This is a genomic window from Neobacillus sp. DZ-9, from assembly GCF_059587065.1.
Genome location: NZ_JCAIOL010000002.1, coordinates 459,368 through 517,038, shown reverse-complemented (window position 1 = coordinate 517,038; position 57,671 = coordinate 459,368). Strand labels below are relative to the sequence as shown.

Annotated in this window: 66 protein-coding genes and 1 other annotated feature (2 of these 67 running past the window's edge); of the genes, 7 read left to right on the top strand and 59 right to left on the bottom strand. The window is 38.0% G+C overall.

What is annotated here, in order from left to right; translation table 11 throughout:
* The 38 genes from AC59HZ_RS07125 to AC59HZ_RS06940 form a co-directional block, all read right to left on the bottom strand.
* Nucleotides 1-439, bottom strand: partial view of an RluA family pseudouridine synthase gene (locus AC59HZ_RS07125; protein WP_496545135.1) — the start only. The gene continues 473 nt to the left of window position 1, outside the view; the window shows 439 of its 912 coding nt (coding positions 1-439); the start codon lies at nt 437-439; its stop codon lies beyond the left edge, outside the window.
* Entirely contained in the window at nt 411-902 is a 492-nt protein-coding gene (gene lspA, locus AC59HZ_RS07120; RefSeq protein ID WP_430068902.1) for a signal peptidase II, read from the bottom strand. The genes AC59HZ_RS07125 and lspA overlap by 29 nt, the downstream gene beginning before the upstream one ends.
* A gap of 86 nt (nt 903-988) precedes the next feature.
* Nucleotides 989-1,273 carry a hypothetical protein gene (locus tag AC59HZ_RS07115; protein ID WP_496545134.1) on the bottom strand — a complete coding sequence of 95 codons (285 nt, stop codon included), beginning with the start codon at nt 1,271-1,273 and terminating at the stop codon, nt 989-991.
* Nucleotides 1,274-1,412: 139 nt separating this feature from the next.
* Nucleotides 1,413-4,184, bottom strand: coding sequence for an isoleucine--tRNA ligase (gene ileS, locus AC59HZ_RS07110; protein ID WP_496545133.1), 2,772 nt, complete (start codon nt 4,182-4,184; stop codon nt 1,413-1,415).
* A gap of 71 nt (nt 4,185-4,255) precedes the next feature.
* Nucleotides 4,256-4,497: a binding site (T-box leader), on the bottom strand.
* A gap of 54 nt (nt 4,498-4,551) precedes the next feature.
* Nucleotides 4,552-5,067 carry a DivIVA domain-containing protein gene (locus AC59HZ_RS07105; RefSeq protein WP_430068910.1) on the bottom strand — a complete coding sequence of 172 codons (516 nt, stop codon included), beginning with the start codon at nt 5,065-5,067 and terminating at the stop codon, nt 4,552-4,554.
* Between the two features lie 82 nt (nt 5,068-5,149).
* A complete protein-coding gene (locus AC59HZ_RS07100; RefSeq protein WP_496545132.1) occupies nt 5,150-5,923 on the bottom strand; it encodes a YlmH family RNA-binding protein in 774 nt (257 codons plus the stop codon).
* A 29-nt stretch (nt 5,924-5,952) separates the two neighbouring features.
* The gene (locus tag AC59HZ_RS07095) at nt 5,953-6,213 is read right to left on the bottom strand and encodes a YggT family protein (RefSeq protein WP_496545131.1); all 261 of its coding nucleotides are present in this window, start codon (nt 6,211-6,213) and stop codon (nt 5,953-5,955) included.
* A 5-nt stretch (nt 6,214-6,218) separates the two neighbouring features.
* The gene (locus AC59HZ_RS07090; RefSeq protein WP_496545130.1) at nt 6,219-6,680 is read right to left on the bottom strand and encodes a cell division protein SepF; all 462 of its coding nucleotides are present in this window, start codon (nt 6,678-6,680) and stop codon (nt 6,219-6,221) included.
* 11 nt (nt 6,681-6,691) lie between these two features.
* Complete coding sequence (locus AC59HZ_RS07085; protein ID WP_496545129.1) at nt 6,692-7,369, bottom strand: YggS family pyridoxal phosphate-dependent enzyme; 678 nt, start codon at nt 7,367-7,369, stop codon at nt 6,692-6,694.
* Nucleotides 7,366-8,196, bottom strand: a complete 831-nt coding sequence (pgeF, locus tag AC59HZ_RS07080; RefSeq protein ID WP_496545128.1) for a peptidoglycan editing factor PgeF — start codon at nt 8,194-8,196, stop codon at nt 7,366-7,368. Before pgeF ends, AC59HZ_RS07085 begins: the two co-directional genes overlap by 4 nt.
* Before the next feature lie 69 nt (nt 8,197-8,265).
* Entirely contained in the window at nt 8,266-8,535 is a 270-nt protein-coding gene (locus AC59HZ_RS07075) for a YlmC/YmxH family sporulation protein (RefSeq protein WP_430068926.1), read from the bottom strand.
* A gap of 89 nt (nt 8,536-8,624) precedes the next feature.
* Entirely contained in the window at nt 8,625-9,404 is a 780-nt protein-coding gene (gene sigG / locus AC59HZ_RS07070; RefSeq protein ID WP_040204876.1) for an RNA polymerase sporulation sigma factor SigG, read from the bottom strand.
* Between the two features lie 156 nt (nt 9,405-9,560).
* Nucleotides 9,561-10,280 (bottom strand): RNA polymerase sporulation sigma factor SigE, encoded by a 720-nt coding sequence (gene sigE, locus AC59HZ_RS07065; protein ID WP_223588615.1) that lies wholly within the window; start codon nt 10,278-10,280, stop codon nt 9,561-9,563.
* A gap of 44 nt (nt 10,281-10,324) precedes the next feature.
* Nucleotides 10,325-11,263 (bottom strand): sigma-E processing peptidase SpoIIGA, encoded by a 939-nt coding sequence (spoIIGA, locus tag AC59HZ_RS07060; protein WP_496545127.1) that lies wholly within the window; start codon nt 11,261-11,263, stop codon nt 10,325-10,327.
* Between the two features lie 279 nt (nt 11,264-11,542).
* Nucleotides 11,543-12,679: a cell division protein FtsZ gene (gene ftsZ, locus AC59HZ_RS07055; RefSeq protein ID WP_430068933.1), complete on the bottom strand. Its 1,137-nt coding sequence runs from the start codon at nt 12,677-12,679 to the stop codon at nt 11,543-11,545.
* A gap of 42 nt (nt 12,680-12,721) precedes the next feature.
* On the bottom strand, nt 12,722-14,017 hold the full coding sequence (ftsA, locus tag AC59HZ_RS07050; RefSeq protein WP_496545126.1) for a cell division protein FtsA: 1,296 nt from the start codon (nt 14,015-14,017) through the stop codon (nt 12,722-12,724).
* Nucleotides 14,018-14,137: 120 nt separating this feature from the next.
* Entirely contained in the window at nt 14,138-14,500 is a 363-nt protein-coding gene (locus tag AC59HZ_RS07045; protein ID WP_223596025.1) for a small basic family protein, read from the bottom strand.
* The gene (locus tag AC59HZ_RS07040; protein ID WP_496545125.1) at nt 14,500-15,231 is read right to left on the bottom strand and encodes a DUF881 domain-containing protein; all 732 of its coding nucleotides are present in this window, start codon (nt 15,229-15,231) and stop codon (nt 14,500-14,502) included. Before AC59HZ_RS07040 ends, AC59HZ_RS07045 begins: the two co-directional genes overlap by 1 nt.
* Nucleotides 15,232-15,282: 51 nt before the next feature.
* A complete protein-coding gene (locus tag AC59HZ_RS07035; RefSeq protein WP_496545357.1) occupies nt 15,283-15,984 on the bottom strand; it encodes a DUF881 domain-containing protein in 702 nt (233 codons plus the stop codon).
* A 1-nt stretch (nt 15,985) separates the two neighbouring features.
* On the bottom strand, nt 15,986-16,759 hold the full coding sequence (locus AC59HZ_RS07030) for a cell division protein FtsQ/DivIB (protein WP_496545124.1): 774 nt from the start codon (nt 16,757-16,759) through the stop codon (nt 15,986-15,988).
* A gap of 232 nt (nt 16,760-16,991) precedes the next feature.
* Entirely contained in the window at nt 16,992-17,900 is a 909-nt protein-coding gene (murB, locus tag AC59HZ_RS07025) for a UDP-N-acetylmuramate dehydrogenase (RefSeq protein WP_496545123.1), read from the bottom strand.
* Nucleotides 17,901-17,961: 61 nt separating this feature from the next.
* Nucleotides 17,962-19,065 carry an undecaprenyldiphospho-muramoylpentapeptide beta-N-acetylglucosaminyltransferase gene (gene murG / locus AC59HZ_RS07020; RefSeq protein ID WP_496545122.1) on the bottom strand — a complete coding sequence of 368 codons (1,104 nt, stop codon included), beginning with the start codon at nt 19,063-19,065 and terminating at the stop codon, nt 17,962-17,964.
* Nucleotides 19,066-19,199: 134 nt separating this feature from the next.
* Nucleotides 19,200-20,300, bottom strand: a complete 1,101-nt coding sequence (spoVE, locus tag AC59HZ_RS07015; protein ID WP_496545121.1) for a stage V sporulation protein E — start codon at nt 20,298-20,300, stop codon at nt 19,200-19,202.
* Between the two features lie 106 nt (nt 20,301-20,406).
* The gene (gene murD / locus AC59HZ_RS07010; protein WP_496545120.1) at nt 20,407-21,759 is read right to left on the bottom strand and encodes a UDP-N-acetylmuramoyl-L-alanine--D-glutamate ligase; all 1,353 of its coding nucleotides are present in this window, start codon (nt 21,757-21,759) and stop codon (nt 20,407-20,409) included.
* Nucleotides 21,760-22,734 carry a phospho-N-acetylmuramoyl-pentapeptide-transferase gene (gene mraY / locus AC59HZ_RS07005; protein WP_496545119.1) on the bottom strand — a complete coding sequence of 325 codons (975 nt, stop codon included), beginning with the start codon at nt 22,732-22,734 and terminating at the stop codon, nt 21,760-21,762.
* Between the two features lies 1 nt (nt 22,735).
* Nucleotides 22,736-23,185: a hypothetical protein gene (locus tag AC59HZ_RS07000; protein ID WP_496545118.1), complete on the bottom strand. Its 450-nt coding sequence runs from the start codon at nt 23,183-23,185 to the stop codon at nt 22,736-22,738.
* A gap of 2 nt (nt 23,186-23,187) precedes the next feature.
* Nucleotides 23,188-24,654, bottom strand: a complete 1,467-nt coding sequence (locus tag AC59HZ_RS06995) for a UDP-N-acetylmuramoyl-L-alanyl-D-glutamate--2,6-diaminopimelate ligase (RefSeq protein WP_496545117.1) — start codon at nt 24,652-24,654, stop codon at nt 23,188-23,190.
* A gap of 359 nt (nt 24,655-25,013) precedes the next feature.
* Nucleotides 25,014-26,933 carry a stage V sporulation protein D gene (locus AC59HZ_RS06990; RefSeq protein ID WP_496545116.1) on the bottom strand — a complete coding sequence of 640 codons (1,920 nt, stop codon included), beginning with the start codon at nt 26,931-26,933 and terminating at the stop codon, nt 25,014-25,016.
* A 119-nt stretch (nt 26,934-27,052) separates the two neighbouring features.
* Complete coding sequence (locus tag AC59HZ_RS06985; protein ID WP_496545115.1) at nt 27,053-29,293, bottom strand: penicillin-binding protein; 2,241 nt, start codon at nt 29,291-29,293, stop codon at nt 27,053-27,055.
* Complete coding sequence (ftsL, locus tag AC59HZ_RS06980) at nt 29,290-29,652, bottom strand: cell division protein FtsL (RefSeq protein WP_496545114.1); 363 nt, start codon at nt 29,650-29,652, stop codon at nt 29,290-29,292. Before ftsL ends, AC59HZ_RS06985 begins: the two co-directional genes overlap by 4 nt.
* Nucleotides 29,653-29,686: 34 nt before the next feature.
* On the bottom strand, nt 29,687-30,619 hold the full coding sequence (gene rsmH / locus AC59HZ_RS06975; RefSeq protein ID WP_496545113.1) for a 16S rRNA (cytosine(1402)-N(4))-methyltransferase RsmH: 933 nt from the start codon (nt 30,617-30,619) through the stop codon (nt 29,687-29,689).
* A 65-nt stretch (nt 30,620-30,684) separates the two neighbouring features.
* Nucleotides 30,685-31,116 (bottom strand): division/cell wall cluster transcriptional repressor MraZ, encoded by a 432-nt coding sequence (gene mraZ / locus AC59HZ_RS06970; protein WP_289982362.1) that lies wholly within the window; start codon nt 31,114-31,116, stop codon nt 30,685-30,687.
* A 154-nt stretch (nt 31,117-31,270) separates the two neighbouring features.
* Nucleotides 31,271-32,905: a bacillithiol biosynthesis cysteine-adding enzyme BshC gene (gene bshC, locus AC59HZ_RS06965; RefSeq protein ID WP_496545112.1), complete on the bottom strand. Its 1,635-nt coding sequence runs from the start codon at nt 32,903-32,905 to the stop codon at nt 31,271-31,273.
* A gap of 88 nt (nt 32,906-32,993) precedes the next feature.
* The gene (locus tag AC59HZ_RS06960) at nt 32,994-33,389 is read right to left on the bottom strand and encodes a DUF3397 domain-containing protein (protein WP_496545111.1); all 396 of its coding nucleotides are present in this window, start codon (nt 33,387-33,389) and stop codon (nt 32,994-32,996) included.
* Between the two features lies 1 nt (nt 33,390).
* The gene (locus AC59HZ_RS06955) at nt 33,391-34,290 is read right to left on the bottom strand and encodes a 2-dehydropantoate 2-reductase (RefSeq protein WP_496545110.1); all 900 of its coding nucleotides are present in this window, start codon (nt 34,288-34,290) and stop codon (nt 33,391-33,393) included.
* 216 nt (nt 34,291-34,506) lie between these two features.
* Entirely contained in the window at nt 34,507-36,048 is a 1,542-nt protein-coding gene (locus AC59HZ_RS06950) for an acyl-CoA carboxylase subunit beta (RefSeq protein ID WP_496545109.1), read from the bottom strand.
* 20 nt (nt 36,049-36,068) lie between these two features.
* Nucleotides 36,069-36,281: an acetyl-CoA carboxylase biotin carboxyl carrier protein subunit gene (locus AC59HZ_RS06945; protein ID WP_496545108.1), complete on the bottom strand. Its 213-nt coding sequence runs from the start codon at nt 36,279-36,281 to the stop codon at nt 36,069-36,071.
* Between the two features lie 13 nt (nt 36,282-36,294).
* Complete coding sequence (locus AC59HZ_RS06940; RefSeq protein WP_496545107.1) at nt 36,295-37,632, bottom strand: acetyl-CoA carboxylase biotin carboxylase subunit; 1,338 nt, start codon at nt 37,630-37,632, stop codon at nt 36,295-36,297.
* Between the two features lie 236 nt (nt 37,633-37,868).
* On the opposite strand from AC59HZ_RS06940, the gene AC59HZ_RS06935 reads away from it, so the two are divergent.
* Nucleotides 37,869-38,339, top strand: coding sequence for an N-acetyltransferase (locus AC59HZ_RS06935; RefSeq protein ID WP_496545106.1), 471 nt, complete (start codon nt 37,869-37,871; stop codon nt 38,337-38,339).
* 27 nt (nt 38,340-38,366) lie between these two features.
* Here the strand turns inward: AC59HZ_RS06935 and AC59HZ_RS06930 are convergent, their stop codons facing one another.
* The 4 genes from AC59HZ_RS06930 to AC59HZ_RS06915 form a co-directional block, all read right to left on the bottom strand.
* Nucleotides 38,367-38,996 carry an RsfA family transcriptional regulator gene (locus tag AC59HZ_RS06930; RefSeq protein WP_496545105.1) on the bottom strand — a complete coding sequence of 210 codons (630 nt, stop codon included), beginning with the start codon at nt 38,994-38,996 and terminating at the stop codon, nt 38,367-38,369.
* Between the two features lie 86 nt (nt 38,997-39,082).
* The gene (locus tag AC59HZ_RS06925; RefSeq protein ID WP_496545104.1) at nt 39,083-39,838 is read right to left on the bottom strand and encodes an enoyl-CoA hydratase/isomerase family protein; all 756 of its coding nucleotides are present in this window, start codon (nt 39,836-39,838) and stop codon (nt 39,083-39,085) included.
* A gap of 87 nt (nt 39,839-39,925) precedes the next feature.
* The gene (rpmF, locus tag AC59HZ_RS06920) at nt 39,926-40,099 is read right to left on the bottom strand and encodes a 50S ribosomal protein L32 (RefSeq protein ID WP_066318102.1); all 174 of its coding nucleotides are present in this window, start codon (nt 40,097-40,099) and stop codon (nt 39,926-39,928) included.
* Between the two features lie 83 nt (nt 40,100-40,182).
* A complete protein-coding gene (locus tag AC59HZ_RS06915; RefSeq protein WP_496545103.1) occupies nt 40,183-40,707 on the bottom strand; it encodes a YceD family protein in 525 nt (174 codons plus the stop codon).
* Between the two features lie 350 nt (nt 40,708-41,057).
* On the opposite strand from AC59HZ_RS06915, the gene AC59HZ_RS06910 reads away from it, so the two are divergent.
* Complete coding sequence (locus AC59HZ_RS06910; protein WP_496545102.1) at nt 41,058-42,272, top strand: nucleotidyltransferase; 1,215 nt, start codon at nt 41,058-41,060, stop codon at nt 42,270-42,272.
* Between the two features lie 92 nt (nt 42,273-42,364).
* Here the strand turns inward: AC59HZ_RS06910 and AC59HZ_RS06905 are convergent, their stop codons facing one another.
* Together AC59HZ_RS06905 and AC59HZ_RS06900 are read right to left on the bottom strand one after the other, a co-directional pair.
* A complete protein-coding gene (locus AC59HZ_RS06905) occupies nt 42,365-43,384 on the bottom strand; it encodes a SepM family pheromone-processing serine protease (RefSeq protein WP_496545101.1) in 1,020 nt (339 codons plus the stop codon).
* Between the two features lie 7 nt (nt 43,385-43,391).
* On the bottom strand, nt 43,392-44,171 hold the full coding sequence (locus AC59HZ_RS06900; protein WP_496545100.1) for a patatin-like phospholipase family protein: 780 nt from the start codon (nt 44,169-44,171) through the stop codon (nt 43,392-43,394).
* Nucleotides 44,172-44,381: 210 nt separating this feature from the next.
* Between AC59HZ_RS06900 and ylbJ the strand changes: the two genes are divergently transcribed.
* On the top strand, nt 44,382-45,596 hold the full coding sequence (ylbJ, locus tag AC59HZ_RS06895) for a sporulation integral membrane protein YlbJ (RefSeq protein WP_496545099.1): 1,215 nt from the start codon (nt 44,382-44,384) through the stop codon (nt 45,594-45,596).
* 40 nt (nt 45,597-45,636) lie between these two features.
* Here the strand turns inward: ylbJ and coaD are convergent, their stop codons facing one another.
* On the bottom strand, nt 45,637-46,119 hold the full coding sequence (gene coaD / locus AC59HZ_RS06890; protein WP_430069009.1) for a pantetheine-phosphate adenylyltransferase: 483 nt from the start codon (nt 46,117-46,119) through the stop codon (nt 45,637-45,639).
* 13 nt (nt 46,120-46,132) lie between these two features.
* Entirely contained in the window at nt 46,133-46,693 is a 561-nt protein-coding gene (gene rsmD, locus AC59HZ_RS06885; RefSeq protein WP_496545098.1) for a 16S rRNA (guanine(966)-N(2))-methyltransferase RsmD, read from the bottom strand.
* A gap of 347 nt (nt 46,694-47,040) precedes the next feature.
* On the opposite strand from rsmD, the gene AC59HZ_RS06880 reads away from it, so the two are divergent.
* Nucleotides 47,041-47,430 (top strand): DUF7147 family protein, encoded by a 390-nt coding sequence (locus AC59HZ_RS06880; protein ID WP_430069015.1) that lies wholly within the window; start codon nt 47,041-47,043, stop codon nt 47,428-47,430.
* Nucleotides 47,431-47,631: 201 nt separating this feature from the next.
* On the opposite strand, the gene AC59HZ_RS06875 is transcribed toward AC59HZ_RS06880, so the two are convergent.
* The 5 genes from AC59HZ_RS06875 to AC59HZ_RS06855 form a co-directional block, all read right to left on the bottom strand.
* The gene (locus AC59HZ_RS06875; RefSeq protein ID WP_496545097.1) at nt 47,632-47,907 is read right to left on the bottom strand and encodes a YlbG family protein; all 276 of its coding nucleotides are present in this window, start codon (nt 47,905-47,907) and stop codon (nt 47,632-47,634) included.
* 132 nt (nt 47,908-48,039) lie between these two features.
* The gene (locus AC59HZ_RS06870; protein ID WP_496545096.1) at nt 48,040-48,477 is read right to left on the bottom strand and encodes a YlbF/YmcA family competence regulator; all 438 of its coding nucleotides are present in this window, start codon (nt 48,475-48,477) and stop codon (nt 48,040-48,042) included.
* 59 nt (nt 48,478-48,536) lie between these two features.
* On the bottom strand, nt 48,537-48,887 hold the full coding sequence (locus tag AC59HZ_RS06865; RefSeq protein WP_496545095.1) for a hypothetical protein: 351 nt from the start codon (nt 48,885-48,887) through the stop codon (nt 48,537-48,539).
* 100 nt (nt 48,888-48,987) lie between these two features.
* Complete coding sequence (locus AC59HZ_RS06860) at nt 48,988-49,227, bottom strand: YlbE-like family protein (protein WP_496545094.1); 240 nt, start codon at nt 49,225-49,227, stop codon at nt 48,988-48,990.
* Between the two features lie 18 nt (nt 49,228-49,245).
* Nucleotides 49,246-49,650 (bottom strand): YlbD family protein, encoded by a 405-nt coding sequence (locus tag AC59HZ_RS06855; protein WP_496545093.1) that lies wholly within the window; start codon nt 49,648-49,650, stop codon nt 49,246-49,248.
* Nucleotides 49,651-49,798: 148 nt separating this feature from the next.
* Between AC59HZ_RS06855 and AC59HZ_RS06850 the strand changes: the two genes are divergently transcribed.
* Nucleotides 49,799-50,281, top strand: coding sequence for a PaaI family thioesterase (locus AC59HZ_RS06850; protein ID WP_496545092.1), 483 nt, complete (start codon nt 49,799-49,801; stop codon nt 50,279-50,281).
* Nucleotides 50,282-50,304: 23 nt separating this feature from the next.
* A complete protein-coding gene (locus AC59HZ_RS06845) occupies nt 50,305-50,667 on the top strand; it encodes a hypothetical protein (RefSeq protein ID WP_496545091.1) in 363 nt (120 codons plus the stop codon).
* A gap of 28 nt (nt 50,668-50,695) precedes the next feature.
* Here AC59HZ_RS06845 and AC59HZ_RS06840 read toward each other — a convergent pair whose 3' ends face one another.
* Together AC59HZ_RS06840 and AC59HZ_RS06835 are read right to left on the bottom strand one after the other, a co-directional pair.
* Nucleotides 50,696-51,736 carry a CAP domain-containing protein gene (locus AC59HZ_RS06840; RefSeq protein WP_496545090.1) on the bottom strand — a complete coding sequence of 347 codons (1,041 nt, stop codon included), beginning with the start codon at nt 51,734-51,736 and terminating at the stop codon, nt 50,696-50,698.
* Nucleotides 51,737-51,956: 220 nt separating this feature from the next.
* Nucleotides 51,957-52,391: a CBS domain-containing protein gene (locus AC59HZ_RS06835; RefSeq protein WP_496545089.1), complete on the bottom strand. Its 435-nt coding sequence runs from the start codon at nt 52,389-52,391 to the stop codon at nt 51,957-51,959.
* 187 nt (nt 52,392-52,578) lie between these two features.
* On the opposite strand from AC59HZ_RS06835, the gene AC59HZ_RS06830 reads away from it, so the two are divergent.
* Nucleotides 52,579-52,938 carry a YugN family protein gene (locus AC59HZ_RS06830; protein ID WP_496545088.1) on the top strand — a complete coding sequence of 120 codons (360 nt, stop codon included), beginning with the start codon at nt 52,579-52,581 and terminating at the stop codon, nt 52,936-52,938.
* Between the two features lie 42 nt (nt 52,939-52,980).
* Here the strand turns inward: AC59HZ_RS06830 and AC59HZ_RS06825 are convergent, their stop codons facing one another.
* The 6 genes from AC59HZ_RS06825 to coxB all read right to left on the bottom strand — a co-directional run.
* On the bottom strand, nt 52,981-53,445 hold the full coding sequence (locus AC59HZ_RS06825) for a DUF420 domain-containing protein (protein ID WP_496545087.1): 465 nt from the start codon (nt 53,443-53,445) through the stop codon (nt 52,981-52,983).
* Nucleotides 53,446-53,742: 297 nt separating this feature from the next.
* A complete protein-coding gene (gene ctaG / locus AC59HZ_RS06820; RefSeq protein WP_496545086.1) occupies nt 53,743-54,648 on the bottom strand; it encodes a cytochrome c oxidase assembly factor CtaG in 906 nt (301 codons plus the stop codon).
* Between the two features lie 133 nt (nt 54,649-54,781).
* Nucleotides 54,782-55,117: a cytochrome c oxidase subunit IVB gene (ctaF, locus tag AC59HZ_RS06815; RefSeq protein ID WP_430069049.1), complete on the bottom strand. Its 336-nt coding sequence runs from the start codon at nt 55,115-55,117 to the stop codon at nt 54,782-54,784.
* Between the two features lie 4 nt (nt 55,118-55,121).
* Nucleotides 55,122-55,748, bottom strand: a complete 627-nt coding sequence (locus AC59HZ_RS06810) for a cytochrome (ubi)quinol oxidase subunit III (protein WP_496545085.1) — start codon at nt 55,746-55,748, stop codon at nt 55,122-55,124.
* A complete protein-coding gene (gene ctaD, locus AC59HZ_RS06805; RefSeq protein WP_496545084.1) occupies nt 55,748-57,619 on the bottom strand; it encodes a cytochrome c oxidase subunit I in 1,872 nt (623 codons plus the stop codon). Before ctaD ends, AC59HZ_RS06810 begins: the two co-directional genes overlap by 1 nt.
* Before the next feature lie 31 nt (nt 57,620-57,650).
* Nucleotides 57,651-57,671, bottom strand: partial view of a cytochrome c oxidase subunit II gene (coxB, locus tag AC59HZ_RS06800; RefSeq protein WP_496545083.1) — the 3' end only. Its footprint extends 1,038 nt past the window's final position; only the last 21 of its 1,059 coding nucleotides appear in the window; the start codon falls outside the window, past its right edge; it ends in the stop codon at nt 57,651-57,653.

Here is a 57,671-nt window from a genome sequence, read left to right as displayed (position 1 = left end):
CCATTAATAGTCCGGAAGTATCTTTATCAATCCGGTGAACAATCCCCGGTCTTAACACTCCATTAATACCGGATAAATCTTTACAATGAGCCATTAAACCATTCACCAATGTCCCAGTCATATGTCCCGGGGCTGGGTGAACAACCATACCTCTAGGCTTGTTTACCACTAGAACATCTTTATCTTCGTAATAAATTTCCATGTTCAGTTCTTCTGGAATAACATCCAGCTCTTCAGGTTCAGGAATGGTGATTTCAATTTCATCCTTCAGACCGCATTTATAATTTGTTTTCACTATTTGTCCGTTCACTAAGACATTTCCATCTTTAATCCATTGCTGGACTTGTGTTCTTGACCATTCATCATTTAGACTCGCGATGACTTTGTCAATTCGATCCCCTTTTTGATTTTCAAGAATGGTGTGTTCCATTTTCTCCATAAGACTTCTCCTTCGATTCCTTCTCTTCTCGAAGCATTTGAATCATTAATAAAATTACTCCTATTACTAATGCTGAATCTGCAATATTGAAGACAGGAAAATTATAACTAAAAATATAAGTATGGATAAAATCGACAACTTCTTTTCGAATTAATCGATCAATAAAGTTACCGATAGCTCCACCAAGCATAAAAGCAAGTGAAACTCCCAATAGCCATTTACCCTTAGCTGCTTTGTAAAGATAGTACATAATGCCGGCAATAACAAGAAGGGTTATTACATAAAAGAGCCACATTTGACCTTGCAAAATCCCCCATGCCGCTCCGCGATTGCGGTGGGATGTAATATACAAAATATTATCAATGATTGGAATGCTTTCTCCTAAGTACATGTTTTTTACAATTAACCATTTCGTAAACTGGTCTAAAATAATTACAAAAAAAGCGATTAAGTAATAAAACACTAAGATCCCCCACATTTCGCCTAGACTTATCCTTAGCATTTTAGCATACTTAATCGTAAAACGACAATGTAACATCATAAAAATGACTAATGAATTGTTTTTTTACAAAATATCTCTAATAACTCTGAATCTTTTACTGTCTTTAAAGTAGGAATCATTTTTAACAAATCTTCCGGTATAAATTCCCCTGAAATTTCACATTGACCAAAATTTCCATCCTTTAGCTTCTGAATTGCACAATTAATGTCAGCCAATTCTTGTTCAAAAATGTTGGTTAACCAATTTTTTTTCTGTTTGCTTTTTAATGAATTTTCAATTTCATCTTTCGTTTGACGGAGTTCCAAAAACAGCTGTTCCTGCATTGCATTCATAGTTGTTACCTCCGTTTGGTCATTTGTTATATTATTTCCGCAAGCATTTTTCTGACACGGACAAACATTTGTCACAAACAACAACAATTAACGGAGAAGGAAAATATTAAAAGCCCCGTTTCCACGGGGCTTCATGATTTTATGCTAAATGGGAATAGTTTTCTTTAACAACTTGTGCACAGCGAGGGCAAAGTGTTTTATGCTCTTGGTCTTGTCCTACTTCCGGTGTTACCACCCAGCAGCGTTCACAGGTTTCACCTTCTGCCTTGGTGACGACAATAGAAGCTGATTCTAATTTCAGCGCATTTTCAGGTGCCTGATCGTATGCACCTGCAACTTCAAAGCCTGAAACAATAAATAATTGCTGCAGATTTTCTTCAATCGAATCTAGAAGGGCTTTTGTATTATCATTAACGTACAAGGTCACCTTAGCCGTTAACGATTTACCAATAACCTTTTCATTTCGAGCTTCTTCTAATGCCTTTAAAACATCATCACGCAGCTTCATAAATGCCGTCCATTTTTCTTCTAAGCCCTTCGCCCCTGGAAGATCCACATATTCCGGTAAATCTGTTAATTGAACACTTTCCTCCTGAACTGCCGGAATGAATTTCCATACTTCATCTGCTGTATGAGAAAGGATAGGAGAAACCAGTTTTGAAAGCGCAAGCAAGGATTCATATAAAACAGTTTGAATCGCTCTGCGATCTTGATGGTCAGCAGCCTCAATGTAAAGAACGTCCTTTGCAAAATCTAAATAGAAAGCACTTAAATCAAGGGTACAGAAATTATTAACTGCATGGTAAATCCCAGCAAACTCATAATTTTCATAAGCCTTATGAACATATTTGATGAGTTTATTTAATTTTACAAGCATGAATTGATCAACTTCACGCAAGTTTTCATAAGCAACTTTATTCACTGCTGGATCAAAATCTGCTAAGTTTCCTAATAGGAAACGGAAAGTATTACGGATTTTTCGGTAAACTTCAGCAACCTGCTTCAAAATTGCATCGGAGACCCGAACATCTGATTGATAATCAACAGAAGCAACCCATAGGCGAAGAATATCAGCACCTAATTGATTCATAACCTTTGCTGGCACGACAACATTACCTAATGATTTACTCATTTTTCTGCCATCACCATCTAGTGCAAACCCATGGCTTAATACCCCTTTATATGGAGCCTTTCCGGTCACAGCTACAGCTGTTGATAAGGAAGAGTTAAACCAGCCGCGATATTGGTCAGATCCTTCTAAATACAAATCAGCCGGACGAACTAAATCTTCCCGCTCAAGTAGAACGGCTTGGTGGGAAGAACCCGAATCAAACCAAACATCCATGATATCCGTTTCTTTTGTGAAGGTTCCATTTGGACTTCCTGGATGAGTAAAGCCCGCTGGAAGTAAATCTTTTGCCTCACGCTCAAACCAGATGTTTGATCCATTTTCACGGAAAAGGTTAGAAACATGATCAATTGTTTCATCAGTGATAATCTCCATACCATTTTCTGCATAGAAAACAGGAATTGGAACACCCCAAACGCGCTGGCGGGAAATACACCAGTCACCACGGTCACGCACCATATTAAATAGTCGTGTTTCACCCCAAGCTGGAACCCACTTTGTTTCCTTTACCGCTTCTAAAAGTTCATTGCGGAAGTCTTTAATAGAAGCAAACCATTGAGCAGTAGCACGGAAAATAACCGGCTTTTTTGTTCTCCAATCATGCGGGTAGGAGTGGGTAATAAAAGTTAGCTTTAATAATGCCCCTGCTTCCTCCAGAGCCTGACCAATTGGCTTATTGGCCTCTTCGTAAAATACACCTTCAAATCCAGGAGCTTCGTTGGTCATATAGCCCTTGTCGTCAACTGGACAAAGCACATCTAAACCGTACTTTTGACCAACACGGAAATCATCTTCCCCATGGCCCGGTGCAGTATGAACGCAGCCAGTACCAGCATCAGTTGTAACATGTTCCCCTAACATGACCAAAGAATCACGGCCATATAACGGATGAGAGGCAACAATATTTTCTAACTCCATTCCTTTGACCTTTTGGACTGTAGTGACATTTTCCCAGCCAATTTCTTTTGAAACAGCCTCCAAAAGGGCTTCAGCCACTAAATACTTGTTCCCATTAGTTGACACTACTACATAGGTTAGGTCCGGATGAACGGAGATTCCAAGGTTTGCAGGAATGGTCCAAGGAGTTGTTGTCCAGATCACAATTTGTGTATCAGTATCAATGACGCCTTTTCCATCTTTGACTTTAAAACCAACATAGATGGAAGGGGAACGCTTATCCTTGTACTCAATTTCTGCTTCCGCTAAGGCCGATTCACTTGATGGAGACCAATAAACAGGCTTAAGACCTTTATAGATATAGCCCTTTTTCGCCATTTCTCCGAATACCTTGATTTGCTGGGCTTCGTATTCCGGCTTAAGCGTAATATATGGATTCTCCCAGTCTCCACGAACACCTAGACGTTTAAATTGTGTCCGCTGATTATCAATTTGTTCTAGGGCATAAGTAGTACATAACTGGCGGAATTCAGCTACGGTCATTTCTTTACGCTTAACACCTTTATTGGTTAATGCCTGCTCAATCGGCAGTCCATGTGTATCCCATCCAGGTACATACGGAGCTTGATAGCCGCTCATTGATTTATAACGAACAATCATATCTTTTAAGATTTTATTAAGAGCATGCCCCATATGGATATCACCATTTGCATATGGAGGTCCATCATGCAAGACGAACATTGGCCGCCCCTTAGTGCGCTCCTGGACTTTTTGATAAATATTCATCTCTTCCCATTTTGCCTGGATATCCGGCTCTCTTTGTGGAAGATTGCCCCGCATCGGAAATTCCGTTTGCGGCATCAATAACGTATCTTTATATTCCATTTTCTTTTCCTCCTGATACTTTCATAAAAACAGAATAGCCAAATGACCAATAAAAAAACCCTCTCATCCCAAATAGGGACGAGAAGGTTTGATTCCCGCGGTACCACCCTGATAAATAGAACGAGTATATTCGTTCTATCCTCTTTAGATTCGTAACGTGAATAACACGCCAAGATCTACTTTTCCATTAGAAGTTCGACCTTAGGACTCGAGGGTGATTTTCCAATTTTCCTGCTCTACCGGGCTTTCACCATCCCCGACTCGCTTAAAACAGCCTCATGAAAAATTGTACTGTCCCTTTCATCGTCAATTGCCATCTATTCAGTATAATCTGTTAAAAAATTATATGCTAATTTATCATCTTTCGTCAAGCTAATGAATCTTCTTCTTCGTGGATTTTTAATTCTGTGGCATCCACTTCATATTCTAATAAATGATCCCAATCATCTGTATTCAACATATCGAGCTGCGCTTCGATTAACATCTTAAAACGAGTTCGAAATACCTTTGATTGCTTTTTTAAATCCTCGATTTCAAGTGCAATCTTTCTAGCTTTTGAAAGGGATTCGTTCACGATTCTGTCCGCGTTTTTCTCGGCTTCCTTAATAATGAGCTTCGCTTCCTTTTGAGCGTTACGTTTTACTTCTTCACCAGCTTCTTGAGCAATAATGATAGATTTATTAAGCGTCTCTTCAATATTTGTAAAATGGCCTAGCCGCTCTTTCATATCATTTAAGCGTTCTTCCATCTCTTTTTTCTCTCTGAGAACTAATTCATAATCTTTGATCACTTGATCCAAAAATTCATTAACCTCGTCCTCATCGTAGCCTCTAAACCCTTTATTAAATTCCTTATTATGAATATCTAACGGCGTTAACGGCATGATGCCACCTCCATAATTCTGTTCTAATATATGTATAAGGAAGTATTCGACATGTTTTTCAAAAATCCTGCAAAAAAATGAATTATTTTTGTTTTCCGGCAGAAATTCGCCATTTTTCCTTTTTAGTTTTTCCGTCTAAAGACATTATTTTTACTCGTCCATATCCTCGAACGGAAATCATATCACCGGCTTGACATTCAAATGAAGTGTTTTCGATTAATGTCCAATTAACTTTAACAAGCCCTTGTTGTATAAAAAGTTGTGATTTTTGCCGGGAGATATGATGAATACTAGAAATAACCGTATCCAGTCGTAATGAAGATACAGTTAACTCCATTTCTTCCCAAAGTTCTTGAAGGCTAAGGGCATTTTCGAGCGGTGTTTCCACCAATTTAACCCCAGCCCTGCCAATTGTTTGCAGATTACTCTTAATATATTCGCTGATTTCCGTAGTAGCGAAAAATTGAATCTGGTCATTATTGGTTAAGATGTCACCAAATTTACCGCGTTTTAATCCTAAGGACATTAAGGTCCCTAACACCTGGCGATGCTCGATTGTGACAAACTTTTTCGGATAATCAACTTCAAACAGGCTAATCTGGAAGTCAGCTTGTTCGGCTGTTAAATAATCAGGCAGTAATAACGCTCTTTTTCTTTCCACTCCATCGCTTCCCCCAAAAAGGGTATACTTTACATCGTTATTTTCGCCAATTAACATGGTTAAAATATACTGTTCTCTAGGGTCAAGAAAATCCGTTAGCTTTGGGGTATATTGTGTTTCCACATAATTTTTCCAATGTAATACCTGATCGATATAGTCCCGTTCTTCTGGACGGAAATGCTGATAAATGTTCATTCTTGTCTACACAACCTAGGGTACAGTATTTAAAAAAATGAAGATAAATATTGGAGTCCGTTTTGCGCAAAATTTAGGACTAAGAAAGCAACAATTGGCGAAATGTCCATCATGCCAATGGGAGGAATTATCTTTCTGAACGGCACTAAATATGGTTCACAAATGTTAGTTAGTAAACGGCCAATTGTTGTCTCCCTTGCATTTGGAAACCAGGACATCAATATATAAATAATTAATGCCCACGAATAAATCGATAATAACTGTGAAAGGAGATTAAAAATAAAATCCATTTATTTTACCACCTCGTTATTTGATTTTCAGAGTCATGAAAAAGCTCCGATATATTTCCTGAAACCTCCACATTATCAGGGGTACATAAAAAAATGCTTGTGCCAATTTTCTGGATATCCCCGCCAATTACATATACGGCACCGCTTAAAAAATCAATAATTTGTCTGCCTTGTTCATTATCGATGCGCTGCAAGTTCACCACTACCGCACGGCGATTTTTTAATTGGTCCGCAATCTCAGTTGATTCAGCATAAGTATGAGGTTCAACTAATATTACTTTTGATGCTTTTGAAGAAGTGTTGGAATTTGCAGGTTTTTGGACACTTTGCAGACTGACAACATTTTGTGGTTTAACAGGCTGCTTTTTTTGTTTTACTGGTTCAACTGCTTCTACATAATCATCATTGTTATCTTCATATTGATCATCTAAAAAGAAAAATGTTTTTAATTTTGATTTAATTGTCATTTTTTTCTCTCCTAACCATCTTCACCGACAAGTGCTGTGCCAATTCTTACCATTGTTGCCCCTTCTTGAATTGCAATCGTAAAATCATTGGACATTCCCATTGAAAGCTCTGTGCATGGAGCAAAATCTAAATTGTAAGTCTGCACTTGATTTCGAAGTTCTCTCAGTTTTCGAAAACAATCACGCAGAACCATTTCATCTTCCGTAAATGGCGCCATCGTCATTAAACCCTCTACACTTATATTTTCATATGGTCGGAGGGATTCAATAAACTTAATTGCCTCATCGGCTGTTAATCCATGTTTGGATTCTTCCTGTGACACATTGACTTGCACAAGACACTTTATTTTCCGTTTCGCACGTTTATTAATTTCTTCAGCCAGCGAAAGTCTGTCCAAGGAATGAATATATTCAACCTTATCGATAATGTTTTTTACCTTACGAGTCTGTAGTGTTCCAATAAAATGCCAAATAGGTTTGTCCTGGAGCACTTCCCACTTTGCAAGAAGTCCTTCATCACGGTTTTCACCCAGATTATAAATGCCCGCCTCTAACGCTTCTTTCGCTCTTTCGGTGCTGACATATTTCGTTACAGCAATCAACTTTATTTCGTCAGGATCCCTATTAGCTTTTAGGCATCCCTCATTTATTTGTTGTCTTATTTGTTCTAACTTTGCTGCTACCTTCATAAATGATCGTTAGTCTCCTTCCAGCCAATAAAACTTAACATTCTTCCAGTTCTGCCTTGATCCCGTCGATGGGAAAAAAATAAATCATGATGACAGCTTGAGCAAAATCCTGTTACGCTAATATTTTTATCGGGTATCCCCGCATTTAGTAGGATTTGCCGATTCACTTCACGTAAATCTAAAGAATATTGACCATCCCTAATTAGATTATATGGTTTTCCTTCGACATCTTCTAGTGTATTTTCAACTAAGTTAATGACACGATCATCCACAATATAACATTTTTCGCAAATTGATGGCCCGACTGCGACAAATATCTGTTCAGGGTCTATACCTTCTTTTTTCCAAGCTTCTATCATCTTTCCCCCTATTTTTCCAACTGTTCCCTTCCAGCCAGCATGGGCTGCCCCTATCATACGTGCTTCTGGAGCAATAAAAAAAAGAGGGACACAGTCAGCAAAGCAAAGAGTTAAAAGAATTCCCTCTTCATTTGTATAAAAACCATCCGTCCCCTTGAAAGACTGTTCATAGGAAACAGCACCTAAACCACGATCTGCTTTTGAAACTTTTTTTATAAAAGTATCATGAGTCTGCTCGGCACCCACCCAATTATTTATTGAGAAATCAAGCAGGTCAGAAACTATTTCTCGGTTCGAACCTACATCATTAACATTATCGTTAACATGAAAGCCAAGATTTAATGTTTCAAAATTCCCTTTACTCGTCCCCCCGCTCTTCGTTGTCATTCCTGCAACAAGTCCTGGATATTGCTCGGTCCAAGTGTCTATTAACAAAATTGAATTATTTTTTAAAACAAAGGGTTCCATGTTCATACCTCTAATGTTTTTCTTTAGTTTATCATGAATTGAAAAAATGGTCACCGCTAATGACAAAGCTCAAACTTCTGCTTCTTCAGAAATTCTTTCTACACTTCCTTTATGCCTTACCAAAATGACATCCTCACCAATTTTAATGATATTTTTCCAAGGGATGACGATGTCTTCATCCTTCCCAAAAAAGCCCAGTACTCGGCCGCTGCCAGAAATCACGACTGCTTCTATTTTTCCAGTGGTTAAGTTAATCTCAATATCGCCAATATTGCCCAATCTTTTACCATCTGCTACATTTACGACATCTTTTATCTGGAAATCCGAAATTTTAACCATACACATACCACTCCCAGTTCCTGTACTATAAAGAATATATGATTGTGATGGTCGATTTAGTAACAGAAAAAGCTGCCCCATTGGACAGCTTAGCTTTGGATATTCTTATTCATTTGTCTTATCGCTGCTTTTTCTAATCGGGAAACCTGCGCTTGGGAAATTCCGATTTCATCAGCGACTTCCATTTGTGTTTTACCCTGAAAGAATCTTTTACGCAAAATTAATTTTTCACGCTCGTTTAATCGACGCATTCCTTCTTTTAAAGCGATTTCCTCGATCCAGTGAATATCTTTATTTTTCTCATCACTTAACTGATCCATGACATAAATCGGGTCGCCGCCATCATTGTATATTGGCTCAAATAAAGACACTGGGTCCTGTATGGCATCGAGGGCGAAGACAATCTCTTCATGTGGTACCTCTAAAACCTTCGCGATTTCTTCAGCAGTCGGTTCACGTGAGGTTTCGCTCATGAGTCGTTCCCTAACCTGAAGGGCTTTATAAGCGATATCCCTTAAGGAGCGGGACACACGAATAGGGTTATTATCTCGCAAATATCTTCTTATTTCTCCAATAATCATTGGTACGGCATAAGTGGAAAACTTTACGTTTTGACCTAAATCAAAGTTATCAATCGATTTCATTAGTCCAATACAGCCTACCTGAAATAGATCGTCAACAAATTCACCTCGGTTGTTAAAACGTTGAATCACGCTTAGTACAAGGCGCAAATTTCCATTTACGAGCTTTTCTCTAGCGGATATATCGCCCTCTTGCATTTGCTTGAAGAGAATTCTCATTTCTTCGTTTTTTAATACAGGAAGTTTTGACGTGTCCACACCGCAAATTTCAACTTTATTTCGAGTCAATTCTTTTCCCTCCTCACAGGAGCTGCTGTACAAAAAACAGTATTTCCTTGAGGAGGAAAAATATGCACCTGTCCAAACAAGTGGACAGGTGCATATTTGTCGAAAATTGCAATAAAATCACGGAACTATAGGTTTTTTTTGGTAGAAAAAAATTTCTTAAACCATCTTATTGAACTCTTTTCGTAATCTTTTAATAATTCTTTTTTCTAACCGGGAAATATAGGATTGGGAAATTCCAAGCATATCGGCAACATCCTTTTGCGTTTTTTCCTCGCCATTTGTTAAACCAAAACGAAGCTCCATGATTTGTTTCTCACGATCGGTTAGCTGATGTAAAGCTTTAGTGAGCAGCTTCCGATCAACATTCGCCTCTAAGTCTTTGGTAATGATATCATCATCGGTGCCCAGTACATCTGATAACAATAGCTCATTCCCATCCCAATCAATATTCAATGGTTCGTCGAATGAAACTTCTGACCTGATTTTATTATTTCTCCTTAGGTACATCAGGATTTCATTTTCAATACATCTGGAAGCGTATGTAGCAAGTTTTATTTTCTTTTCCGGATTGAAGGTATTAACCGCCTTAATTAAACCAATTGTCCCTATACTAATTAAATCTTCAATATTTATCCCTGTGTTTTCAAATTTCCTGGCAATATAAACAACCAGACGAAGGTTTCGTTCAATTAATATCGATCTTGCTGCCTTGTCACCGCCAGGTAGTTTTTTTAATAACATTTCTTCTTCATCTTTACTTAAAGGAGGCGGCAATGCTTCGCTTCCGCCAATATAATATACTTCATCTGTTTTTAAACCTAATTTTATTAAAATTTTATACCAATAGTAGGATAAGCGAAGTTTCCACTTTTTCATTCATGTTCCTCCTTCTAAAATATGTTTTTCTGAGTATAGTATTATTAACTTACCTTCACAGACCCTCCTTGCTGCTTCGGTCCTGTCAGCATTTTCGGATGGACAATACATTGAAAGGCATCATCTGCCGAAAGCTGCTGCATGGTGAAGGATACAAGACCCTTTTCGCATAAATACTGGTCACCATTTTGTTCGATTAATATGTTATCGGGCTTAATGGCCACAATGAGCTGATGCTCTTGTCCTACCACCCTGCAAGGAACAATTCTTAGTCTATTTTGCCATTCATCCGAAACCTCCCCACTCCCCATTATCAGCGGTTCTGGATCTGCGGCAATTTTCTTAATTTGCTCAGGAATTGCATCCAATTGATTTTTTATGGATACAAACATTACCGGGAGCCTTGACAACGGGTCATAAAGTTGATTGCCGCTATCAACTAATCCTTTAAAAACAAATGTTTCACTGCCTATTTTCAAGCTGACATTGACGATTTGTTCAAATTGGATTTTCGTCATTTCCATACCTTCTATATTTTTCCTTGAAAAGTGCCAGGCAACCGGGAAACCAATTAGGACGAATAACCAGCTGACTGGGTCACCAAAACCCTTCACACCCGACATTAAAACCTTTGTGGTTAACTCAGGATCGTATTGGATGAAATAATGGGCTCCTAATAAGGCCCCGCCAATTAAAAAGGTAGCAACATATAACGTCATTAACGCTTTGAGAAAATAAGACAACCGTTTATATCCAAAAGCTGCCAGCACCATCATGACGGAGCATAACAGTTTTGCGATTGGATGGTTTGAGTAGACATTTATTGGTGTAAAGGCTAATAGAATAATTAGTGAGCCAATAAATCCCCCAGCCAATAATCTCCAGATTCGTATGCTTCTTTTTAGAAAAATAGCTGTTAAATAAAGAAGAAGGCTATCAAAGAACAAATTAAGAGCCCAGATCACATCTAAATAAACAACCAAATAGCTTCCTCCTTATTGGGAGTTCTATTAATCTGTTACGAAAAAGTATAACGTAGTAGAGGACTAAAAGTGTGTCACTTTCTGTAATCAAAAAAACAGAAATTTTCACTATTCTTTAAGGAATTTGTCAGATAATATTATGAATAAATGTTCTTTTTGACATGGCTGTTGATTTGCGCTCCAGGCGGCTCCAATCAACAGAGTTATATACTTACCAACATTTTTTCTTTAACAGAGCAAAAAAAAAGCATTGCCCAAAAAGGACAATACTTTTTTATATTAACGTCTACGATTCCGGTTACGAAGGAAAGTAGGAATATCAAGTGTTTCTTCTTGAGAAGAGCTGTTATTGCGAACTGGTTCTTGATGAACTTCTTCGCGCTTTGGCTGTTCTCTCTTAATCGGATTTACCGGAGCTTTATTCTGTCCAAAAGTAGGACGGGTTACCTTTGGCTGAATGACTTCTTCATTAAAGCCAGTTGCAATAACGGTAACGATAATTTCATCTTTTAAATTTTCGTTGATAACAGAACCGAAAATCATGTTTACTTCCTGATCGGTTGCCGTTGCAACGATATCAGCTGCTTCTTGAACTTCGTAAAGGCTTAAGTTCGTCCCGCCGGTAATGTTCATTAAAACACCTTGTGCTCCATCGATTGATGTTTCTAATAAAGGTGAATTAATGGCTTTTTTTGCAGCTTCAGTGGCGCGACTCTCACCGGAAGCTACACCAATACCCATTAACGCTGAGCCCTTATTTGACATAATCGTTTTTACATCAGCAAAGTCAAGGTTAATAAGACCAGGTGTTGCAATTAAATCGGAAATACCTTGAACCCCTTGACGAAGAACATTGTCTGCTTCACGGAAAGCCTCAAGCATCGGAGTGCTCTTATCAACAATTTCAAGAAGCCGGTCATTTGGAATAACAATCAAAGTATCAACTGCCTCTTTCATTGATCCAATTCCGCCAGAAGCTTGATTTGAACGTTTTTTGCCTTCAAAAGTAAATGGACGGGTAACAACACCCACTGTTAAAGCACCCAGGTCGCGAGCAATCTGCGCAATAACAGGTGCTGCCCCTGTACCAGTTCCTCCGCCCATTCCTGCCGTTACGAATACCATGTCCGCACCGCGCAATGCTTCCTCGATTTGCTCCTTACTTTCCTCTGCGGCTTTTTTTCCAACCTCTGGGTTCGCACCAGCTCCAAGACCTCTGGTCAGCTTTGCACCAATCTGCATTTTCACTTCAGCTTTTGAAAGATTCAATGCTTGTGCGTCAGTATTTACTGCGATAAATTCTACACCTTGTACGCCATGTTCAATCATTCTGTTTACGGCGTTATTACCACCGCCGCCAACTCCGATTACTTTTATGGTTGCAAGAGAATCTAAATTTGTATCAAATTCTAACATGACAAATCCTCCTAATTCGTCGATATACCTTTTCGATTATGCCTATTCGAAAAAGTAACCAAGGAATTTTTTTACTTTTGATGACATCTTTTCTTCCGGATGTTTTTCTACTTTTGCTTTTGGTTGATGTTGTTTTGGTACTCTCTTTTCAATTGGCTCAGATACTGCTGATGAAGAGCTGATCGTACCACCTGGTAATCTAGCATTCTTATAAGCATATTTTATTAAGCCAACCGCTGCTGTATATTGAGGTTCTCTTACACCAATGTAATCTGGTACTGCAATCCGTACTGGATTTTGAAACATATCTTGAGCAAGATCCAAAACTCCTTGCATATTGGCACCGCCGCCAGTTAAAACAAATCCTCCCGGCAGACTAGTTACACCCAATCGCTTTAACTCATGGGCAACCAATTCAAAAATTTCTTCCATCCTTGCTTCAACAATATCAGAAATTTCCAATTGGTTAAATTGTTGGTGCTGATCACTGCCGATAATCGGAACACTGAACACTTCATCTTCTGATGCCTCATCATAGAAGGCATGTCCATGCTTCATCTTTATTTTTTCAGCGTCCTCAGTAGAAGTTCGGAGTCCGACAGAAATATCCTTTGTGATATGGTCACCGCCAACTGAAATGACACTAGTTGCGGTAATAAAACCATCTTGAAAAACAGAGATGTTAGTGGAACCGCCTCCTAGGTCAATCAAAGCGACACCAAGGTTTTTTTCATCCTTGGATAAAGCATACTCTCCTGCTGCCAGCGGCTGAAGGATAATATCAGAAAAACTAAGACCAGCGCGCTCGACACAGCGGATTGTATTGGCTAAAACGGAATTTGAACCTGTAATTAACGTTCCATCCATCTCTAATCGGACACCAATCATTCCCCGCGGGTCATTTATTTCATCTTTACCATCTAGGATAAATTGCCTTTGGATAACTCCCATGTTTCCTCGCTCTGGAGGAATAGATCCGACATGGGAAGCCTCAATGACACGAATAACATCTTCATTAGTAATTTCTCGATTTTGGCCAGAAACAGCTACAATACCGTGACAAGGCTGAAGCATAACATGGTGTCCTGGAATTCCAACGACAACTTCCCTGATTTCCATTCCTACCATTCTTTCCGCCTGCTCAATTGCCCGCTTAATAGAATGAACCGTATCATCCATATCGACAATCGAACCTTTACGAAGCCCTTCAGATTTTACATTTCCGACACCTATAATATTTAACGAGCCTTTTCCTGAATCATGAACCATTTCACCAATGATTACTTTTACACTGGATGTACCGATGTCAAGGCTAACATATATTTCATTGCTGTTCATTCTCTGGCACCTCCTTTATTTTTCCTAAAATAGAACAACAATTTTCTTTGTTCAATTAATGTTCAAGACATATCTTATAAAAATATTCGTCACAACTAAAATGATTCCCTTTAAAAATTTTCAACTTTTTTCTAATTTTTCTTTGTTTGTTGACCATTTCGTCAATAATATTCGACGAATTACAGCAATATTCTGAAACAATCTGACACCAAACGCAAAAACTGCTGCTAAATACAAGTCTACACCAAGATGTACACCGAGAAAAGCTAAACTTGCAGCAAGCAAAATATTAAAAAAGAAGCCCGATACAAACACCTTTTCATCATAAATATTTTGCAAATATGCGCGAATTCCACCAAATAACGTGTCGAATGCAGCTAAGACAGCAATCGACAAATAATTTGAATATTCTTCTGGAATTCGGATCTCAGTCAATAAACCAAGAATGATTCCAATTACTAGTCCCATAAACGGAAGCCACATTAGGTACCGACCCCTTCTTTAATCGGTTCCAAAAACCGAATACGAATTGGATTATCATAGGCAGGCACCTTAATATTCGGAATAGGCGCCGAGACATTCAGCCTCAAGCCTTCAGTAAAAAATTCATCCCTTGCTTTTGATACTTTCATCCGATTATATAATTTTTCAGCCGTGTTGGAATCAGCAACAGCTACCTTTACTTCGATTGGTAAACTTTTAATGGAATGGCCATCAATTTTTGTCTCTCTATTGATATCCCTGATAACGGTTGTATTAATTATTCGTTGACCGTCAATGGAAACATATTTGGCTTCATACATATTTAATTCGTTCAATAATCTCTTTAATAATTCTGGTGAAACAACCCTTGTGACAGGATCTCCTATTTGAATATCTTCAACAACAGGTTCAATCTCTAATGTAATTCCAGGTCCTGTTACCTCGGTTAAACCAGCCTCAATCTTTAATTCCTGCAATGTATCCCTTAAGGCCTGTTCCTTGCTTTGCTTTCGCTTAGATTCATAGGCTGATAGTTTTTCTTCATTAGAACGAATTTCAGTCAATAAATTAGACTGCAGCTCTTTTTCTTGCAGAAGGGCTTCCCGGAGCTGCCAAATATCTCTAGTATCCCGTTCTTCAGGCTTTTTCACGGTTTGAAATTGAATCGCAATCATAAAACCCACAACCGCTGCTACCAAGGTAAAACTAATACTTAATTTTTGTTTGTCCACTTTTTTCACCTTACCTTTTTTGTTTTTCGTGGACAGCAAAATCCTGTTAAATCAGCTTCCTAAAATTGGATTAAGCGTAATGTCACTTTCTTTTTCTAAAGAAAAAATAATATTATCATTAACCAATTGATCCTTTACCCCGCCGGTAAGATTTAATGAAGACGAGAGCACATCTGGGTCGCCGATTGCTGTAATAATAAAAGGTGCAGGATGCTGAATCCCATCTACTGTAATGACCGGGCCATTACAGACAATATAAGAATGACTTGTAAGTCTTTGCCCATTTATCGCAACTGCATCTGCGCCCGATATATAAAGTTCATTGACTACTTTAAATACATGATGTTCATGGACGAGGTAATTATTAATGTTATCTTCTTTAGGATCGTAAGCACCGTCACTAAGGGTAACCTTTACCCCGCTGCCTTTTACTTTTACCTTACCAAGATACATCCTGTATTTTTCAGCATCTTCTGCTAAATTTTGAAACACTTGGGCCTCTTTTGCGAGATTTTTTTCATTTTTTTGTACTTTATCCTGCTTTTGATTTAATTCTTTTTGCAGTTTTCGATTGGTCTCCTCTTGGGCAATCAATTGATTTCTAAGTGTAAGTGTTTTTTCATATTGCTTTCCTGATAAATTGGGCTTTTCTTTTTGTTTTTCGATTTGCGTCAAATGATAGGAGAAAGCAAGCATAAATCCTAAAACAAGGCAGACAAAAGACAGAACAACGTGTTTACCCTTCACCTTCATCCTATTCAACTTTCTTTTCCTCCACTTCTGCTTCAAAAGCCCTGAAATAAGACCCTACCTCCAAGTCGATAATTCCTTTTTTATTAGGATCCAATTGGCCAATAATAGAAGGATAGTGCACCATCTTTTCTGAAAAGCTTTTTAATGTGGCACTAACCTCAAAGCCGTCATTCATAAATAAGGAAACGTGGTACCGGTCTGTTTTTTTGGGAGTGTAATGAATTTCAGAAATGGAGTTTGCTATTTCACTTGGAAGACTTTTCAGCTCCTTAACCATTTCGTTCAGAGCTGCCCCTTCTTTAAAATCGAATAGAATCGGAGAATCAACTGGGATCATTTCCGTTTTTCTATTTTTAAGTATTTGTCCATTCTCCATAACTGGTAAGTAGGATGTATCCTTTTTTAAATAAGCGATTCTTTTATGCTCTTTTACTTGGATTAGAATGGTGTTCGGCCACTCTCTCTTTACATCAGCTTTATTAATTTCAGGAAGCTGCTCCACTTTTGAAGCGACAGTATCCTTTCTAACTTTCCAAATATTCGTATTATTTGAAAGGCCGCTTTTTCGGATGATTTCATCTTTAGAATATATTTCATTACCTTTAATTGTAATCGTCTTAATATGACTTAATGGTGATTGTGTATAGGCTACCGCAACGATCATGATAAAAAACAAAATCAGCAAAAGCACAAGCCGTCTGTTTGCTTTACGCCTTCTTTGTTCTTTTAGTTTTGGAATACGATCCTCAAGAGCAACGATTTTACCATTTTCCATTCATAATTCCCCCAACATAAAAGCAGCTGCCCTAAAATAACCACAAATAAGCTTGTCCATTCATTCTTTAAATGATACCTTGAAAAGAGAAACAACGGCACGAAAAATCATGCCGTCATTCGTTTACTTAGAGAGTTCGCACCTATAATATTATCAGTAATTATACCACAAAATTTGTCATTCGTAAGAAATTTATTACTATAAAAGTAAGGATAAATTTAGCATTTAATTTCTATTTCCTTCCAATTATCTCAACTTCTGTTTCCATTCTAATTTCATAAAGGTTATAGATGGTGTCCTTCACATGCTGGATCAATGCCAGCACATCTCCTGCTGTTGCATTGCCTGCATTGATAATAAAATTCCCATGCATTTCAGAGATTTTTGCTCCGCCAATACTGAAGCCTTTTAATCCGGCTACTTCCACTAATTTTCCTGCATAATTGGGCAGAGGGTTTCGAAAAATACTTCCTGCACATGGGTAATTCCAAGGTTGAGTTTCTTTTCGATAATCCTTATTTTTTTGCATCTGCGCTACAATATTTCCCTTTTCACCTTCATCAAGCTGAAAAACAGCTTCGACAACTATGCCGGGACGCTTTTTCTGCAAGACAGAGGTCCTGTAGGAGAATTCCATTTCTTCATTTGACAGCCATTCCATTGTTCCATCTTCAAACAAAATATGGGCTTTCGTGAGGATTTTACTAATATCTGATCCATGTGCCCCTGCATTCATATAAACTGCTCCGCCGACTGACCCCGGGATGCCGCTTGCGAACTCAAGGCCCGAAAGCCCTTTTTTACTAATAAGCGTAGATAAACTAACAAGGGAATGACCACCGCTAACTGTGATTTCCGTCCCATTTATATCAAGATGATCAATTCCTGACCCGAGTTTTATTACGGCTCCTTCAATCCCTTTATCAGAAACTAAAAGATTCGATCCTCTCCCAATGGCTCGCCAATTAATCTGATGCTTCTTAATAATTTCCATTACTTGTTTTAAGTTTGCTACAGAGGTTGGCTCTATAAAAATATCGGCAGGTCCGCCAATCTTAATTGTGGTGTGATGGGCAAGAAGTTCATTTTCCTTTACTTTCCCAATTTTTGAAGCTTGCAATTCCGCTAAGATTCCGTCCAAATTTACCACCTAACTTTCCAAACATACGTATATTATAGTCTATGCAAAAAATGAATACGGGCTACTTTTGTACACCCCTAACTAGCTGATCCATAACCTGAAACAGCCTGTTAGCGGAGTCGGGAACACCCATTTTTTTTGCTTTTAATTTCATTTCCTTAAGATTTTCGCTATTTAAAAGGATTCGATCAATATGTCCAATTAAACTTTTACTGTTTAACTCTTTTTCTAATAAAAGTTGTGCTGCTCCATGGTCACTTAAAGAGCGGGCATTTTTTTCTTGATGATTATTTGTCACATATGGGCTTGGAATTAGGATGCTTGGAATACCTAGTGAAGTAATTTCGGCTAAAGATGTTGCCCCTGCCCTTGAGACTACTAAATCAATACCGGCCAAAACTTCTGGCATATTATGAATAAACGGCTTTATCACAACATTTTGGGGATTCCCAACTAACTCCACTTCTTTTTTAACATCTTCAAAATGCACATCTCCAGTAACATAGAGAATCTGGTAAGGTTTTTCAGCAAAATCCGATAAAGACTTGACAACAGCTTCATTGATTGGACGTGCCCCGCGGCTGCCGCCAAAGATGAGCACTGCCGGCTTAGTTGTACTTAGTCCTACAGAAAGCCTCCCTTTAATTCCATCCTTGCCAATCACCTCAGAAGCGCGGGGATTCCCAGTAAAAACGACCTTTTCCTTTGGAAAAAATTCTTTTGCTTCATCAAAACATATAGCTACCTTGTTTACATAGCGGCTTAAGAATTTATTCGTCAGACCAGGGACACTATTTTGTTCGTGAATAATCGTTGGAATACGCAGCTTAGAAGCAGCATAAACGACAGGTCCACACACATACCCGCCAGTCCCAATGACAATGTCCGGTTTAAACTCTTTTAAAATTTTTTTACTGTCCTGAACCCCTTTAAGAAATCGAATAACCGTTTTAACATTTTCAAAGGAAAGCTTCCTTTTAAAACCCGTAATATGGATGGATTTAAAAGCAATATTTTCTCTTGGAACAATTTTACTTTCCAAACCATTAATAGTTCCTATGTATAAAAACTCAGCTTCTTTGTTTTCTTTTTGGATTTCTCTAATGAGGGCGAGTGCAGGATAGATATGTCCGCCAGTTCCCCCGCCGCTTACTACTATTTTCATTTTTCCACCTCATTAACGATTTAAAACCTGAATGCATTCCTATCTTACTATAAAAACCGAATAAAGAAAGCAAATGACAAAAGAATGTTATCTAATTGTAAAATAAAAAGAACCCTGCCACCACAGGGTATCCTTTAATATCTAGAATAGCGGCTAATATTTAAGAGAACACCTATTGCCATCAGCATCAAGGTAAGCGAGGATCCTCCATAGCTTAAAAATGGCAAGGTAATACCTGTAACCGGCATCAGACCTGTCACAACCCCGATATTGATCATGACTTGAATGGCTACCATTGCGATAATTCCCACCGCGAGAAAGCTGCCGTATAAATCAGGTGCCCCTAAAGCGATACGGATTCCTCTCCATAATAAAAGGGCAAATAAAAGCAAGATAAACGATCCGCCAATAAAGCCTAATTCCTCTGAAAGAATCGCAAAGATAAAATCCGTTTGCGGTTCAGGTAAGTAAAAAAACTTTTGCCTGCTTTCACCAAGTCCGAGTCCGAATAAACCTCCAGGACCTATCGCATAAAGTGATTGGATAATTTGAAATCCGCTCCCCAGTGGGTCAGACCAAGGATCTAAGAAAGAAGTAATCCTTTTAATACGATACGGTGCGGAGGCAATCAAACCAACAAACCCTGCCACTCCTAATAATCCCAAAAAGGCAAAATGGCTTACCCTGGCACCTGCAATAAAAATCATTACCACGCAAGTACCGATCATTACTGTTCCAGTGCCCAGGTCAGGCTGCAGCATTATCATTGCAAAGGCGACAAAGGCAATTCCTAATGAGGGCACAAGCCCTTTTTTAAAGGAGGTAATCAATTTCTGCCGTTCAGACAAATACTTGGCTAAAAAGGCTATCATCGCAAGTTTCATAAATTCAGAAGGCTGGATGGAAAATGCGCCAACTCCTATCCAGCTTCGTGAACCATTTCGTACATTTCCGATTCCCGGAATTAAAACCAAAATTAACAAAACGAAACATACAATTAAAATTGTTTTCGCCCATGTTCTCCATGTCCAATAGTTTATGTTCATAATAAAAAACATGGCAGCAATCCCTACCCCTGCAAACAGGGTCTGCCTTTTGGCAAAGAAAAAGGAATCATTGAATTTATACTCCGCCCAAATAGCGCTTGCACTGTATACCATAATAAGCCCAATTGCCAGCAGTGTAAATGTAACTATCATTAGAATAAAATCAGGAGTCGTTTTCTTTGTCGGCACCACTAAACACCTCAACTGCAAGTTTTAGGGCTTTTTGTTGAGTCAGAAATAATTGTGTCCAGCTACAGCGCCTGGGCGCTTCCGCTTTTCTTTGTAAGACAAGCCCTTACTTAAGCTTATGCACCGCTTCGATAAAAATGTCTCCCCTGACTTCAAAAGTTTTGTATTGATCCCAGCTGGCACAAGCAGGAGATAACAAGATGACATCACCTGAATTTGATAAACCAAATGCTTCAGGTACGGCCTTAGCCACATTATCGACATGCTTGATTACTTTTATTCCTGCCTCACGACCAACCCGTTCAAGCTTCTCTGCTGTTTGCCCGAAGGTAATTAATGCTTTTACATTGTTTAGATACGGCTTGAGTTCATCAAACTCGTTGCCGCGATCCAGCCCGCCTGCAAGTAAAACAATTGGCGCTTCAAAAGCAGCCAAAGCATTAATAGTAGCTAAAATATTGGTAGCTTTTGAGTCGTTATAAAATTTTCTGCCGTCAACTTCCGTAACATATTGTAAACGATGCCTTACACCGGTAAAGGTCCGGAGTACTTCCTGAATCGCACTATTCTCCACGCCGGAAAGCTTTGCAGCAGCCATAGCACATAAAATATTTTCTAAATTGTGTACTCCAGGTAAAGCAATTTGATCAATTGCCATTACTTTTTCATCATTAAAGTTAATCCATCCGTCACGGATAAAGGCACCTTCAGCCAATTCCTTCTTCGTGGAAAAAGGAATTATTTTCGCCTTAGACTGACGGGCAATTTCAAAGGTTTCATCCTGATCAGAATTGATAATCAAATATTCCAGTTCAGTTTGGTTTTTCGTGATATTCGCTTTCGCTGCTTTATATTCTTCCCTAGTCCCATGATAATCCAAGTGGGCATCATAAAGATTGGTAATAATCGCAATTTTAGGATTAAAAGTTTCAATTCCCATTAACTGAAAAGAGGATAACTCGATTACGATTGTATTATCCTTCGTTGCCTTTTGAGCAACACCTGATGCAACTGTTCCAATATTCCCGGCAATTAATGGCTTTTTGCTGCCTTCATTCAACATCTCATAAACTAGTGTTGTCGTCGTTGTTTTACCATTTGTACCGGTAATTCCAATAAAGGAAGCTTCAGAGATTTCATAGGCAAGCTCTACTTCGGTAATAACCGGTATTCCCATATTAAATGCCCCTTCAATCATCGGGTTGTTATAAGGAATACCTGGATTTTTTACAATCAACTCAAAACCATCATCAAGGAGCTCCACAGGGTGATCCCCGCAAATCACCTTTATCCCCTGTTCAAGTAAGCCCTGTGCTTCAGGATTTTCTGACAGGGGCTTTTTATCATTCACCGTTACAAATGCTCCAAGCTTATGTAATAAAGCAGCAGCGGTAACCCCGCTTTTTGCCAAACCAAGAACAAGAATTTTTTTATGATGATATTTTTCAATCTGTTTCACTTACAACCACACCTCTATATAGATTCCTAGTATTGCAAGTATTAATCCAACACTCCAAAAGGTTACAACAACTCTCCATTCAGACCAGCCGACTAATTCATAATGATGATGAAGCGGGCTCATTCGGAAGATTCGTTTACCAGTTGTTTTAAAGGAAGCTACTTGCAGTATAACTGATAATGTTTCAATCACAAATACTCCACCAATAATAATGAGCAATAATTCAAGCTTTGTCAGAATCGCAATGGTGGCAATCGCACCGCCAAGAGCAAGCGAACCTGTATCTCCCATGAAAACCTTTGCTGGATGGGCATTGAAAACGAGGAATCCTAAAACAGCCCCCACAACAGCCACAGAAAATATCGCTATTTCCATTTGAGATTGATTCCATGCAAGTACAGCAAAAGCACCAAATGCCACGGCTGCCGTTCCTGATACTAAGCCATCAAGTCCATCTGTTAGGTTGACTGCATTGGAGAATCCGACAAGCCAAAATATAATGAAAATGATGAAAAACCACCCTAAATCAATGGAAGTGTCCGTAAATGGAATACTTACTTCAGTCGAAAAACCATTTTGTTTATAAACTAAATAAAAAATGACGGAAATGATAATTTGACCTAAAAGCTTTTGTTTAGAAGTTAATCCTAAATTTCGTTTCAATGCCACTTTGATAAAATCGTCTAAGAAGCCAAGTAATCCAAATCCAAGGGTTACAAGCAAAAGCAAGTAGGTTTTTACGGTTGGTTCAGAAAATTTCCCAGTCATGACGATTGTTGTAATGACAATCGAAAATAAAATCATAATTCCGCCCATTGTCGGCGTACCGGTTTTCTTTTGGTGTGATTTAGGACCTTCTTCCCGAATGCTTTGTCCAAATTTCAACCTTCGTAAGAAGGGAATAAAAATGGGAGAAAACAATACGGTAACGAGAAAGCCCATTATGATTGTGAAAAAAATAACTTGCTCCAGCATTTTATTCCCTCCCTTCAGAATCAGTATCATGTTGTTTCGTTAACTTTTTTAGCATCACAGCAATATCATATGTTTCTCTATTTTTATTAAGAAGTTCTTTATTTGAAAATTTAAAGTTAGTTATCTCCATTGTCGCTTCTATTTCTCCATTTAATTTTTCAAGATAGTGTTGTAATAATTTTTGTATTGCTTCACCGCTATCAGAAGTAAAGAATACCGGAAAATAATTGGGTGTATAATGAGGCAGTTTTTTTCCACGCTCCCAAATAGCCGCTATTGCGCCATTTGCAATTGCTTCCGAAAGTTCCTCAGCCCCGTCATTTACCGGAACAAACAGGCCTTTTGGCTGTTTGACATTCGCTTGGTCTGTAACCGTATAAATCAAATGTTCATCCTGCACGCCTTGATGATCTATAAACAAACCAGATAATTCAGTTAAAGCTAAAAACATACTTATCTCCCCTTAATTGCATCAAGTGCCACTAGCCGATCATCAAAATCATAAACATGTGTTCCAATGATTTGATAGGTTTCGTGGCCCTTCCCGGCAATTAAGACCACATCACCAGCATCTGCCTGCTGTATTGCACTTTTTATTGCTTCTTTTCGATCAGGTATGATGTTATAGGAGTATTGGGCATGCTGAACCCCAGCTTCCATATCTTTTAAGATCGCAAGCGGATCTTCGCTCCTCGGATTATCTGAAGTAAAAATAGAGTCCGTTGCCAATTTACACGCAATCTCCGCCATTAAAGGGCGTTTTGTCCGATCCCTGTCTCCACCACAGCCAACTATAACGAAAATCTTTTTCTTTGCAAAGTGCTGAATTGTTTTCAATACATTCTCAAGGCTGTCTGGTGTGTGGGCATAGTCTACAATGACCGTAAAATCCTGCCCGGCATGGACCAGCTCAAATCTTCCGGAAACACCTTCTACATTCTCAATTGACTGTATGATATCAGCTAATGGTATTCTTGAAACGTAAGCTGCTGCAATGCTCGCCAAAACATTATATACACTGAATTTACCGATTAACTTCATGTTAATCGAATATTTGCTCATCCCTATTACAAGTTCAAAATTGGTACCAGCAGATGTCATCTGTATGTTTATTGCCTGAAAATCTGCTTTTTCCTCAATACCATATGTTATAACATGAGCTGCCGTTGACCTTCTAAACATATCTGAAGCTGGGTCATCTGCATTCAAGACCGCAAATTTAGGCTTATCATATTCATATGTATTGCCCAGCTGAGCAAACAATAAGCTTTTTGAACGCTGATATTCTTCCATTGTTTTATGATAATCCAGATGGTCTTGTGTTAAATTGGTGAATACCGCTACATTATAGTCACAGCCATGGACCCTCCCTAAATCCAGCGCATGGGAAGAAACCTCCATTACTGCTGCTTCAACACCCTCATCAGCCATATGCTGAAACGTCTTTTGCAGTGTTAAACTTTCCGGTGTGGTATTTTTTGTCTCTATTACCTTATCAGCAATCTTGGTATACATTGTTCCGATCAAGCCTGTTTTCTTCTTTTGGTCTGAAAATATTTTTTCAATTAAATGACTTGTCGTTGTTTTTCCATTCGTTCCTGTTATACCAATCAAATGCAGTTTTTTTGTCGGCTGGCCGTAAAAGGCATCAGCAAGTACTGCCATTGCTCTGGTTGTATCCTGAACAATGATTACTGGAACCTTTAATGGCAATGGACGTTCAGCTAGTATGGCCACTGCTCCTTTTTCTACAGCCGATTCCGCAAAATCATGTCCGTCCACGGTGTAGCCTTTAATACAAATAAATAAGCTCCCGTTTTGCACCTTACGATTATCATTTTCAATTGAAATAATATCCGGGTTTTCTCCCTTAATAGGGTTTAATAGGTGCAAATTTTCAAGTAGCTTGTGTAACTTCATTGATCTCAAATCCTCTCATGCCCCTGTATACAATTTTGCCAGCATTTATTTCGTTTAACCTACTGACGAAAGTTCCATCTTATTTTACATTAAAATATTTTATTTTGCTATTTAGTAATGGCTATTTTCGCATATATTGTTGTTTTTCGTTAATGTTTATCAACCCGTATAAAAAGATTCTTCGTGGCATCTTTTCGTAAGAACATTTGCGAAAATTGCCTAGTAACTTTGTAAATGACCCTTAATAAGTTTCAAAGCAAGAAAGTTTATGAAAAGAGCCTTAGTTATTAAAGCGTAAAGAAAAATTAGGCGGCGGAAAATTTTCCGGCCGCCCAAAGGATTGGTTTTCAATCTTCCTATTATTCTTCCTTACCAAAGTAAAGTCGAATTTTTGACCCTTCTTTTACCTTAGTTCCTGGTGCAGGGGACTGCCTTACAACCACATCCCCTTCGCCGCTGGCATCAACTCTTAAATTAATGAGCTGCTCATTGAGTTCTAATTTGGATAATCCTACAAAATCAGGCAGTTTTATTAATGGGGTATCCGGCCATTTTAATTTTTTTTCTATTTGATCTTTTCGAGGAGGCACTCCCAAGGCAGACAATCCATCTTTCATTATATTCCCCACAATTGGCGCACTAACGGTTCCACCAAAAGCTGTTACTCCTTTTGGGTTATCAACTGCTACATAAACAACAATCTGTGGGTCATCAGCTGGAGCAAAACCAATAAACGAAACGATAAAGTTATTTTCTAAGTACCTTCCGTTTTGCGCTTTTTGGGCTGTACCTGTTTTTCCCCCGACACGATATCCATCTACAAATGCCCTGCCGCCAGTACCTTGTGCAACAACACTCTCTAGGGCTTGGCGAATTTCTTTCGATGTTTTTTCAGAAATGACCCGTCTTTTTTCAACCGGAGAATTCCTCATTACAACTTCTTTTGAAACAGGGTCAATTAACTCCTTTGCAATAAAAGGCTTGTATAAAATACCTCCATTGATAGCCGCAGAGACAGCAGTGACCTGTTGAATTGGTGTAACGGAAACTCCCTGTCCAAAAGCAGTGGTCGCTTGTTCTACAGGGCCAACGCGGTCTAAGTTAAATAAAATCCCGGTACCTTCTCCCTGCAAATCGATCCCTGTTTTTTGCCCGAAGCCAAAATCCTTAACATATTTAAAAAGCTTTTCTTTTCCTAACCGCTCCCCTAATTCCACAAATCCAGGGTTACAGGAGTTTTGTACAACCTCTAGAAAAGTTTGGCTGCCATGACCTCCTCTTTTCCAGCATTTTAATCTTGCTCCTGCAATTTGGACTGATCCAGAATCATGAAAATGTTCTTTTTCTAAATTCACTTTACCTTCATTTAATGCGGCAGCCAAGGTGATGATTTTAAAGGTAGAACCAGGCTCATAGGTTGACCAAACAGGAAGATTGCGATTATACACTTCTTGCGGTACATTCCGGAAATTAGCAGGATCAAACGTTGGTCTGCTTGACATCCCTAAGATTTCCCCATTATTGGGGTTCATGGCAATCGCTATAATGCCATCCGGATTATATTTAGCCTGCGCGTTATCTAATTCCCGTTCCATTATGGTTTGGATTTTTGAATCGATCGTCAGCTTTAAATCTAAACCATTAACAGGGTGCTCATAATCATCCGCCATGCTATTCATTCGTTCACCTTTAGCATTTGCGTAAAATTTAACTGCTCCACGTTCACCACTTAGTTCTTTATCATAATATTGTTCTAAACCCATTAATCCCTGGTTGTCCACTCCAGTAAAACCTAAAACATGAGAAAGATAGCTTCCGTATGGATAATAACGTTTGGAATCTTCACCAATATATACACCTTCAAGACCTAATGCTCTGATTTCCTTTGCCTTTTCATGCGAGATTTTTCTTCCTTCTTTAATCCGGACTGACGAGGCTTTTTTGGTAATTTCCCGATAGGCATTTTCTTTTGACATATTCAACACCGGAGCAAGCATTTCTGCCGTTTTTGCCGGATCTTTGATTTGTCTAGGGATTACATAAACGGTTGGTGCACTGATATTGGTTGCAAGTGGTACCCCATTTCGGTCTACAATTTGGCCCCGTTCAGGTTCAAAGGGGATATTCCTGCTCCAGGACCCTTTTGCACGGTCAGTCAACGTATCGCCTAGAAAAAATTGAACATATCCAAGCCGGACATCAATAATTAAGAAGGTTAGAATCCCAATGAATAGTGCAATCATTAGTCGTTTTCGAACAGTTACATTTGACACACGCATAGTATGAACGATCCTCCTTTTCTTATCGTTCATTTATATGCTTGTACTTATATGATTAGACCGCCAAAGAAACATGATTTCGCCAGTAAAAATCCCGCTTTATTCAGCGGGATTTAAAGTTAATCCTTTACCTTTTCTTCTGGTTTTTCATCTTTTGTTCCTTGCTCGTCTTTTTTAGCGTTTTTCTCAGATTCCCATTGTTCTTCTGGTGTTTTTAAATCCACAATAAGGAAATCGCCCTTTTTCAGTGGGGTTTTGGGTTTGATATTTTGCTGGTCGACATAACCTTTGCCCTTCGAATTTAGTTTCAACCCAGCAATGTTGGCTATTTTCATTACATCTCTTAAGGACCAGCCTAGCATATCTGGTGCCATAGACTCCCCATCTGTTTGAATAATAATTTTCTCACCTTCTAAAATAGTGGTTCCCTCCTGAGGCATTTGATTGACCACTTCTTGGCCATTGCCTATAACAACGGGTTCTAGCCCTTGTGATTTGAGCGCTTTTACCGTTTCATCAACCGTCTGACCCTTGAGGTTTGTTATTTTATTGACAGTTGTTTTTTCAACTGTGGATGGCTGGATATTTAAATAGTGCAGACTATTTTTCATAACTGGATTAAAAATCTCAGATACAGGCAAAGCCCCTTGACCGGTTCCATCAAGATCCGGCTGCTGAACAGCCACATAAACAATGAGCTTTGGGTCATCCTTTGGTGCCATTCCTAAAAACGAGAACATATAATTGTCTGCACCCTTTAAATATTTCCCATCAGGACCAGGGATATTGGCAGTCCCAGTTTTTCCGGCAACATCGTACCCATCTATTTTATAGCGAACTCCTGTACCTTTAGGTGATGTTACAACCGTTTCCAGAATGTCGCGGACCTTTTTTGCTGTTTCTGCAGAAATAGGGGTTGACACCACTTCCGGAGACTCCTTTTTTATTGTTTCTCCTGTATCATGATTGACAATTTTTTCGACTACATGCGGCTTCATCATTTTCCCGCCATTGGCGATTGCTGTAGCTGCTTGAATTTGTTGAATCGGTGTAATTGCTGTTCCCTGCCCATATGCCGTTGTAATCTTTTCAATTGGATAAGTGTATTGAATTTTCCCCGAAGTTTCGTCTGGCAATTCAATACCTGTTGGTTTATCGAAGCCAAATTTCGTTAAGTATTCTCTAAACTTTTCAAAACCCAATTTTTCCTTTGCTATTTTTGCAAAGGCAACGTTTGATGAACGCTGGACACCTTCAAGGTATGTGATTGTCCCCCACCCTGACCCATTATGGTCGTGGATGGCCTTATCTTTGTTGGTTACTTGATAGGATCCAGACTTATATTGTTCATTAGGATTAAAAACATTTTCCTGAACAGCAGCAGCAAGTGTAAAAATTTTCATCGTGGATCCAGGTTCAAAGGAAGTTTCAACGGCTTCATTATGCCATCCATCCTCAATTCCTTCTTTTGTTTTTGGCTGGAAAGATGGCCGTTGACCCATCGCTAAAATTTCTCCAGTTTTCGGATCAGCGACAATTGCAATAATTTTTTTAGGTTTATAATCTTTAGCTGCTTTATTCATCGCATCTTCTAAAAAGGTTTGAATCTTTTGATCGATGGTCAAATAAATATCATTTCCATTTTGTGCAGCTTTGATTTTTTCTTTCCCATCCGGGAGTATATATCCCCACAAATCGCTTTCATAATTGATTTCGCCATTTTTTCCGGTCAAATTCTCATTATATTCTTTTTCAATCCCCATTTTCCCTATCGATTTATACGACCCATCCTTCTGTTCAATCCGGTCAGCATATCCAACTAGATGTGAAGCAAATACTCCGTTAGGATAAAACCGTTTCGAATCGCGAGTAAAGGTAATTCCTGGAAGCTTTAAGGCCTCAATTTTTTTCTTTGTTTCATGCGTTATATCTCTTCCTGCCCTGCCAAATTCCACCTGAAACCTTTTCTTTTTTTTCCCATCAGTTAAGATCTGATAGATGTCTGATTCATCCATATCAATGTATCTAGCAAGCTCTTTAGCGGTGTAGCTCGGATCTTTTACGTGTCTCGGTTCTTTTGGATTAGTCGTCATCTTCTTATCCAAGACAGCAATTAATGTGTAGGCAGCTGTATCTTCGGCAACAACCACTCCATTGCGGTCAAATATAGTTCCCCTTGTAGCTTGTAAAATTCCATTCCGGCTATATTTTTGCTCCGCCTTTGCGGCGAGAGCTTGACCATCCACTTCTCCGGTTATTTGAATTGAAAAGAACCTGAATAATAATACAAAAAAGAGCAGGCCGAAGAATGCAAACAAACAGGCTGCTCCTAAATTCATATATGGCTGTTTTTTGTTCATTTATTCTGCACAACCTTGACGTCATTTTCATTTATTAAAAGACCCATTTTCTTGGCCTTTTCAAAAATCCGTTCGTACGAACTTAATTCACTGACTTGGTCCTGAAGATCTCTGTTTACCTTTTGCTGCTCTTCTACTTTCGTTTCAACCTTTTGAATATCCTGATTAATATCGTAAATTTTAGCTTGGTTTGAAATGAGGTGGACGGCACCGAAACACACTAACCCTGCAAAAGCCACCCCAATAATTTTTTCCCCTGGGGTGAGCCAGGATTTTTTTATTTTTATTTTGCTCCTGTCTTGGACTGTTTTTTCGACACGTTGTTGCTGTTGTTCTAAATTCCTGGCAAGATTACTCATTCTTTCCCCTCCGGATTATTTTTTGTAAGCTTCTCTATAGTTTCTCTGCAATACGAAGCTTTGCAGATCGAGCACGATTATTTTGTTCTAATTCTTCATCTGATGGAAGAGTTGGTTTTCGAGTAACCAGCTTTAAAATGGGCTTGTACTCTTCTGGAATAATTGGCAAGCCTGGAGGTAAATCAGGGGTTTCACTTGCCTTTTTAAAGGCAGCCTTGCAAATCCTGTCCTCTAGGGAGTGAAAAGTAATGACACTTATTCTCCCTTCAGGGTTTAACAATTCTATCGCTTGGTTAAGTGATTTCTCAAAGACAGCCAATTCATCATTTACTGCAATTCTGATTGCTTGAAATATTCGTTTGGCAGGATGACCGCCTTTTCTTCTGGCAGGTGCAGGGATTGCATCTTTAATCAGTTCAACCAACTCTGAAGTTGTTTCAATTGGTTTTACCATACGGGCAGCTTCGATTTTCCGCGCAATTTGCTTAGAGAATTTTTCTTCACCATAGCGAAAAAAGATGCGAACCAAATCTTCATAAGACCAATGGTTTACGACATCATAAGCTGATACTTCAGCTTCATTGTCCATCCTCATATCTAACGGGGCATCATGGTGATAGCTAAAGCCTCTTTCCGGTGTATCCAGCTGTGGTGAGGACACTCCTAAATCGTAAAGAACTCCATCTACTTTATCGATCCCACGATTTTCTAGTTCTTCCTGTAAATACAAGAAATTACTTTTAATAATGGTTAATTGTTCCCCGTATTGGGACAGCTTCTCTTTTGCATTTGCTATCGCTGTCTCATCCTGATCAAATGCAAACAGCCTGCCTCCTGCTTCAAGTCTTGAAAGAATAACAGAACTATGGCCTGCTCCGCCTAAAGTACAATCAACATAAATACCATTTGGCTTAATGTTTAAGCCGTCAACGGCTTCTTCTAATAACACAGTTGTATGTTTAAACATATACGTACCACCTTTTCCAATCAAACGATAATCTGGACAGAAAATATATTAATATAACTTATCCATTATATATCAAAGCCAATCATATTTTCTGCAATTTCCGCAAAAGATTCTTCTGATTCTGAAAAATAATCTTCCCAAATCTGCTTGCTCCAAATTTCAATTCGATTGGAAACACCCAAAATCACACATTCTTTTTCCAGCTTCGCATATTGCAAAAGTGGTGCAGGGATATTGATTCTTCCTTGTTTATCCAATTCACTCTCGGTTGCACCAGAAAAGAAGAATCTAGTAAAAGCACGGGCATCTTTTTTTGTAAGTGGTAAGCCTTTCAGCTTTTCTTCAATCAGCTCCCACTCCGATAATGGGTATCCAAACAAACATTGATCCAAACCTCTCGTGATGATAAACATTTCACCTAGTTCATCTCGAAATTTGGAGGGCACAATCAGGCGGCCTTTATTATCAATGCTGTGATGGTATTCACCCATGAACATACCCATTACCCCCACTTTCTATAAAAAATGTACCACATTCCCCCACTTTTCACCACCTATTTTTAACTATTCGTCTTAAAATCATGAAATCCCTTTTTAATCCAATTAATTTTTTACAAAAAAAAGAAAAACCCCACAAAGGAGTGAGGTTCTTCTACATTCTAATAACCTTATGGGTGCCATCGAATACAAAATAGCCTGTCATGAGGTCATTAATAAAGTTCATACCATATCGATTTAAATAACAAAAGACATTCCAAACTCGTTCCTGAGGGTGGCCATCCGGTCTTAACGCAAGGTCGACACGAGTAAATTTATTCAAAATAACTTCATGTTTTAATTTAATGGCGTCTTCTAGTCTAGCTTGCATAAAACCAATTTCTTTTAACAAGTAATTTTCATTTTTCTTAAGGAGCGGCAGAAGGCCGCGATCCAGCTCAACCGTTTTCGCTTCTATTAGCTGATATTGATTTTTTAGCTGTTCCATTGTTTGTAAAAATAATTCATCCATCTCTTTGTCCTTTATGGAAGAAAGAAAATGATCTTTTTCAAATACCGTCCCACGCTGTAATATATCAATTAAATTTAATTTTAAATCCGCTAAATCAGTTTCAACAGAACGATCTAACAAGGTTAAATTCAATCTTGGAACTATAGGCGGCATTTTAATATTAAAATGCTCGAAAACAAGCTTCAATTCTGCCCAATAGGAAATTTCCCCAGGGCCTGCAATGAAAGCAAGAGTTGGAAAAAGCCATTCCTGCATCAGGGGCCTCGTCACCACATTATTGCTTAATTTTTCAGGATTAAGAGCAGCAATCTCCAGTAATTCTTCTCTCGAAAAAGAAATGCCGCCACTTTTCCCCACAAACCGGTCTGCTTCACGATCAAATTCAAGCAAAATCCGTTCAGTTAATTTTTGATCGTAGTAAAACAGATTAGCGTTATCTTCACCAGCTTCAATGGTAATCGGATACCCCTTTTTTCCAATTTCTCTTTGCTGTTCCAGTAAGGAAAAAGTAATTGAATCATGATGAACGATTTGATTTTTAAAGAATTCTTTCTGCAGCATGCGAAAATCCTTGTCACCGGAATCGACAATGAGCAATCCAAAATCCTTAAATAATTCCATGATAATTTGAGCAAAGAAATCGACAAAAGTTGTTGACTTCCTAATTTTTTCTTCCGCAAATGCCAATAAATCATTACTATGATCCGTTTCACCGAAGTTCTCAATTAAGTTCTTAACCCATTCAAGACAAGTATCCCTGTTTAATTGGATATCAGACACCATTTTCTTTTGAATTACTTTTTCCGGGTAGGTCCATTTATCCACTTTTTGGTTAACTTGAACATACACATGATTTACTTCTTGGAAATCATGGTCCTCTCCAGCAATCCAAAATACAGGAATAACAGGAATGCCAAGCTGCCTTTCCTTTTGCTCCGCCAATTTTATAATGGAAATGACTTTATGTATTGAATAGAGCGGTCCAGTAAGTATTCCGGCTTGTTGGCCTCCAATAACCACTACGCTTTCATTTTGCTTCAGCTTTTCAATAGAGCTTTTAACCGCATCTGAAGATGGAAAACGCTCCATAAAGCTCTCAATATGAGCAGCAACCAGATGGCGAGGGAATGACCTGTTCCTTAATTCAATTACCCTTCTCTCATCATCGCTTGATTCATTATACCGATAATGGAAAAATGGCTGAATCTCAGCAGATTGTTCCAAATAATTTGAAGCAAAGCGATTGGTTGCTGGTAAAGAGAGATTTAAAATCTCCATTTATGTACTCCCTTTCTGATCATCCAAATTCATTCTTTTACGAGTATACCACTTCCCACCATAATAAAAAAAAATATTTGCTCCATCTTTAGGTAGAAAAAGTAAAAGACAAGGCACGATAAATTAGCCCATATAATGTTAAGCTGATATAAAATAAGAAAAATAAAATAAAATTAAAACGCCAAAAACCCTTCATTACTTTTTTGATGATAATTTCTTCCTTTACTTTCCAATGAACAAGAACAAACATCATCGCAATGACTATCATTAACAGTATTATTAACCAAAACAGTGATTTTCCCCAGATTGTTATGATTAAAAAATGGACTGAAAAGATGAATAAAATGGTTGTATAATCTAATGCCTTTTGTACTGATTTCCGCGTGTTTTTTGTCACCAATTTAAAAATTAAAAAAGTGAGCAAAAAACCTAAAAACGGCAGAGTAATGAAAAGGGTTAATATTGTTGAAATGATGCTGCTCAAATTAACACTCTCCTTTTTTCAATTCTTTCCCTTTAATCAAATAATATAAAATCTCTACTTGTGGGGCCGTCTTATTTTGTCTTTTCGCTTCCTCTAATAAATACCCTAGAATGGCATCAATCTCTGTCGGCCTGCCGTCTTCCATATCTTTTAGCATCGAGGAACGATTATTGGCGGTATTCTTACAAATATTAATGATTTGTTCGAAATATTGTTCTTGTTTTTCTATATTCAAAATAGATGTGACTTCTGTAAAAAGGTTTTTCAATGTCATATAAAAAAAATGATTTTGAATTAATTCTCCGTTTTTGACTCGCAAGATGGCTGTTAAGGGATTGACCACTACGTTTACAATTAATTTTTTTAAGAGCATATCGTGGTAATTTCCCTTCATGACTAGCGGAAAATCCTCTGGGGCAGTCTCTATTAATAAACGTAATGGTTCTGAATCCCCGTTGTATACAGCAACATTTGTTACACCGTCACCATTATGTGTGACAGTATGTGAATTTTCTCTTAAGGCTCCATGCTCAATAGAACCGACAAAAATATTATGAGCACGAACTTGATCAAGCAGCTTTAAATGCCCCATTCCATTTTGAAGGAATAAAAGGTTTTTAGGAATTTCAGGTAATTGATGAACTTTCAAAATAAGCTCAGGAAGTTGATATTGTTTCACAGTAATAATGGTAAAATCCTCTAATCCGCTCCATTCATCTATAGGAAAGGCCGGAACGAAAGACACCTTTCGTTCAAATCCTTTTTGAACTTCAATACCAAATTTGTTTATCTCAAATGCTTGCTCGGCTGTTCTTGTGTAAATTTTCACCTCAAAACTTTTGTTTAAGGAAGCAGCAAATAACAATCCAATTGATCCCGCACCTATAATTCCAATTTTCATAAGAATCCCTCTTTTTATCTTCTTTATCCAATTTTATCAGATACTGATGAATGTCTGTTAGTAGCATTTTCAAAAAAATTGGCGATATTAACTTGGCTGTTGATTTGCTCTCCAGGCGCTTCGCTCCAATCAACAGGGGCACAAAAACAAAAATCCTTTAACAGAACATAAAAAAATAAACCCCTTTTCGACTTTAATAGAAAAGGGGTTTATTTTTTATACAGGGTAAACAGGATGCTTCCGTACACTAAAGGTTAATTCTTTTGTTTCATAGTAAGCAAAGCGTTGAATCAGAACATCTCTTAATTCTGACGGCGCCACGATTTCATCGACTATCAACTCGGAAGCAAGCTTATAGATATCAATATGCTCTTTATATTCTTTGTGTTTCTCTTGGACGTAAGCGATTCTTTCTTTTGGATCAGCAATTTCATTAATCTTATTTGAGTAAACAGCATTAACGGCTGCTTCAGGCCCCATGACGGCAATTTGTGCTGTTGGCAAAGCGATGCAGCAATCTGGTTCAAAAGCCGGGCCCGCCATCGCATAAAGACCTGCTCCATAAGCCTTACGAACAATGACTGAGATCTTTGGAACTGTGGCAGAGCTCATTGCAGCAATCAATTTAGCGCCATGGCGGATAATCCCTGCACGTTCTACTTTTGTGCCAATCATGAATCCAGGTACATCTGCAAGGAACAATAGTGGAATATGAAAAGCATCGCAAAGCTGGATGAATTTTGCCGCCTTATCCGCAGAATCGACAAATAGAACGCCGCCCTTCACCTTCGGCTGATTGGCAATAATACCGACAGCTCTTCCATCAATTCTAGCTAATCCAGTTATAAGCTCAGGTGCAAATAACTTTTTAATCTCATAAAAACTAGCATTATCAACTAGTCTATCAATACACTCGTACATATCAAACGGGGCATTTTGGTTTTCTGGAATAATCGCTTCAAGTTCACGGCCTTCCTTCGCTTCAGTTCCATTCACCAATTTTGATTTTTCTTTGAAGCTTGCCGGAAAATAGCTGATGTATTTCTTGGCAGATTCAATCGCTTCTTCTTCACTATAAGCCAGGACATCACCGCAGCCGCTTACAGAACAGTGCATCCGGGCTCCGCCCATTTCCTCAAGTGTAACCTTTTCCCCAATGACTTTTTCCGCCATTCTAGGTGATCCAAGGTACATTGAAGCATTTTGATCGACCATGATGACGATATCGCAAAAGGCCGGAATATATGCTCCACCCGCAGCAGATGGCCCAAACAAAATACAAACCTGAGGAATCATCCCGGAAAGCTTAACTTGATTATAAAAAATCCTCCCAGCTCCGCGGCGGTTGGGGAACATTTCTAATTGATCGGTGATTCTCGCCCCAGCGGAATCAACGAGATAGAATAGTGGAACTTTCAATTTTTCAGCTGTTTCTTGAATACGAATAATTTTTTCTACTGTACGCGCTCCCCAAGAACCTGCCTTGATGGTAGAATCATTCGCCATAACACAAACAGTCTGACCATGAATTTTTCCGATCGCTGTAACAACACCATCTGCTGGAAGATCTCCTGCTTTAAAATTAGCGAACTTCCCATCCTCTTCATACTTTCCGTCATCAAACAATAAGGCCAAGCGGTCGCGGACAAAAAGCTTTTTTTGCTCTTTGGCCTTCTCATGATATTTTGGATGGCCGCCAGCTTCAATTTTTTTTCGATTTTCATTTAATTGCTCATTTAACGTATTCGTTGTTGCCATTTAAGCTCCCCCTTAGAACCCTATTCAAGGACGATTAAAACGTCGCCTTCATTTACAAAGTCACCGATATTTACCTTTAACTCATGAACTGTACCAGCTGATTCGCTCTCAATTGGGATTTCCATTTTCATCGATTCAAGCATTAATACCTCCTGGCCGGAAATAACTTGATCTCCTGAAGCGACAAAAACATTTAATACTGTACCTGCCATTGATGCTGTGATTTCTTTCATTCTCTAACACTCCTTATTTGACTAATTTTTTTGTTAAAAAGCTTGTGGTATAAGAACCATTTTGAAAATCTTCATTTGCGAGAATATTTAAGAATAAAGGGGCATTCGTTTTAATCCCTTCAATTTGTATGTTTTTAAAAAAGTTTTCCGCTGAAGCTAATGCTTCTTGACGGGTGTCTCCACGGAAAATACATTTTGCAATCATAGGATCGTAAAATGGGGTTACCGTACCGCCTTCCTCATAACCTGAATCGATCCTCACATCTTCTGTTTCATTCCAGTTTAAAGTAGTAATTTTCCCTGGTGACGGTAAAAAGCGCACGGGATCTTCAGCATACAATCGGAATTCAATTGCATTTCCTGACGAATTAATTTCAGTTTGCATTAGCGGCAAAATCTCACCTCTAGCGACGAGAATTTGCCATTTAACTAAATCAAGTCCTGTGATCATTTCGGTAACTGGATGCTCTACCTGCAGACGAGTGTTCATTTCAAGGAAGTAGAAATTTTCCTGCTCATCAACAATGAATTCAATCGTACCCGCATTTACATAGTCTACAGCCCGAGCAGCTTTTACAGCTGTTTCAAACATTTTATTACGAACCTCGTTTGAAAGGAATGGCGATGGTGACTCTTCAACAACCTTTTGGTGCCTTCTTTGAATCGAGCAATCCCTTTCAAAGAGATGAACAATGTTCCCAGTCTGGTCGCCAAACACTTGTACCTCGACATGGCGGCTCTCTGCAATATATTTTTCGATAAATACTTCTTCTGAACCAAAATAGGCCATTGCCCTTGATTTTGTCGAATCATAGGACCTAATGAGCGCTTGCTCATTTTCACACATCACCATGCCTATTCCGCCGCCGCCTCCGCTGGCTTTAAGCATAACAGGGTAGCCAATTTCAGCAGCAAGTTTACATGCTTCCTCAACCGTCTTAAGACCAAAACTGCTTCCAGGGACGACAGGAACACCTGCCTTCTCCATCGTTTGACGGGAAACAATTTTATCACCCATTAATTCGATCGTCTTTGACTTAGGTCCAATAAAAATAATTCCTTCATTGATTGCCTGTTCAGCAAATTTGGCATTTTCAGACAAAAAACCATAACCAGGATGAATTGCATCTACTTTTTCACATTTCGCGATTTCTAATATTTTATCAGCCTGTAAATAGGATTTGTTGACAGGAGGTTCTCCAACGCATACTGCTTTAGTTGCCGCTTTTACGAAAGGCATTTCTTTATCGGCATCGGAATAGATTGCTATTGTTTCAATGCCCATCTCATGGCAGGTTTTAATAATGCGAAGTGCAATTTCTCCCCTATTAGCAATTAATATTTTTCGCACATTTTTTCCCCTTTCATACCCCTATTCTTCCTCCAGTTATTAAATTTCTACATCATTCTCTGTTTTTCCTGCAAATTATGAAAACGGTTTCTTATGTTTCTTAGAAGAATTTTTTTGATTTTTGTTATATAATGAAATTGACTCATTTGAAAAATGCAAAAATTATTTCCCTTTGTGTATTCAGTTAATATTGAATGTATACGAAATAGAAGGTTATCATTTTAGGAGGTACGACGATGGCAGCAAAAGTGGTAAGACTAAAAGTTAATTTTAAAACGCTAGAAGAGTTTAAAAAATTTAAAGAGTATGGGATTCAAGAGTTATCCATGTTTGAAGACCTTGAAGCGAATATGGTTGATAATGATAGTGACTCACCATTTTACGGTGTATATTATGGGGACAAACTAGTAGCCCGAATGAGCTTATATCAAATTGATGCTAAATTTGACCGCTATTTCTATCCGCCCCAGAATTATTTAGAATTATGGAAACTAGAGGTCTTACCTGATTATCAAAGTAAAGGCTATGGAAAACTTTTAGTTGAGTTTGCCAAAAGCTTCGGTTTGCCAATTAAAACGAATCCAAGAGTAAAATCAAGCGGATTTTGGGAAAAAATGAACTTCAAAAATGTAGAATACGATATGGAACGTGACCGCGGAGAAAATCCATTAGTTTGGTACCCGGAAGGCGTAGAAGCACAACATTAATAAAAGCGGACGTATAGTCCGCTTTCTCTATTTTTCAATTCTTTCTAGATTACCGTTTTTGTCCATTTGAAATTTCACTTTTTGCTGCCGGTCCTCATCCTGTAATACAACCATTTTACGAGCTCTTTCCATAATTTCAATTAAAGAACGGTAGTCCTCTTCAATTGCCTTTAAATTTTTTGACAGTCTTTCATTTTCCGCAGCCAAATAATAAGTTTTCTTTTCCAACTCTTTGATTTTTTCAATAGATTTGTTTCTATCCTCTTCTATAGAGGATGACTGCTCCACTTTATTATGGAGTCCCTCTAAGAAATGAATCACTGCTGAAAAGGTAATCGGACTTTCTTGTTCGTTACTATGCGCTGATGATACGCTTTCGACTAGATCGAGATCCTGAATTGGCGTACCTTCACTTTCGACAGCTTGTTTTTTCAATTCTTTTCTCTGTTTCTTCGCAAGTTCAATACCAGTTTTATATTGCTTTCGAACATACGAATTCCAGCGGAAACCACAGGCTGCTGAGGTCCTTGTAAGCTGTTTTCCTACCTCTTCAAACGCTTGCAGCTGTGTACCGCCTTCACGAATATGTCTTAACACCACTTCTGCGAGCAGCAAATCCTCGTCCTGAGACCACGCATCTTGTCGAGTTGGTGACATCAGAATCCCTCCTAGTGTTTTTATAATACATATGCATCTACTAGAAAAGATAGACTTAACAAGAGTGGTGTTTTATTCTTTATTTATTATTTTTTCCTTAAAAATTTTTGTACATATTCAAGGTGAGCATCACTTTCCCATAGTAAGGCACAATTTTTAACTTCTTCCTCTATTCTCTCTCGAAGATTAGTTTCCTCCCACTTCCTAGTCCATACTCTTTTATACGATTGTAATACATTCCCTTCGTTGGATAATAGCTTATCTAGGAAGCCTTCACAAGCCACTAGCGGATCATTTTCAAAAAGCGCATCTATAAAACCACGATCGTTAAGATATTCTGCTGTTTGGAGCTCTGCCTCCATTAATAATTTCATGGCAAATGAGGCTGGAAGCTTTTCCGCAAGTATAGTTCCTCCACCCCAACCGGTGGTGATGGCCTGCTTCCCTTGAACAAACCCTGCTTTAACCCCTTTACGTGCCAAGCGAAAATCACAGGCTGTTGCAAGCTCCATACCACCACCTACAGAGGACCCATTCATTAAAGCGACTGTCGGAATCGGCAAACATAATAATGAATAGAGAATATTGGACATTTTAGAAAGCATTGGATAGGCTTCTTCCTTGGTATGAAGGGAATGAAAGACCGATAAATCCCCTCCAGAACAAAAAGCACGTTCACCATCACCAGTGATAACTAATGCCTTTATATCCCCCTGCATGGATTTTTTTATTGCTTCAACCAACCCGTCCATTACTTCATAATTTATGGCATTTCTTTTTTCATTTCTTGTAATGGTAAATACTAAATAACCCTTTTCCTGTTTTTCAATTATGTATGACATCTACAACATCCCTTCTTTGTAGGTAAGCCTGAAATGACAAAAGCACAAGGGCATGTGCGCTCCTTGTGCTTTTTATCGAAGTTGTAATTAGTCGTTAACTACGTCTTTTCCTTTGTATGTTCCGCAAGCTTTACATACGCGGTGAGCAAGTTTCATTTCACCACAGTTAGGGCAAGCTACCATACCAGGTACGTTTAATTTAAAATGAGTACGACGCTTTCTTTTTGCAGTTTTAGAAGTTCTTCTAAAAGGTACAGCCATTCTTCCCACCTCCTTAAAGAGTAATAAGAAAGTAATGAAGGCCAGGAATGCTGGTTCTTCACTTTGCTTCTTAGATTTGCCGATTATGAATCGGAAGAATTGTTTTCGTCAAAAAACTTGGCAAGCCCTGCTAGTCTCGGATCAATCTTTTTCGTCTGATCTTCTTCGTGAATAACTTCCCAATCCTTACCGGATTGCGGGGCAGCTTCATCACTATCGACATCATCACAGAAAACCTGCATTGGAACCTCAAGTATCAGGATTTCGCGAATGATTGGTTTTATATCAATCATATCACCCTTTACTTGATGTGATTCCTCTTCGGTTTCATATTCTGATCCTTGCAAGAGGAACGTTTCAGTTGTTTCGACATTAATAGGGAGTTTTACATCCACTAAAGTACGAGAACAAGGAAGGATTAAGTAACCATCTATTTTTAAATGAAAGGTCACTTTCGTTGAATCAATATCCCCCCGACCAGTAATATGCATCGGTGAGACCTCTCGAATGGATGGATCTGTTTCTTTAATCTCATCTACCCGAATAATTTCATCAATCAGAAAATCCTTGTTTCGATATTTTTGTAACTGACTTAATGTCCATTTCAAATGAATCACCCCAAGGCAACAAAGGTAATTATAGCCTTCGATAATATTTTTGTCAATGTTTTTTCTTTACACCTTATTAGGTGATTTTTACTAATAAGAATTTATCCTTACTAGTGTATCCATTACTGCTTTTTACAAACGTCTTCACCATCTTATCATAATATTTGATTGGTTTCCTTATAATTTTGCTATAATGATAATAAATTTATTATTAAGAATTTAGCTGTGTTAAACTTCGCTGTTAATTTGCGCTCCAGGCGCGGGTGGTCCGGGGAGCCTCCTCGCTCCAATCAACAGTATTTCAAAACCATAATAACTTTTAACACAGCCAAGAATTTAGGTGGAATCAGATGAAAGCTGTTGGCTTAATTGTCGAGTATAATCCTTTCCATAATGGGCATGCCTTTCATTTACAGGCTGCTAAGGAAGCTTCAGATGCGGATGTGGTGGTTGCCGTTATGAGCGGGGATTTTTTACAAAGAGGAGAACCTGCTCTCGTATCAAAATGGCACCGAACACAAATGGCTCTCTTAAATGGGGTAGATCTCGTTTTTGAACTACCTTACCGATTTGCCGTACAAAAGGCTGAAACCTTTGCAAACGGTGCAGTTTCTATTTTGGATGCAACTGGCTGTGAGTCGCTATGCTTTGGAAGTGAAAGCGGAGATATTACGTTATTTCATCAAACAGTTGATTTCCTTGAAGAAAATCAAAAGATTTTTGATGAAAATATAAAACGTTTTATCAATACTGGTGTCAGTTATCCAAAGGCTTTAGCAATGGCATTTGGGCATTTATCAGATTCTGAAAGTTATTTAGATTTGGCAAAACCAAATAATATTCTCGGATTTCAATACATAAAAGCGATTCATAATCAAAAAAGTTCAATTAGACCGTTAACTGTTACTCGAAAAAATGCCGACTATCATGACGAACATTTTGCTTCTGAAACGATTGCCAGTGCAACGAGTATAAGAAAGGCGATTTTTTCAGAAGAAGACCGTAAGGCGGATATCAGTCAATATGTTCCATTACCCACAAAACAGCTGTTAATCGACTATTTTCAAAAATATCGCATGTTTCATCAATGGGAGAATTACTGGAGCTATCTGCAATTTCAGCTTATTCAAGTTACCCCTGAACAGCTAAAAGAAATATATGAGGTAGAAGAAGGGCTTGAAAACCGACTGATTTCTGCAGCGATCGAATCCAATAGTTTCCATGAATTTATGCAAAAAATAAAAACTAAGCGTTATACATGGACAAGACTTCAAAGGCTTTGCGTCCATATTTTAACCAATACAAAAAAGGCAGAAATCGCTGGACTATCAGATAGAGCACAATATTTAAGGCTCTTAGGCATGACGGAAACAGGAAAAGAATATTTAAATAGGAAGAAAAAACAGTTCAGCCTTCCCCTTGTTTCTAAACTATCTTCCTATAAAGATAAAAACATAATTAATGATATTAAAGCAGCCCGTATTTACTCCATGGTGATTCCTGATTTCAATAAAAGTGAGCTGTTCCATGAAGAATTTAAAAAAACGCCAATCTACATTAAATAGGCTATTGATTAGCGCCCCAATCAAGCTAGTTTAAATTCAACAATGCCCTTTAATATGGCGTAAAATAAAAAAGATGGTTTTCACCATCTTTTTTACTTTTCCGGAAGCTTTTCTAAATAATCAACAGCTTGATCAAATGTATCTATTGGAACTATTTTCATTTTGGTATGGATATCTCGCGCTGTTTTTACTGCCGCTTTATAATTAGAATCTTTAGCTCCTTTTTCATTCGGAGCTAAAAAGATTTCAGCACCAGCCTTGTCAGCAGCAACAATTTTTTGTTCAATACCACCGATTGGGCCAACAGTTCCATCAACATCAATTGTCCCTGTTCCTGCTATTTGGTACCCTTTGGTTAAATCTTCTTTCGTTAACTGGTTATATATTTCCAATGAAAACATCAGTCCTGCAGATGGACCGCCAATTTCGTCTGTTCTTACCTTTACATTTGGATTGACCTTAATTTCTTTATCATCCACAAGAGAAATTCCGATGCCTATTTTTTTCGGGTCCTCTTTAAATGGCTGCAGACCCACCTTAGCTGTTTTCGTTTCTTTGTTTCTTAAAAAGGTTACGGTAATCTCTTCCCCAGCAACTTTTTTACCCACATAATCAATAAATTTTTCCGAAGATGAAAACTCGTGCCCATCCACCTTAAATATCCGGTCTCCAGCCTGTAATTTTCCTTCAGCAGGCATACCTGGCATGACTTGCATGACATAAATCCCTTTATATTTATATTGTACTGGTAATTTAGCTTTACGGTATGCCACTTCAATGGCATTCAATTTCGAACCAGCCATTAAATGAAGCTGTCTGGCATTATATTCATCTTCAGTTTCTTTTTTGTTTAAAATCAAATCCACAGGGTAAATTTCTTCATACTTTCTGATTCTTGCCTCTAAATAAGAGTAAATATTAGCCCTGCCCATCCTAACCGTAGTAAGCATGAAGTTTCCTTCATCCTTATAACCATTATCAACCGATATAATTGGAGCAAGTTCTTTAGCCATCCCAGGCTTTGAAACATAATAAGGTAATGAATAATACATACCACCAATTAATATAAAAATAAGCAATAAGAACGATCCAAAATATATTTTTTTACGCAAGCTAAATTCACCCCTTCCATTGTTCAATTTCAGTTTTAATTTGGTGCAGATGCTTTTTTGTTTCTTCTTCTCCCATTTTAATTATCTCTTCGATGTTGGTAAATGCGCGGGAGCTGTAAATTTCGACGGGCGGGCGAATCATAATCGTCGCAGCAATCTCTCGGCTGTTGACAATTTCAGCCTGCATAATATCAATACTTTGCATGATTACATCATAAATAGAGGTTATTTCAGCGTTACGCTTTACTCTTGAAACATCGACAGCAATGACAATATCTGCCCCCATTTCTTTAGCTACAGAAACCGGAACACGGTCAGAAACTCCCCCATCGACAAAGATTCTTCCATTATATTTTTCTGGGACGAAGATTCCCGGAATAGAAATGCTGGCTCTTACTGCTTCAGCGACAGCTCCCTGCTTGAAAACAACTTTTTCACCAGTTAATAAATCAGTTGCAACAATACCAATCGGTATCGATAATTCCTCAATATTTTTTCCATGAGTAAAAAGCCTGATAAATTCCTTTACTTTCTTTCCAGAGATTAATCCCATTTTCGGGACGGTAAAATCTAAAAAATATTTCCGCTTAAATGCGGTTGATAATTTAAATAAACGGTCCAGGTCAATTCCAGCCCCATAAAAACTGGCGACAAGAGCACCCATACTGCTGCCTGCAATCAAATGAATGGGAATGCCAGCCTCTTTTAATGCCATAATGACGCCTAAATGAGCAAACCCACGCGCACCACCTGAACCCAGTGCCAAGCCTATTTTCGGGTGCTCCATATCCGTACCTCCTATATAAAAAAAATGAATAATTTCAATGGCCTTAAAAATTGAAACTCGTTCAATCTTATGGTCTAAATTAGCGTTCTATGAGTATATTTGTGTTATATGGGACAAGGCATTTATGAAGGAATTATTCCTATTTTATCATTCAAATCCTGGATTGGACAGTATGAGCATAAACAAACTCAGGGAAGGAGGACCATACCATTGTTTCGTTCGAAACTTAAAACAGTCTTTTTATCTGTTTCAGTTACTATATTAGCGGCTTCACTTATTTCTTTCCCACAAGAATCCTTTGACGCTTCCATTCGCGGGCTAAATATGTGGTGGGAAATTGTCTTTCCTTCCCTTTTACCCTTTTTTATTGTTTCTGAAATGTTGATTGGTTTTGGCGTTGTTAAATTTATTGGAGTGCTGCTGGAACCCCTGATGAGACCGCTTTTTAAGGTACCAGGTGTTGGCGGTTTTGTCTGGGCAATGGGAATGGCCTCAGGCTTTCCTGCCGGGGCAAAATTTACGGCAAGGTTACGCCAGGAAGGGCAGTTAACACAAATTGAAGCAGAAAGACTAGTTAGTTTTACAAATTCATCTAATCCATTATTTATCTTTGGAGCCGTTTCAATCGGATTTTTTCATAATACCCATTTGGGAATTCTACTAGCACTCGCTCATTATTTAGGAAATATTTGCGTAGGGCTTATCATGCGCTTTTACGGAAATGAAACACCTGAGGAGGAAGCGAAGAAACGGAATAGCTCTAAAATAAGATCAGCTCTTTCCGCCCTGCATCAAACAAGGTTAAAGGATAATCGGCCCATTGGTAAACTTCTTGGTGATGCCGTCAATTCGTCCATTCAAACCCTTTTAATGGTGGGTGGCTTTATTATATTATTTTCCGTGGTCAATAAACTGCTTTATCATTTACATATTACTGCGGCACTGGCAAAAACGGTTGAGCTTCTTCTTTCCTCAGTGTCTTTCCCGGAAATGCTAAGCATCCCGTTTATCTCAGGATTATTTGAAATCACTTTAGGAAGTCAGCTCACTAGCCTTGTTCATGAGTCAACATTACTGCAAAAGGCAATGATAACTAGCTTTATTCTTGCTTTTAGCGGTTTTAGTGTACAGGCACAGGTTGCCAGTATTCTTGCTCAAACCGATATCAGATTTAAACCATTTTTTTTGGCTAGAATCCTTCAAGGAGTATTCGCAAGTATGTTTGCACTTCTTTTATGGAAACCGATCTATATCCGTTTTACAAATAACGAGCAGCCCTCTAACGCTTTACCAGTAGCTTTCTTCGGTGAAGGTACATGGACGAATCATTTTTACCATCATTTAATAGAAATTGGACCTTTAATTACTATCTTTTCCCTTCTATTATATGTTTTGCTATTATTTTTCAGATTAAAGAAAAATTAATAAATAAGAGCTAGGCAAAAGCCCAGCTCTTTTAATGTAGTTAAGCATTAAATTTTTTGTGCAATTCTTTTTCAACGATTGGCGGGACCAGCTCGGTAATCTTGCCATTATATTTGGCAACCTCTTTCACAATACTCGAGCTTAAGAAAGAATATTGGTTGTTCGTCATAACAAAAAAGGTTTCAATATCCTCATTCAATACCCGGTTCATCGAGGTTATTTGCATCTCATATTCAAAGTCTGAAACCGCACGTAAACCGCGAAGAATGGCGTTTGCATTTACGTTTTTTGCATAGTCTATGAGTAATCCCGAAAATTCTTCTACTTGTACGTTTGGTATATCCTTTGTAACTTCACGGATTAGCTCAATCCGTTCCTTAACAGTAAATAGCGGATGTTTTGCTATGTTATTTAATACTACTACATAAACCTTATCAAAAACCTTTGCCCCTCTGCGAATAATATCTAAATGGCCATATGTAATTGGATCAAAACTTCCTGGACAAACGGCAATACTTGCCAAAATGAATCCCCCTTCACTCTTCATTGATTTTCGAATAAATCGTCACTGCAATAATCCCATATTTTTCATGTTTAATTTGTGTAAAACTCCCTACCTTTTGAGGTAATTCTACGTCAAAACTATGCTCACAAATAATATTTCCATTTGTTTTGACTAATTCCTGCTCAACCATTTTTTCCATTAAATTGACAAGCTGCTGTTTTTTGTAGGGCGGGTCTAAAAATATATAATCAAAACTGATTTCTCTTTTTATTAAGGCTTTCATAGCTCTATCTGCATCATTTCGATAGACCTCAGCATTTTCTTCAAAATTACATGCCTTAATATTTTCGTGAATAACCTGGATTGCTTTCGACTCTCGGTCAATAAAGATAACCTTGTCCAATCCCCTGCTAAGCGCTTCCAAACCTAATCCGCCGCTCCCTGCAAAAAGATCCAATCCCATACCCCCGTCGAAATAAGGACCAATCATATTGAATATTGCTTCTTTGACCTTATCCGTGGTCGGTCTGGTTGAATTACCTGGAACTGCCTTCAAGGGTCTTCCTTTACAACTGCCTGACACCACTCTCACAAATATATCACCACATTTTTATCAGATAAATAATCTTTTTCCATCCTATCATATTTTTTACCTGAATTGAAATTTTATAAAATAATACGTATAAGCTTTTTGGTGTTGGAAATAATGATATTAACAACATCAATTCGAGGATGTTGTTGCCAACCGCGGAGAAGACTTACGTTTCCCCATAAGTTCTTCCTCCGGTTTCTCCTCTCCCTTTGCCTTCTATCCTATTGTTAGGATATAGAAGGACCCTGTAGAATTTTTTCTACAGGGTTTTTTTCTTTTATCATTCAAAAAATAGACAAGAAGTGATAAAGTATTGATGAAATTAATTGTTTAAAGGAGAGTTTTTATTGATTCAGCGCTTTATTGAACTCGGTGAAGGGTATTCTGATTTATATGAACTAATTGAGCTTGCCAAAGCAAATCAGCATCGCCTGCAGCTTATGATGGCACTCCACACTAAAATTGAAGATAAGGAAGTTACCTCCTTGGTTGTTGGATTAAAACCTACAGACCCAGGAAAATTTCAAGCACTTTATATCTGCCGGGAAGGAATCCCAAATCCCAATTATACAGAAAACAAACGATATAATCTTTTTGCACAAACGGCTAGGGAAATTGGTAAAGAAATTTATCAATTGTCAGTAAAACCTTCTTCTCTTTTTCATGAAAAAGATTTATTCTATCAGTATTTAATTGGAATCCTAAGATTGAATCATTATATCGTTCCACTTCAATAAAGGCTTTTTTCGCATAAATAGTTGTTTTTCGTATAAGTTTATTAACCCGTATAACCAAAAGCGTCGTGGCATCTTTTCGTAAGAACTTTTGCGAAAATTGCCTAGAAACTTAGTATATAACCCTTATTAAGTTCCAAAAGCAACAATGTTTACGAAAAGAGCCTAAATAAGAAAGGTGAGGCAAACTAATGCCCCACCTTTTTAAATGCCCATTTTATAATCATACTCTTTTGCTTTATCTGGCGTAGAATTCTCATATTCCATTTTTAAAAATGGCTTATAAGAAGGTTCTACCCGCTTTACAAATGAAAAAGAATTCAGCTTTTCCATAATTCCTTCTACATCTTCTAGATTGCAATATAGGACGACATATTTAAGCTTCTTTGAAACATAATGTACATTTCCGAAGCGTCTTAGCATTTTAGCCTGTTTTAAAGAGTATAGCCAAACCACTAATCCTTGTCTTTGAACAAACATACTTTTTACCCCTTCAGATAAACCATCATTTTACATAAGTCTAGCATATTAAAACATTATATTTCAATTTAAACTTTTCTAAAAGCTTTGTAAAAGGGGAAAAAAAATCAGCTTCATACTAAGCTGATTTTTTCATCCGCAACCGCAGCTTCCTCCGCCGCCGCAGCCGCTGCCATGGCCGCTATCAAAAAACGGATTGCCTGTCGGTACCTTGATATGTTTGGACACTGAGCCGCCAATTAACATGCTAATTTCATCCAAAATAGCTTGCAAATCATTCTCTGCTAACTTGAATTCTGCAACCAGCGGGTCTAAATCCATTTCCCTTTTATATTCACGGATTTGGGTCATGACCCTTTTATAGTCAGGATGGTATTTCCCAAAGCGCTGTACCTCTTCATATAGCTCCTTTAAGTTGACAAAGCGATTAATTTTCCACTGTGTCTCCTTATTGGTTTGCATTTTATATAAACAAATCTGATAATGCTCTACAATTTCGGATTCTAACACCATTTTGGCTAGCTGGTCTGCTTGATCCAATAATTCAATTCTCTCTAAAGTAGCAAGCATTTACGCTCACCTCCAAAGCCATTTTACCATGAAAGCTTGGAGAAAGACAAAATTTCCGTTTATTTAGGGATATTTACCATAAATTCCTTGTCTAAACCGTATGGCTCATTATTTAATTTAACGACTTCAAGCTTAAATGTATGGCTGCCAGGAGAAAGATTTTTTATGATAAAGGCTGCAGAGGCGATTTCTAAATTCTTTTTTCCATCGACCCAAACCACCATTTTGCCCACTTTTTGCTTGTAATGGTCTGATTCTCGAAAACTAATTCCTGTCACGATACACTCGACCATAACTTGATTACCTTTTGTATGGTGCTTGACATAAAGGGATGGAAATTCTTGTTTATTAAACCCTAGTATAAATACGCTCAACAATATTATTAGACCTAGTGGAATAAATCTTTTCATTCCCCATCACTCCTTCTATTCCTGTATTTTTCGCCTTCTAATCAATTTTTAGTCCTGAAGTAGAAAATAAAAAAAACCACACCTTTTATATGTGGTCTTGTTAGTTTTGATTTTTCATTGCCTGAAACATGCTATACATCATGGAAGCCATTTGTACACCATTCGAAAACTTTTCAACCTGGTCAGGTATCGTCTTTCTAAAATAATGTAATGACGCCACCTCAAGTGATTTCACGTCATAAGGATTTCTTGACAACTTTCGGTACCATTGCGGCTGCTCTCTAACAAATTGTTTTAAATCCTTTTGACTTTCTAAGTATTCAAGAACATCTTTACGCATACCTTATCGTCACTTCCTCTAATCTTTTCTAAATGAAAACGGATGTTTAGGACCTTCTGAAGGCTTCGCTGAACCAGCTGCAGAACCATTTCCTTGGAATTGTGAAATTACACCTTGTATCGCACCGAGTGCCTGACTTAAGTTATTAATGTGATTTTGCATTTGATTTGGATCCATTTTCTTCACCATACCGATAACACTGGACATCCAATCACCCTTGGAATCTGAACTTGCTTCAGGTTCGGGACTTTTCTCTATACCAAATGTTTCCCACCTTTTATCATCTTCGCCCAATAAGTACCAGTCTTCATATAACTCCTGCCACGTTGCTTTCCCATTCCTTACCTCTTGAATGATATTTGGATTGTTTTTAACAAATTCTTTAAATTTTATTACGGATGGGTGCAAATTTTTTTGCGTCATATTTCTCACCTCTGACCATAATCATCGCCAATATACAATATGAAAAATAATTTGAAATGTGATACTTCTTATTAAGGTGAAAATATTTATTAATATGCTTGTAAGTGGTAATATGACTTAAGAAAAAGATTTGAAAGAGGTAACAAGTATGAAAGATGAACTGCGTAAACTTTTAGAAAACTGCATCGAAACGGGATCAGAGGAAGATTTAAAAGCACTTTCTTTCCTAATGGAAGGAGTTCAACGGAAGATTAGTCGCCAAAACAAAATCTATCTGGATGGGATTCTCCATATGGAAAGGAAAATAGACAATCAATCTTGTGAAATAACTATTCCACTTAATCCTACGCTACATAATAACCTGGAAATTGTTCATGGCGGAATAACTGCAACAGTAATAGACACTTCGATGGGAACCCTTGCAAATTATCTTCTCCCTGATGGATATGGTGCTGTGACCAATCAGCTTAACATCCATTATATTGCTCCAGGCCTCGGTGAACAGCTTCGCTGCAGAGCCGAAATTGTTCACCTTGGAACAAAAACAATGGTGATTTCAGGAGAGGCTTACCGTAGTGATGGAAAAAAAATTGCCCATGCTACAGGGACCTTTTTTATCATTAAAAAATGATCGTGTGGGGAGATTGATTTAAAATGGTTACCGCCATTCTCATTCCGATTATTTGCCTTTACTTTTTTTGGCTTACACGGAAAGAAAGGAAAGAGCATGACAAAAAATGGCTTTCCATGAGCCATGTCCATCCAGAAGCAGTTTTAACAGGGGAAATTAAAAGCATTGTTGAGGAGAAACAGCGCTTTTATTATCACAGATACATTTTTGTACAGATCCTTCAAATCCAAACAGATACGAAATTAATTACGGCTAAAAAAATATCTCCCATTACAGAAAGTGTCATTACTGAATCTTTTCAACTTGGAGAAAAGATTCGTCTATTTGGAAAATGGGACGGGAATAAATTTTTATTTAGTCAATTTGAGAAACATGAAGAAAGGTGACATGCGATTGTCACCTTTTTTTGGTAGTTTATTGTTCAACCTTTTGAATAAAGTTTTGGGTATAGTATTTCTTATAAACACCTACTCCAAGATGTGTATAATCTTTATTTAATAATGATTCACGATGTCCCTTACTATTTAGCCAGCCTTCCACTACTGCAGGTCCATCTGTATAATTAGCAGCAATATTTTCTCCAGCCGATTGGTAGGCAACTTTTGCGGTTTTAAGCCGATTAGAAAGGTCTCCGAATTTTTTGGATGTATGGGAGAAATCATTGTTATCCGACATATCCTTACTATGACCAAAAGCCACCTCTGCCGTCGGAGTATCCCATTTTAATGGTTTTAATTTGTGTCTTAAGCGCAATACATTGGTAAGATCAAAGATCTCTTGTTCATTACCGCGTTCGATCTCTTTCCACTTGTTTTCATCAGGTGTTGGAGGTTGGAGTAACTGCCCGCGGTAAACAAGTTCATAAGGACGCTGCTTTATAAGCGTGTCAGCATTTATAAACCTTACACTTGAAAGATTTCCTGTAAACTTATCGATATATAGTTGCGCATAGACATTCCCTAACTGAACAATGGGCCTTAGATTTAAATCTGTATCATTTAATTCGAAACGGTATGAATTTCCATTTTGATCGATATTAATATTTGTATCAATATATTGGGTATTAAATATTTCCTCTACTGGCTGACCTATCTCAAAAGGAGCGACATCCAGATTTTCACCTATGGCATAGATGGTCACAACTTGTTGATTTTCAACACCTATTTGTAAATACCTATTATAATCCTGGTTATAGATATACCATTGATAGCCATACAGTGTTTCATCAATTCGAGCTGGTTTCCCTAATTCATTTTCAAGGGAAGAAATATCCTTGCCTATTAATAATGCCAATCCTTGTTTAGGCATTTCAGAAGCTGTTTTATTACTTGGCTTAGTATCAGGATTCTCTTGTAACCCCGATTGTTTCATTTCAGATGTATGATCTTCTTTTATCAGAACCTTATCTTTAGGTTTATCATTAATACTGGCATAGAATCCAATTGTTAAGAACACTGCTGACAGTACTAAGATCCTTAACAGAGCTTTCAGAGGCTTGCACCCTCTCTATTACTTTTTCTATCATTATATGTATTGATAAAATAATTATATCACCAATAACATGTTAAGTAATAGTTATTATCATAAATGTCTGATAAATGAACATTAAAATAAATAAAACAGGTACAATAGTACCTGTTTTATTATCAAATTTCTATTTTTGAAAATAATATTTTTAATGCTGTACCCCGTTATAGTTTTGTTCGGAAATTTGCGTGAGAGCTTCCTTCGCCTGATCATCCGTTAATGTATGAATAGCAAAATCCCCTAGTGAGACAATTCCGACTAGTTTTCCATCCTCAACCACTGGAAGCCGGCGTATTTGATTCTCCGCCATTAACTTAGCCGCATCATTGCTGGAGGTTTCCGTGGATACAGTGATAAGCTTGTCGCTCATAATATCTTCCACTTTAGTTGACCCCGGGTGCTTTTCTGCTACTCCCCGAATTACAATATCACGGTCTGTAATCATACCGACAAGTTTTTCTTGATCCACAATTGGAATGGCTCCAACATTGAGTTCTTTCATTTTTACTGCAACTTCAAAGATGTTATCTAATAATGTACAGCATTCAATTTCATCTGTCATTATATCACGTATTTTTTCCATTTTCTCGCCCCCATGATTTTTTGCTCGGAACATAATGTAGGTTGTCCAATAGAGAATGATTTATTCGTTGTATGTATCCATTGCAAGTTATCTCATTTTCCTCTATTATTAAGAATGAATTAAACTTGCTATAATACCAATACTGAATCTATAGGGGCATGGCATTGTTTTTTAGGAGGGATTAATTGTGAAATTCGAAAACACTGGAATTGAAAAATTTAAAGCTGAAATTAACCGTTTGGATGATGTAATGCATGATCACGGTTTAATTCGCGCTGGTCAATGGGACTACGACCGTGTTACATATGACCGCAAGTTTGAAATGAAGGAAGGGGTTTTTTACCTTCGTGTTCAAGGCTATGCGGTTGAAGGTGATGTCGATACTTTTAAGGCAACTATTCAATTAATGACACCACTATTAGGTAAACATTATTATCCTCATGGGGTAGAATATGGCGAGGGTGAAAACTTCCCAGCTTCCCTTGTTAGCCAGTGCAAAAAAATTCTTGATGAAGTAAAGAATGAAGTAAGTAAATTTGCTGAGTAAATAAGATAAGACGCGTGAAAATATTCACGCGTCTTTCTTTGTTTAAAATCCAAGAATTGCTTTTATCATGGAAGTGGTTTCTCCACCGTGATAAAAAACATAAAGTAGCAAGTAAACTGCTACACCAGTAATCGAAGTAAAGAACCAAACAATACTAGTTATGGGACCTAACCGGCGATGAAGAGCAAGATTATTTTTATAACCTGTTATTAAGGAAATAACACCTAATACTGCACCAATGGTGGCTAATGTGATATGAAATATTAAAAAAACAGTATAATAAATTTTAATATTATCTGGGCCGCCAAATGAAGTATTCCCTATAAAAATTGTTCTAGAAGCATAAATAATAAAGAAAATTAGGGCAAATAAGCTCGCCACGAACATTGTCTTTTTGTGAGCCTCTATTTTTTTTTGCTTTATTTGCCACCAGCCAATAGCAACTGTAATCCCGCTTAAAACAATAAATGTAGTACTTATTGTTGGTAAAATCGGTATGGAATTCATAAACAGTCCTCTCTTTTAACATTTTTCTATAATAATAGTAGTGTATTTCCCTCATGTTTTCAATCTAAATCCATTATTGACGAATGTTCAATATTGCTCTGTTAAAAAGGCCTGTTAATTTCCGCTCCAAGCGCGAGCGGTTCGGGGAGCCTCCTCGGCGCTTGCACCTGGGGGTCTCTCCTGTCCCGTACTCCCGCAGGAGTCTCGCACCTTCCTCTCCAATTAACATTGTGACAAAAAATAACAATGATTTTTAACACAGCCTTCCATAAAAAAATCTCCCAAGTTTTTGGGAGATTATTTAATCAGCGATGGATTCAACGATTGCTTCAATTCCCGGTCAGATTCAGCCTGGTCTTTTCGGTACCATTCAAAGAAAACATGTCCAAGCATCAAGCCATAAATGATTTCTTGAATAATTTTCATTAACACACCGCCAAGCTGCTGGTCATGAAGTAATGACATCGAACTAAACAGCTCAGGGCCGCTTAAATTTAAGCTATCAAAGTTGGCGGTCCCCACACAAAGGCTCATGACCTGTCCCCAAACATGCGGATCAGAATAAGTGGCATAGATAGGTGTATCAGCAAAAATAATAAGCGCACATGCTGGAGTTAATAAAATACCATCAGCAAATATATAGCCGACCTTTTTTAAACCGCTTAAGTTTTGATGTTCTGGTATTTGGTTAATTAATGGCCACCACATAAAAATGGCAACAACAAACAAAAGAATGGAATAACCTGCATGCAGCCAAATATTTTGCATAACATGATCGAAAATAATCGGAACATGGTAAAACGAAAAGAATCCATTAAATAGGATTAAAGCTATAAGTGGTTTTGTAAAAATCTTAAACAAAGAGTCGATTACCCTAACACTAAAAAGCTTCCTCCAAACCCAAGTAGGTACACCATAGATAAAAATGGGCGGCACGATTAATACTAGAGCAGCCATTTGAATCATATGCACCCAAAACATTAGATGGGCAAGTAAATCAATAGGTGAACCTTTAATGGCATAAAGAAGAACCATCGATACAAAAAATAATAAACCCTGTTTCTTTGTTAAGGGTTCACTGCCAGGAAATAAACTCCTGAATTTAGTAGTCAGGATAAAAAATCCCGCAGTTAAAACCGCCAATATGACTAAAAAATAAGGGCTCCAAAGTGCTTTAAAACCAAATATGTCTAAAGAAAGCACCGCATATCACCTCAGTATAAATTAAAAATAGTACAACTTCATTATACCCTTGGCCTAAATGAGAAACAAAGCGATGATATTTTCCAGTTTTAAAAAAGAAAATCGGCTGTGGCCGATTTTCTTTTTTGTTTATTTACCACCAAATAATCGTTGAAAAAGCTAATACAGTTATCGCTCCTACTAATACACCTGAATACAGGAAAAGCGATGGAGCTTCATGGCCTTTATGGCTCATATGCATGAAATAATAAAGCTGAAAAATTACTTGAACAACAGCTAATAGGATAATAAATGGAACTGTAAACCAAGAAGTAAATCCTTTAATAGCTACAGCCGCAAATGCAATTAAAGTCAAGAAAATCATTAACGCAAAGGAAACCACCTGATATCTCATCTCTTCTGCACTTTTCCGGCGTCGGTATTCAATGTCAACTCTTGGATTACCAGAATTTAATTGTGGATTTGCCATCTTTTTATCCCACCATTCCCATTAAATATACTACGGTAAAGATAAAGACCCAAACAACGTCGATAAAGTGCCAGTATAAACTAAATACATAGAACTTTGGCGCATTGTAAAGGTTTAAACCGCGTTTTGCATTGCGCATCATTAGGGTAATACACCATAACAAACCAAATGCAACGTGTCCTCCGTGGAAGCCAACTAATGTATAGAAGGCAGATCCAAACGCACTGCTTGTGAATTTATGACCTTCATGAACATAATGGCTAAATTCATAAACCTCTAGGCCTAAGAATCCGGCGCCTAATAAAGCCGTAATTCCAAGCCAAACCATCATTTTGCTAAAAGCAAAGTTTTTCATGTGATACATTGCGTAAACACTTGTTAATGAACTCGTTAATAACAGCATAGTAGCCACAAATGTCAGCGGCAACTCAAACAAATCCTTTGCTAAAGGCATGTTTGTATTAGGTACTTTATCCTTCAATGCAAGATAAGTTGCAAAGAGTGAGGCAAAAAGAACTGTCTCTCCTCCTAAGAAGAACCAAAAACCTAAGAATTTATTCTTTGCTTCAAGGGTTGATTTTTCCGGCGTCGCAGGCCATGTTTCATATGTGAATTTTTCTTCAGCGTGCATTATGCCTTAACCCCCTTATCATCTTCGTCTATAAGCTCTTCTTTGTGAATATGGAAACCATGATCATCTTTAACTGATCGCATGAACATTGCTCCAAAAGTAATAAGTAAGCCTAAAATCATCACTGGCAAAGCCCATGATTCCTTATCAACATGATACATTGCACCAAATGCGGCAATGAATAATCCTAAAGCCATAATAAATGGTAAAAATGATGAATTAGGCATATGGATATCACCAAGCGGTTCTGCTGGTGTCATTCCCTTTTTACCTTCCATTTTTTCGATCCAGTAAGCATCTAATCCACGTACCAGTGGAAGCTGTTTAAAGTTATAGAATGGTGGAGGTGAAGGAATCGCCCATTCAAGCGTTCTCCCGTCTCCCCATGGGTCATTTCCAACTCGAACATTTTTAACTGAAGTCATGATGATATTGATTAACATAACTATAACACCTACAGACATAAAGGCAGCTCCAAGTGAACTAACTGCGTTCGCTGTCTCAAAACCTTGACCTGGTAGGTAGGTGAATACACGACGTGGCATACCCCATAGGCCTAAGAAGTGCTGGATAAAGAATGTCATATGGAAACCAATGAAGAAAGTCCAGAATGTAATCTTACCTAAAGTTTCATTCAACATTGTACCAAACATTTTTGGCCAATATAGATGTGTACCAGCCAGTAATGCAAACACTACACCACCAACAATAACATAGTGGAAGTGAGCGACTACAAAATAAGTATCATGATATTGATAGTCAGCTGCTGCAGCTGCAAGCATTACACCTGTTACCCCACCGGCAACGAAGGAAGGAATAAAGGCAAATGCATAGTGCATTGGAGTCGTGAATTTCACACTTCCTCCCCACATCGTAAACAGCCAGTTAAAGATTTTAATACCAGTCGGTACACCAATTGCCATAGTTGCCACAGCAAAGATCGCATTGGCAACTGGTCCTAAACCTGTTGTGAACATATGGTGTGCCCAAACCATGAATCCTAAGAAACCGATTAACACGGTTGCGAACACCATTGAGGAGTAACCGAATAAACGTTTTCTTGAAAACATCGAAAAGATTTCCGAGAAAATACCGAATGCTGGAAGTATTAGGATATAAACTTCAGGGTGTCCGAAAATCCAGAAGAGATGTTCCCAAATAACTGTATTACCACCCATTGATGCTTCAAAGAAATGGGATCCAAACATACGATCGAACATCATTAGAACAAGTCCCACTGTTAATGGCGGGAAAGCAAATAAAATAAGAGCTGAGGTTACAAATGTTGTCCAAGTAAACAATGGCATCCTCATATATGTCATACCAGGTGCGCGCATATTAATGATGGTTACAAGGAAATTAATACCACCCATCAACGTACCAAAACCTGAAATCTGTAAACCTAAAATATAGAAGTCAACACCATGCCCTTTTGAAGCGATGGCAAGTGATGCATATGATGTCCAGCCGGCATCAGGTGCGCCGCCTAAAAACCAAGAAAGGTTTAGGAACACCCCTCCGAAGAAGAACAACCAAAAGCTAACGGCATTTACAAATGGAAATGCAACGTCACGTGCGCCAATTTGAAGCGGCATTACCGCATTCATAAAGGCAAATACCAATGGCATGGCAGCTAAGAATATCATCGTAGTACCGTGCATGGTAATAATTTCATTGAATAATCCTGCACTTACAAAATCATTGTTTGGCACTGCAAGCTGGATGCGGATAAAAACTGCCTCTAATCCGCCAACTAAGAAGAAAAATCCACCAGCAATGAGATATAGGATGGCAATTTTTTTATGGTCAACTGTAGTTAAAAAGTCCCATAAAGTTGCGCCAAATCCCTTTTTTTGAGCATAGGTACTCACAATTTTACCTCCCTTTCAACCATTTCCCCTTTTATTCCTGAACCTTTAATTC

Excerpts from the sequence above, each read along its gene's own strand:
- AC59HZ_RS06985 (WP_496545115.1), bottom strand. The coding sequence starts at position 29,293 with ATGAACAAAAAACAGCCATATATGAATTTAGGAGCAGCCTGTTTGTTT.
- mraZ (WP_289982362.1), bottom strand. The coding sequence starts at position 31,116 with ATGTTCATGGGTGAATACCATCACAGCATTGATAATAAAGGCCGCCTG.
- AC59HZ_RS06900 (WP_496545100.1), bottom strand. The coding sequence starts at position 44,171 with ATGGAGCACCCGAAAATAGGCTTGGCACTGGGTTCAGGTGGTGCGCGT.
- AC59HZ_RS07035 (WP_496545357.1), bottom strand. The coding sequence starts at position 15,984 with ATGAAGGTGAAGGGTAAACACGTTGTTCTGTCTTTTGTCTGCCTTGTT.
- AC59HZ_RS07090 (WP_496545130.1), bottom strand. The coding sequence starts at position 6,680 with ATGACAATTAAATCAAAATTAAAAACATTTTTCTTTTTAGATGATCAA.
- ftsA (WP_496545126.1), bottom strand. The coding sequence starts at position 14,017 with ATGAACAGCAATGAAATATATGTTAGCCTTGACATCGGTACATCCAGT.
- AC59HZ_RS06930 (WP_496545105.1), bottom strand. The coding sequence starts at position 38,996 with ATGTCACCAACTCGACAAGATGCGTGGTCTCAGGACGAGGATTTGCTG.
- AC59HZ_RS06935 (WP_496545106.1), top strand. The coding sequence starts at position 37,869 with ATGGCAGCAAAAGTGGTAAGACTAAAAGTTAATTTTAAAACGCTAGAA.
- AC59HZ_RS07075 (WP_430068926.1), bottom strand. The coding sequence starts at position 8,535 with ATGGTTAAAATTTCGGATTTCCAGATAAAAGATGTCGTAAATGTAGCA.
- ileS (WP_496545133.1), bottom strand. The coding sequence starts at position 4,184 with ATGGAATATAAAGATACGTTATTGATGCCGCAAACGGAATTTCCGATG.
- AC59HZ_RS07085 (WP_496545129.1), bottom strand. The coding sequence starts at position 7,369 with ATGAAGGTAGCAGCAAAGTTAGAACAAATAAGACAACAAATAAATGAG.
- AC59HZ_RS06875 (WP_496545097.1), bottom strand. The coding sequence starts at position 47,907 with ATGTTTGTTCAAAGACAAGGATTAGTGGTTTGGCTATACTCTTTAAAA.
- AC59HZ_RS06990 (WP_496545116.1), bottom strand. The coding sequence starts at position 26,933 with ATGCGTGTGTCAAATGTAACTGTTCGAAAACGACTAATGATTGCACTA.
- AC59HZ_RS06925 (WP_496545104.1), bottom strand. The coding sequence starts at position 39,838 with ATGTCATACATAATTGAAAAACAGGAAAAGGGTTATTTAGTATTTACC.
- rsmH (WP_496545113.1), bottom strand. The coding sequence starts at position 30,619 with ATGTTTAAACATACAACTGTGTTATTAGAAGAAGCCGTTGACGGCTTA.
- AC59HZ_RS06810 (WP_496545085.1), bottom strand. The coding sequence starts at position 55,748 with ATGCACGCTGAAGAAAAATTCACATATGAAACATGGCCTGCGACGCCG.
- AC59HZ_RS07100 (WP_496545132.1), bottom strand. The coding sequence starts at position 5,923 with ATGAACATTTATCAGCATTTCCGTCCAGAAGAACGGGACTATATCGAT.
- AC59HZ_RS06995 (WP_496545117.1), bottom strand. The coding sequence starts at position 24,654 with ATGAAGTTACACAAGCTACTTGAAAATTTGCACCTATTAAACCCTATT.
- AC59HZ_RS06835 (WP_496545089.1), bottom strand. The coding sequence starts at position 52,391 with ATGGAAAAAATACGTGATATAATGACAGATGAAATTGAATGCTGTACA.
- AC59HZ_RS06860 (WP_496545094.1), bottom strand. The coding sequence starts at position 49,227 with ATGCGTAAAGATGTTCTTGAATACTTAGAAAGTCAAAAGGATTTAAAA.
- AC59HZ_RS07105 (WP_430068910.1), bottom strand. The coding sequence starts at position 5,067 with ATGCCGTTAACGCCGTTAGATATTCATAATAAGGAATTTAATAAAGGG.
- AC59HZ_RS07030 (WP_496545124.1), bottom strand. The coding sequence starts at position 16,759 with ATGGAAAATGGTAAAATCGTTGCTCTTGAGGATCGTATTCCAAAACTA.
- ctaF (WP_430069049.1), bottom strand. The coding sequence starts at position 55,117 with ATGGCAAATCCACAATTAAATTCTGGTAATCCAAGAGTTGACATTGAA.
- bshC (WP_496545112.1), bottom strand. The coding sequence starts at position 32,905 with ATGGAGATTTTAAATCTCTCTTTACCAGCAACCAATCGCTTTGCTTCA.
- AC59HZ_RS07045 (WP_223596025.1), bottom strand. The coding sequence starts at position 14,500 with ATGTGGCTTCCGTTTATGGGACTAGTAATTGGAATCATTCTTGGTTTA.
- AC59HZ_RS07115 (WP_496545134.1), bottom strand. The coding sequence starts at position 1,273 with ATGAATGCAATGCAGGAACAGCTGTTTTTGGAACTCCGTCAAACGAAA.
- ftsL (WP_496545114.1), bottom strand. The coding sequence starts at position 29,652 with ATGAGTAATCTTGCCAGGAATTTAGAACAACAGCAACAACGTGTCGAA.
- sigE (WP_223588615.1), bottom strand. The coding sequence starts at position 10,280 with ATGAAAAAGTGGAAACTTCGCTTATCCTACTATTGGTATAAAATTTTA.
- mraY (WP_496545119.1), bottom strand. The coding sequence starts at position 22,734 with ATGCTGGAGCAAGTTATTTTTTTCACAATCATAATGGGCTTTCTCGTT.
- ftsZ (WP_430068933.1), bottom strand. The coding sequence starts at position 12,679 with ATGTTAGAATTTGATACAAATTTAGATTCTCTTGCAACCATAAAAGTA.
- AC59HZ_RS06870 (WP_496545096.1), bottom strand. The coding sequence starts at position 48,477 with ATGCTTGCTACTTTAGAGAGAATTGAATTATTGGATCAAGCAGACCAG.
- AC59HZ_RS06825 (WP_496545087.1), bottom strand. The coding sequence starts at position 53,445 with ATGAATTCCATACCGATTTTACCAACAATAAGTACTACATTTATTGTT.
- murG (WP_496545122.1), bottom strand. The coding sequence starts at position 19,065 with ATGAAAATAGTAGTAAGCGGCGGGGGAACTGGCGGACATATCTATCCT.
- AC59HZ_RS06865 (WP_496545095.1), bottom strand. The coding sequence starts at position 48,887 with ATGAAAAGATTTATTCCACTAGGTCTAATAATATTGTTGAGCGTATTT.
- pgeF (WP_496545128.1), bottom strand. The coding sequence starts at position 8,196 with ATGGAACCCTTTGTTTTAAAAAATAATTCAATTTTGTTAATAGACACT.
- AC59HZ_RS06945 (WP_496545108.1), bottom strand. The coding sequence starts at position 36,281 with ATGAAAGAAATCACAGCATCAATGGCAGGTACAGTATTAAATGTTTTT.
- AC59HZ_RS06950 (WP_496545109.1), bottom strand. The coding sequence starts at position 36,048 with ATGGCAACAACGAATACGTTAAATGAGCAATTAAATGAAAATCGAAAA.
- AC59HZ_RS06855 (WP_496545093.1), bottom strand. The coding sequence starts at position 49,650 with ATGACGCAAAAAAATTTGCACCCATCCGTAATAAAATTTAAAGAATTT.
- rpmF (WP_066318102.1), bottom strand. The coding sequence starts at position 40,099 with ATGGCTGTACCTTTTAGAAGAACTTCTAAAACTGCAAAAAGAAAGCGT.
- AC59HZ_RS07095 (WP_496545131.1), bottom strand. The coding sequence starts at position 6,213 with ATGGATTTTATTTTTAATCTCCTTTCACAGTTATTATCGATTTATTCG.
- AC59HZ_RS06910 (WP_496545102.1), top strand. The coding sequence starts at position 41,058 with ATGAAAGCTGTTGGCTTAATTGTCGAGTATAATCCTTTCCATAATGGG.
- AC59HZ_RS06955 (WP_496545110.1), bottom strand. The coding sequence starts at position 34,290 with ATGAAAATTGGAATTATAGGTGCGGGATCAATTGGATTGTTATTTGCT.
- AC59HZ_RS06850 (WP_496545092.1), top strand. The coding sequence starts at position 49,799 with ATGAAAGATGAACTGCGTAAACTTTTAGAAAACTGCATCGAAACGGGA.
- AC59HZ_RS06845 (WP_496545091.1), top strand. The coding sequence starts at position 50,305 with ATGGTTACCGCCATTCTCATTCCGATTATTTGCCTTTACTTTTTTTGG.
- AC59HZ_RS07000 (WP_496545118.1), bottom strand. The coding sequence starts at position 23,185 with ATGTTTTTAGCTTTAACTGAATTATCTGGTTTGTTTATAGATCATCAA.